Source organism: Streptomyces sp. NPDC020422 (assembly GCF_044386705.1).
Lineage (GTDB): Bacteria > Actinomycetota > Actinomycetes > Streptomycetales > Streptomycetaceae > Streptomyces.
Window position 1 is genome coordinate 1 of the sequence record NZ_JBIRVJ010000002.1, and the last position, 52819, is coordinate 52819.

At 73.9% G+C, this 52819-nt stretch carries 59 protein-coding genes and 1 other RNA gene (1 of these 60 cut by a window edge); 27 read left to right on the forward strand and 33 right to left on the reverse strand.

Features of this window, described 5'->3' with window-relative positions; translation table 11 throughout:
- Positions 1-1189, reverse strand: a 1189-nt coding sequence (locus ACH414_RS03980; RefSeq protein ID WP_398940757.1) for a BTAD domain-containing putative transcriptional regulator, incomplete at its 3' end; no start/stop codon positions are given.
- A gap of 126 nt (positions 1190-1315) precedes the next feature.
- Between ACH414_RS03980 and ACH414_RS03985 the strand changes: the two genes are divergently transcribed.
- Complete coding sequence (locus tag ACH414_RS03985; RefSeq protein ID WP_382543004.1) at positions 1316-2110, forward strand: site-2 protease family protein; 795 nt, start codon at positions 1316-1318, stop codon at positions 2108-2110.
- 23 nt (positions 2111-2133) lie between these two features.
- Here the strand turns inward: ACH414_RS03985 and ACH414_RS03990 are convergent, their stop codons facing one another.
- Together ACH414_RS03990 and npdG are read right to left on the reverse strand one after the other, a co-directional pair.
- Positions 2134-2364 (reverse strand): hypothetical protein, encoded by a 231-nt coding sequence (locus ACH414_RS03990; RefSeq protein ID WP_382543007.1) that lies wholly within the window; start codon positions 2362-2364, stop codon positions 2134-2136.
- A gap of 37 nt (positions 2365-2401) precedes the next feature.
- Positions 2402-3112 (reverse strand): NADPH-dependent F420 reductase, encoded by a 711-nt coding sequence (npdG, locus tag ACH414_RS03995; RefSeq protein WP_382543010.1) that lies wholly within the window; start codon positions 3110-3112, stop codon positions 2402-2404.
- A 100-nt stretch (positions 3113-3212) separates the two neighbouring features.
- On the opposite strand from npdG, the gene ACH414_RS04000 reads away from it, so the two are divergent.
- Entirely contained in the window at positions 3213-3818 is a 606-nt protein-coding gene (locus ACH414_RS04000) for a hypothetical protein (RefSeq protein WP_382543013.1), read from the forward strand.
- Between the two features lie 156 nt (positions 3819-3974).
- Positions 3975-5249, forward strand: a complete 1275-nt coding sequence (locus ACH414_RS04005; RefSeq protein WP_382543016.1) for an MFS transporter — start codon at positions 3975-3977, stop codon at positions 5247-5249.
- Positions 5250-5259: 10 nt separating this feature from the next.
- On the opposite strand, the gene ACH414_RS04010 is transcribed toward ACH414_RS04005, so the two are convergent.
- A complete protein-coding gene (locus ACH414_RS04010) occupies positions 5260-5664 on the reverse strand; it encodes a hypothetical protein (RefSeq protein WP_382543018.1) in 405 nt (134 codons plus the stop codon).
- Complete coding sequence (locus ACH414_RS04015) at positions 5654-6166, reverse strand: plastocyanin/azurin family copper-binding protein (protein ID WP_382543021.1); 513 nt, start codon at positions 6164-6166, stop codon at positions 5654-5656. Before ACH414_RS04015 ends, ACH414_RS04010 begins: the two co-directional genes overlap by 11 nt.
- A 113-nt stretch (positions 6167-6279) precedes the next feature.
- Here ACH414_RS04015 and ACH414_RS04020 point away from each other — a divergent pair, with 113 nt between their 5' ends.
- Positions 6280-6858, forward strand: a complete 579-nt coding sequence (locus tag ACH414_RS04020; RefSeq protein ID WP_382543831.1) for an RNA polymerase sigma factor — start codon at positions 6280-6282, stop codon at positions 6856-6858.
- A gap of 5 nt (positions 6859-6863) precedes the next feature.
- Complete coding sequence (locus tag ACH414_RS04025) at positions 6864-7517, forward strand: zf-HC2 domain-containing protein (RefSeq protein ID WP_398941114.1); 654 nt, start codon at positions 6864-6866, stop codon at positions 7515-7517.
- On the opposite strand, the gene ACH414_RS04030 is transcribed toward ACH414_RS04025, so the two are convergent.
- The gene (locus ACH414_RS04030; RefSeq protein WP_382543024.1) at positions 7514-7747 is read right to left on the reverse strand and encodes a hypothetical protein; all 234 of its coding nucleotides are present in this window, start codon (positions 7745-7747) and stop codon (positions 7514-7516) included. The genes ACH414_RS04025 and ACH414_RS04030 overlap by 4 nt on opposite strands.
- Positions 7748-7805: 58 nt before the next feature.
- On the opposite strand from ACH414_RS04030, the gene map reads away from it, so the two are divergent.
- Together map and ACH414_RS04040 are read left to right on the forward strand one after the other, a co-directional pair.
- On the forward strand, positions 7806-8663 hold the full coding sequence (map, locus tag ACH414_RS04035; protein WP_382543027.1) for a type I methionyl aminopeptidase: 858 nt from the start codon (positions 7806-7808) through the stop codon (positions 8661-8663).
- Between the two features lie 114 nt (positions 8664-8777).
- Entirely contained in the window at positions 8778-9431 is a 654-nt protein-coding gene (locus ACH414_RS04040; protein ID WP_382543030.1) for a heme oxygenase (biliverdin-producing), read from the forward strand.
- Between the two features lie 25 nt (positions 9432-9456).
- On the opposite strand, the gene ACH414_RS04045 is transcribed toward ACH414_RS04040, so the two are convergent.
- Positions 9457-10125: a PhzF family phenazine biosynthesis protein gene (locus ACH414_RS04045; protein ID WP_382543033.1), complete on the reverse strand. Its 669-nt coding sequence runs from the start codon at positions 10123-10125 to the stop codon at positions 9457-9459.
- A 309-nt stretch (positions 10126-10434) separates the two neighbouring features.
- Here ACH414_RS04045 and efeO point away from each other — a divergent pair, with 309 nt between their 5' ends.
- From efeO to ACH414_RS04065, 4 genes are read left to right on the forward strand one after another with little or no spacing between them, the layout of a single operon-like run.
- Entirely contained in the window at positions 10435-11592 is a 1158-nt protein-coding gene (gene efeO, locus ACH414_RS04050; protein WP_382543036.1) for an iron uptake system protein EfeO, read from the forward strand.
- Between the two features lie 20 nt (positions 11593-11612).
- Entirely contained in the window at positions 11613-12926 is a 1314-nt protein-coding gene (efeB, locus tag ACH414_RS04055; RefSeq protein ID WP_382543039.1) for an iron uptake transporter deferrochelatase/peroxidase subunit, read from the forward strand.
- 41 nt (positions 12927-12967) lie between these two features.
- Positions 12968-13852, forward strand: coding sequence for an iron uptake transporter permease EfeU (gene efeU / locus ACH414_RS04060; protein ID WP_382543042.1), 885 nt, complete (start codon positions 12968-12970; stop codon positions 13850-13852).
- Positions 13812-14831, forward strand: coding sequence for a hypothetical protein (locus ACH414_RS04065; protein ID WP_386569668.1), 1020 nt, complete (start codon positions 13812-13814; stop codon positions 14829-14831). The genes efeU and ACH414_RS04065 overlap by 41 nt, the downstream gene beginning before the upstream one ends.
- 123 nt (positions 14832-14954) lie before the next feature.
- Here the strand turns inward: ACH414_RS04065 and ACH414_RS04070 are convergent, their stop codons facing one another.
- The gene (locus ACH414_RS04070) at positions 14955-15734 is read right to left on the reverse strand and encodes a bifunctional DNA primase/polymerase (protein WP_398940758.1); all 780 of its coding nucleotides are present in this window, start codon (positions 15732-15734) and stop codon (positions 14955-14957) included.
- Between the two features lie 110 nt (positions 15735-15844).
- Positions 15845-16471 (reverse strand): TetR/AcrR family transcriptional regulator, encoded by a 627-nt coding sequence (locus tag ACH414_RS04075; protein ID WP_391769185.1) that lies wholly within the window; start codon positions 16469-16471, stop codon positions 15845-15847.
- 287 nt (positions 16472-16758) lie between these two features.
- On the opposite strand from ACH414_RS04075, the gene ddaH reads away from it, so the two are divergent.
- The gene (gene ddaH / locus ACH414_RS04080; protein WP_382543053.1) at positions 16759-17589 is read left to right on the forward strand and encodes a dimethylargininase; all 831 of its coding nucleotides are present in this window, start codon (positions 16759-16761) and stop codon (positions 17587-17589) included.
- A gap of 10 nt (positions 17590-17599) precedes the next feature.
- Here ddaH and ACH414_RS04085 read toward each other — a convergent pair whose 3' ends face one another.
- The 4 genes from ACH414_RS04085 to ACH414_RS04100 all read right to left on the reverse strand — a co-directional run bounded on the left by ACH414_RS04085 (position 17600) and on the right by ACH414_RS04100 (position 21888).
- The gene (locus ACH414_RS04085) at positions 17600-18583 is read right to left on the reverse strand and encodes a small ribosomal subunit Rsm22 family protein (protein ID WP_398940759.1); all 984 of its coding nucleotides are present in this window, start codon (positions 18581-18583) and stop codon (positions 17600-17602) included.
- A gap of 162 nt (positions 18584-18745) precedes the next feature.
- On the reverse strand, positions 18746-18928 hold the full coding sequence (locus ACH414_RS04090; protein ID WP_382543059.1) for a hypothetical protein: 183 nt from the start codon (positions 18926-18928) through the stop codon (positions 18746-18748).
- 18 nt (positions 18929-18946) lie between these two features.
- Positions 18947-20221, reverse strand: a complete 1275-nt coding sequence (locus ACH414_RS04095) for a multidrug effflux MFS transporter (RefSeq protein ID WP_398940760.1) — start codon at positions 20219-20221, stop codon at positions 18947-18949.
- Positions 20222-20253: 32 nt separating this feature from the next.
- Complete coding sequence (locus ACH414_RS04100) at positions 20254-21888, reverse strand: alkaline phosphatase D family protein (RefSeq protein ID WP_398940761.1); 1635 nt, start codon at positions 21886-21888, stop codon at positions 20254-20256.
- Between the two features lie 102 nt (positions 21889-21990).
- Between ACH414_RS04100 and ACH414_RS04105 the strand changes: the two genes are divergently transcribed.
- On the forward strand, positions 21991-22770 hold the full coding sequence (locus ACH414_RS04105; RefSeq protein ID WP_382543067.1) for an SDR family oxidoreductase: 780 nt from the start codon (positions 21991-21993) through the stop codon (positions 22768-22770).
- A gap of 86 nt (positions 22771-22856) precedes the next feature.
- Here ACH414_RS04105 and ACH414_RS04110 read toward each other — a convergent pair whose 3' ends face one another.
- A complete protein-coding gene (locus tag ACH414_RS04110) occupies positions 22857-23189 on the reverse strand; it encodes a nuclear transport factor 2 family protein (protein WP_382543069.1) in 333 nt (110 codons plus the stop codon).
- 126 nt (positions 23190-23315) lie between these two features.
- Positions 23316-23714: RNase P RNA component class A (gene rnpB / locus ACH414_RS04115), an RNA gene on the reverse strand.
- Between the two features lie 177 nt (positions 23715-23891).
- On the opposite strand from rnpB, the gene ACH414_RS04120 reads away from it, so the two are divergent.
- Positions 23892-24632, forward strand: a complete 741-nt coding sequence (locus ACH414_RS04120) for a MerR family transcriptional regulator (RefSeq protein ID WP_398941116.1) — start codon at positions 23892-23894, stop codon at positions 24630-24632.
- Positions 24629-25477, forward strand: a complete 849-nt coding sequence (locus tag ACH414_RS04125) for a hypothetical protein (RefSeq protein ID WP_382543072.1) — start codon at positions 24629-24631, stop codon at positions 25475-25477. The genes ACH414_RS04120 and ACH414_RS04125 overlap by 4 nt, the downstream gene beginning before the upstream one ends.
- On the opposite strand, the gene ACH414_RS04130 is transcribed toward ACH414_RS04125, so the two are convergent.
- Positions 25422-26864, reverse strand: a complete 1443-nt coding sequence (locus tag ACH414_RS04130; RefSeq protein WP_398940762.1) for an RNB domain-containing ribonuclease — start codon at positions 26862-26864, stop codon at positions 25422-25424. The genes ACH414_RS04125 and ACH414_RS04130 overlap by 56 nt on opposite strands.
- 270 nt (positions 26865-27134) lie before the next feature.
- Between ACH414_RS04130 and yaaA the strand changes: the two genes are divergently transcribed.
- Together yaaA and eda are read left to right on the forward strand one after the other, a co-directional pair.
- Positions 27135-27902, forward strand: a complete 768-nt coding sequence (gene yaaA, locus ACH414_RS04135) for a peroxide stress protein YaaA (RefSeq protein ID WP_382543078.1) — start codon at positions 27135-27137, stop codon at positions 27900-27902.
- Positions 27903-27985: 83 nt separating this feature from the next.
- Positions 27986-28633 carry a bifunctional 4-hydroxy-2-oxoglutarate aldolase/2-dehydro-3-deoxy-phosphogluconate aldolase gene (eda, locus tag ACH414_RS04140; protein WP_382543081.1) on the forward strand — a complete coding sequence of 216 codons (648 nt, stop codon included), beginning with the start codon at positions 27986-27988 and terminating at the stop codon, positions 28631-28633.
- Here the strand turns inward: eda and ACH414_RS04145 are convergent.
- From ACH414_RS04145 to ACH414_RS04165, 5 genes are all read right to left on the reverse strand, one after another.
- Complete coding sequence (locus ACH414_RS04145; protein WP_391769178.1) at positions 28609-29418, reverse strand: GNAT family N-acetyltransferase; 810 nt, start codon at positions 29416-29418, stop codon at positions 28609-28611. The genes eda and ACH414_RS04145 overlap by 25 nt on opposite strands.
- Before the next feature lie 31 nt (positions 29419-29449).
- The gene (locus tag ACH414_RS04150) at positions 29450-31105 is read right to left on the reverse strand and encodes a bifunctional RNase H/acid phosphatase (protein ID WP_398940763.1); all 1656 of its coding nucleotides are present in this window, start codon (positions 31103-31105) and stop codon (positions 29450-29452) included.
- 12 nt (positions 31106-31117) lie between these two features.
- Positions 31118-31861: a zinc ribbon domain-containing protein gene (locus ACH414_RS04155; protein ID WP_382543840.1), complete on the reverse strand. Its 744-nt coding sequence runs from the start codon at positions 31859-31861 to the stop codon at positions 31118-31120.
- Positions 31858-32676, reverse strand: a complete 819-nt coding sequence (locus tag ACH414_RS04160) for a Nif3-like dinuclear metal center hexameric protein (protein WP_382543089.1) — start codon at positions 32674-32676, stop codon at positions 31858-31860. Before ACH414_RS04160 ends, ACH414_RS04155 begins: the two co-directional genes overlap by 4 nt.
- Before the next feature lie 299 nt (positions 32677-32975).
- Positions 32976-34016: an ABC transporter substrate-binding protein gene (locus ACH414_RS04165; RefSeq protein ID WP_398940764.1), complete on the reverse strand. Its 1041-nt coding sequence runs from the start codon at positions 34014-34016 to the stop codon at positions 32976-32978.
- 237 nt (positions 34017-34253) lie between these two features.
- Between ACH414_RS04165 and ACH414_RS04170 the strand changes: the two genes are divergently transcribed.
- A complete protein-coding gene (locus ACH414_RS04170) occupies positions 34254-35390 on the forward strand; it encodes a hypothetical protein (RefSeq protein ID WP_398940765.1) in 1137 nt (378 codons plus the stop codon).
- Between the two features lie 48 nt (positions 35391-35438).
- Positions 35439-35570 carry a hypothetical protein gene (locus tag ACH414_RS04175; RefSeq protein WP_382543098.1) on the forward strand — a complete coding sequence of 44 codons (132 nt, stop codon included), beginning with the start codon at positions 35439-35441 and terminating at the stop codon, positions 35568-35570.
- Positions 35571-35659: 89 nt separating this feature from the next.
- On the opposite strand, the gene ACH414_RS04180 is transcribed toward ACH414_RS04175, so the two are convergent.
- Genes ACH414_RS04180 through ACH414_RS04190 form a run of 3 tightly spaced genes read right to left on the reverse strand, consistent with a single transcriptional unit; the run spans position 35660 to position 38594 of the window.
- A complete protein-coding gene (locus ACH414_RS04180; RefSeq protein WP_382543101.1) occupies positions 35660-36604 on the reverse strand; it encodes a 3-oxoacyl-ACP reductase in 945 nt (314 codons plus the stop codon).
- Between the two features lie 30 nt (positions 36605-36634).
- A complete protein-coding gene (locus tag ACH414_RS04185) occupies positions 36635-37711 on the reverse strand; it encodes a Zn-dependent alcohol dehydrogenase (RefSeq protein WP_382543104.1) in 1077 nt (358 codons plus the stop codon).
- Between the two features lie 25 nt (positions 37712-37736).
- Positions 37737-38594, reverse strand: a complete 858-nt coding sequence (locus ACH414_RS04190) for a MaoC/PaaZ C-terminal domain-containing protein (protein ID WP_382543107.1) — start codon at positions 38592-38594, stop codon at positions 37737-37739.
- A gap of 319 nt (positions 38595-38913) precedes the next feature.
- On the opposite strand from ACH414_RS04190, the gene ACH414_RS04195 reads away from it, so the two are divergent.
- From ACH414_RS04195 to ACH414_RS04205, 3 genes are read left to right on the forward strand one after another with little or no spacing between them, the layout of a single operon-like run.
- Positions 38914-39840, forward strand: a complete 927-nt coding sequence (locus ACH414_RS04195) for an ABC transporter ATP-binding protein (protein ID WP_398940766.1) — start codon at positions 38914-38916, stop codon at positions 39838-39840.
- Entirely contained in the window at positions 39837-40559 is a 723-nt protein-coding gene (locus ACH414_RS04200; RefSeq protein WP_386569702.1) for an ABC transporter permease, read from the forward strand. The genes ACH414_RS04195 and ACH414_RS04200 overlap by 4 nt, the downstream gene beginning before the upstream one ends.
- Before the next feature lie 9 nt (positions 40560-40568).
- Positions 40569-41702 carry a histidine kinase gene (locus ACH414_RS04205; protein ID WP_382543116.1) on the forward strand — a complete coding sequence of 378 codons (1134 nt, stop codon included), beginning with the start codon at positions 40569-40571 and terminating at the stop codon, positions 41700-41702.
- Here ACH414_RS04205 and ACH414_RS04210 read toward each other — a convergent pair.
- From ACH414_RS04210 to ACH414_RS04220, 3 genes are read right to left on the reverse strand one after another with little or no spacing between them, the layout of a single operon-like run.
- The gene (locus tag ACH414_RS04210) at positions 41699-42979 is read right to left on the reverse strand and encodes a hypothetical protein (protein ID WP_391769173.1); all 1281 of its coding nucleotides are present in this window, start codon (positions 42977-42979) and stop codon (positions 41699-41701) included. The genes ACH414_RS04205 and ACH414_RS04210 overlap by 4 nt on opposite strands.
- Positions 42980-43020: 41 nt before the next feature.
- The gene (locus ACH414_RS04215; RefSeq protein ID WP_382543122.1) at positions 43021-43239 is read right to left on the reverse strand and encodes a hypothetical protein; all 219 of its coding nucleotides are present in this window, start codon (positions 43237-43239) and stop codon (positions 43021-43023) included.
- A gap of 53 nt (positions 43240-43292) precedes the next feature.
- Complete coding sequence (locus ACH414_RS04220) at positions 43293-43514, reverse strand: hypothetical protein (protein WP_382543125.1); 222 nt, start codon at positions 43512-43514, stop codon at positions 43293-43295.
- A gap of 71 nt (positions 43515-43585) precedes the next feature.
- Between ACH414_RS04220 and ACH414_RS04225 the strand changes: the two genes are divergently transcribed.
- Positions 43586-44218, forward strand: coding sequence for a response regulator (locus tag ACH414_RS04225; RefSeq protein WP_382543843.1), 633 nt, complete (start codon positions 43586-43588; stop codon positions 44216-44218).
- Between the two features lie 8 nt (positions 44219-44226).
- Here the strand turns inward: ACH414_RS04225 and ACH414_RS04230 are convergent, their stop codons facing one another.
- Genes ACH414_RS04230 through ACH414_RS04240 form a run of 3 tightly spaced genes read right to left on the reverse strand, consistent with a single transcriptional unit; the run spans position 44227 to position 49127 of the window.
- Positions 44227-45678 carry an MFS transporter gene (locus ACH414_RS04230; protein ID WP_398940767.1) on the reverse strand — a complete coding sequence of 484 codons (1452 nt, stop codon included), beginning with the start codon at positions 45676-45678 and terminating at the stop codon, positions 44227-44229.
- A 53-nt stretch (positions 45679-45731) separates the two neighbouring features.
- Positions 45732-46922, reverse strand: coding sequence for a lipid-transfer protein (locus tag ACH414_RS04235; protein WP_382543131.1), 1191 nt, complete (start codon positions 46920-46922; stop codon positions 45732-45734).
- Between the two features lie 21 nt (positions 46923-46943).
- Positions 46944-49127, reverse strand: coding sequence for an acyl-CoA dehydrogenase (locus ACH414_RS04240; protein ID WP_398940768.1), 2184 nt, complete (start codon positions 49125-49127; stop codon positions 46944-46946).
- Between the two features lie 147 nt (positions 49128-49274).
- On the opposite strand from ACH414_RS04240, the gene ACH414_RS04245 reads away from it, so the two are divergent.
- A complete protein-coding gene (locus ACH414_RS04245; protein WP_382543846.1) occupies positions 49275-49685 on the forward strand; it encodes a DUF4259 domain-containing protein in 411 nt (136 codons plus the stop codon).
- Here ACH414_RS04245 and ACH414_RS04250 read toward each other — a convergent pair.
- The 3 genes from ACH414_RS04250 to ACH414_RS04260 all read right to left on the reverse strand — a co-directional run bounded on the left by ACH414_RS04250 (position 49653) and on the right by ACH414_RS04260 (position 50990).
- On the reverse strand, positions 49653-49796 hold the full coding sequence (locus ACH414_RS04250) for a hypothetical protein (protein ID WP_382543136.1): 144 nt from the start codon (positions 49794-49796) through the stop codon (positions 49653-49655). The two genes, ACH414_RS04245 and ACH414_RS04250, sit on opposite strands and share 33 nt — an antisense overlap.
- Positions 49797-49972: 176 nt before the next feature.
- Positions 49973-50182 carry a DUF397 domain-containing protein gene (locus ACH414_RS04255; protein ID WP_382543139.1) on the reverse strand — a complete coding sequence of 70 codons (210 nt, stop codon included), beginning with the start codon at positions 50180-50182 and terminating at the stop codon, positions 49973-49975.
- Positions 50142-50990: a Scr1 family TA system antitoxin-like transcriptional regulator gene (locus tag ACH414_RS04260; RefSeq protein WP_382543142.1), complete on the reverse strand. Its 849-nt coding sequence runs from the start codon at positions 50988-50990 to the stop codon at positions 50142-50144. The genes ACH414_RS04255 and ACH414_RS04260 overlap by 41 nt, the downstream gene beginning before the upstream one ends.
- Positions 50991-51074: 84 nt before the next feature.
- On the opposite strand from ACH414_RS04260, the gene ACH414_RS04265 reads away from it, so the two are divergent.
- From ACH414_RS04265 to ACH414_RS04275, 3 genes are all read left to right on the forward strand, one after another.
- The gene (locus tag ACH414_RS04265) at positions 51075-51482 is read left to right on the forward strand and encodes an ATP-binding protein (protein ID WP_398940769.1); all 408 of its coding nucleotides are present in this window, start codon (positions 51075-51077) and stop codon (positions 51480-51482) included.
- A 50-nt stretch (positions 51483-51532) separates the two neighbouring features.
- Positions 51533-52171 carry a class I SAM-dependent methyltransferase gene (locus ACH414_RS04270; protein ID WP_382543148.1) on the forward strand — a complete coding sequence of 213 codons (639 nt, stop codon included), beginning with the start codon at positions 51533-51535 and terminating at the stop codon, positions 52169-52171.
- A 139-nt stretch (positions 52172-52310) separates the two neighbouring features.
- Positions 52311-52819, forward strand: partial view of a hypothetical protein gene (locus ACH414_RS04275; RefSeq protein WP_382543151.1) — the 5' portion only. The gene runs 385 nt beyond the window's last position; 509 of the gene's 894 nt are visible here — the first part of the coding sequence; it begins with the start codon at positions 52311-52313; its stop codon lies off the right edge, out of view.

The following is a 52819-nucleotide window of genomic DNA, read 5'->3' on the forward strand; positions in this document are numbered from 1 at the left end:
ACAACACCTCCACCAACTCCGCCGCCGCAGCCACCACATGCTCACAGTTGTCGAGCAGGATCAGCATCCGGCGTCGGGCACAGTGCTCGACCAGGCGCCCGGCCGCGTCGGCGGGGTCCTCGCCGAGGCGCAGCTCCTCGGCGCCCGCGCCGCGCAGGACGGTCTCGCGGGCGCCGACGGCGCCGAGGACGGCCTCGGTGACGGCCTCCGGGTCGGTGACGGGGGCGAGTTCGACGAGCCAGACCCCGTCGGGCCAGGCGCCGGCGACGCGTTCGGCGGCCTCCTGGGAGAGCCGGGTCTTGCCGACGCCGCCGGGGCCGAGCAGGGTGACGAGCCGTGACCGCCGCAACTCGGCCGCCAGCTGCTCCAGTTCGGCGTCGCGACCGAGGAAGCTGGTGAGCCGGGCCCGGAGGTTCCCGGGGGTGGCGGCGGGCGGCGCCGGGGTCGCGGGCGCCGCCGGAGCGGGCTCGGGAAGCGCCAGCAACCCGGCGTGGAGGGACCGCAGTTCGGGTGACGGGTCGGCGCCGAGGCGGTCGGCGAGCTCGCGGCGGAAGGTGTCGTACGCCGCCAGCGCCTCCGCCGAGCGGCCGGTGTCCCGCAGCGCACGGAGGCGCAGCGCCTGGAGGGGTTCGTCGAGCGGGTGGGCCTCGCACAGGGCGGTCAGCTCGGGCAGCGCGCCGGCCGCCTCGCCCAGCGCGAGGGCGGCCGCGAGGCGGGCCCGGCGGGCGTCCAGGAGGCGGGCCTCCCAGCGCGCGGCCTCGGCCTCGCGGTCCGGCAGGTCGGCGAGGGGGTCGCCCTTCCACAGGCCGAGGGCCTCGTCGAGGAGCTCCGCGGCCCGTCCGGGGCGGCCGGCGTCGAGCTCCCGGGCGCCGTCGGCGGCCTTCCGCTCGAAGCGGAAGACGTCCACGTCCTCGCGGGCGGCGGCCAGCCGGTAGCCGCCCTCCACGGAGAGCACCCGCTCGTGGCCGAGCGCCCTGCGCAACCGGCCCACCAGCGCCTGGAGCGCGGCGACCGGGTCGGCCGGCGGCTCGGTGCCCCACACCTCGTCGACCAGCACGCCCACGGGCACGGCGCGGCCGGCCCGCAGCGCGAGCGCGGTCAGCAGCGCGCGGACCCGGGGCCCGCCGACGGCGACGTCGGTGCCTTCTGACGTGTGGGCCCGCGCCGGGCCGAGGACGGAGTAGCGCACGGGCCCATTCTCCCGTCCGGCGGCCCGGGTGCCGGAACGAGGCCCCACCGCAGGAACCGGCCACCGGGCCCGGTACGTTTCCCGGGCACCAGCCGCCCGTCCGGTCCGTCGCCCCTGGAGTCCCGAATGACCACGACCGCCCACCGCCGTCACGAACAGCGGATCAGCCCCGTCTTCCTGGCGATCCTCGCGGTGATGGGCGTCACCGGCTGGGCCGTGTGGACGGACTTCGCGGCCTCCACGGGCCTGGCGATCTTCCTCTTCGTGACCTCGGCGTGGATCGTCTCGCTCTGCCTCCACGAGTACGCGCACGCCCGCACCGCGCTGCACGGCGGCGACATCACCGTCGGCGCGAAGGGCTATCTGACCCTCAACCCGCTCGCGTACACGCACGCGGTCCTGAGCGTCGTCCTGCCGGTGCTCTTCGTCATCATGGGCGGCATCGGCCTGCCCGGCGGCGCGGTCTTCATCGAGCGGGACCGGGTCAGGGGCCGCTGGAAGCACAGCCTGATCTCCGCGGCGGGCCCGCTGGCGAACGTGCTGTTCGCGGTCGTCTGCACGGCGCCGTTCTGGCTGGGCGCGCTCGACGGGGTGCCGCTCGCCTTCCAGTACGCGCTCGCGTTCCTGGCGTTCCTCCAGGTGACGGCGGCGCTGCTGAACTTCCTGCCGGTGCCGGGACTCGACGGCTACGGAGTGGTCGAGCCGTGGCTGTCGTACCGGATCAAGCGCCAGATCGAGCCGTACGCGCCGTACGGCTTCTTCGTCGTGATCGCGCTGCTCTTCGTCCCGGCGATCAACGGGGCGTTCTTCGACGGCGTGGACGCGCTGATGCGGGCGCTCGGGGTTCCGGAGCTGTCGCGCTACTGCGGCTCGGACCTCTTCCGCTTCTGGGAGGAGACCCCCGAGTTCTGCCTGGCCTAGGCGCGGCCCCGCGGCCCGGCGGGCTAGCCGTTCGCGGCGGAGGCCTTGGCGCGGCGGATGTAGTACCAGGCCATGTTCGAGGACAGTCCGGCGAGCAGCACCCAGACGATGCCGATGAGGTTGCCCTGGACGAAGGAGACGACGGCCGCGACGACGGCGAGCGCGCAGACGACCAGGGCGTAGAGGGCGAGGCGGGGCATGGGGGTCGGCTCCTGTCCGGGTACGGCGGGTGGTGCCCGTCCAGTGTCCCCCATGCCCCGGTCCGCTCCGGGACCGGCTCGGTCGGCCGGCTCAGACGTCGGTGACGCGCAGGCCCGCGTGGGCCTTGTAGCGGCGGTTGACCGAGATCAGGTTGGCGACCAGCGACTCGACCTGGTGGGCGTTGCGCAGCCGGCCGGCGAAGACGCCGCGCATGCCGGGGATGCGGCCGGCGAGGGCCTGCACGATCTCGACGTCGGCGCGGACCTCGCCGAGGACCATCACGTCGGTGTCGATCTCGTCGATCGACTCGTCCTGGAGCAGCACCGCCGACAGGTGGTGGAAGGCGGCGGTGACCCGCGCGTCGGGCAGCAGCGCGGCGGCCTGCTCGGCGGCCGAGCCCTCCTCCGGCTTGAGCGCGTAGGCGCCCTTCTTGTCGAAGCCCAGCGGGTTGACGCAGTCGACGACGAGCTTGCCGGCGAGCTCCTCGCGCAGCGCCTCCAGCGTCTTGGCGTGCCCTTCCCACGGCACGGCGACGATCACGATGTCGCTGCGGCGGGCGCACTCGGCGTTGTCGGCTCCCTCGACGCCGAGGCCGAGCTCGCCCGCGGCGGCCAGCGCCCGGTCGGCGGCACGGGAGCCGATGATCACCTTCTGGCCGGCCTTGGCGAGGCGGTAGGCCAGGCCGCGGCCCTGGTCGCCGGTGCCGCCGAGGACGCCGACGACCAGGCCGGAGACGTCGGGGAGGTCCCAGGGGTCCTTGGGGGCGGGGGCGGGGCTGCTGGAGGAGGGCGTGGAAGTCATGGCCCCGACATTACCGACCGGTCGGCGCGGTGGATCCCGTACGGGTGAGAGTTGTCCGAACGCCCTCGCCCGGGGCCCGGGCAGGCCATGATGCGGGGCCATGGACGCCGTACGTGTCGCGCTGCTGCGCGAAGTGCTCGCCGGTACGGAGTGGCCGGCGGCGGCCCGTCGCTTCGCGGGCTCCCTGCGCTCCTCCGTCGTCTCGCACGGCGGCGGACTGCTGCTGGTCGGGACGGAGCAGTACGAGCCCTGGCACCTGGCCGCCCACCTGGTCGACGAGTCGGCCTGGTCCGGCTGCCCGGAGCTCGCGCCGACCCTCGTCCGGCACCGGGTGCGGCCCGGCGACCCGGCGCACCTGTCCGTCGGGCTCGGGCGGATCGAGTCGGCGGGGCGCGGTGCGACGCTCCTGATGGTGGCGCCCTCGCGGCCGGACGAGGGCCTGCTCGAACGGGTCCACGACGCCCGCAGGGCCGGGGCGACGGTGCTGTCCCTGGACGGCGGCGACACGGAGCTGCGCGGCCTCGCGCACGAGACGCTGGCCGTGGCGGCGGACGCCGAGGTGGACCTGGACACCGTCCAGCACCTGGTGAGCGCGGCGACCGGGGAGAACTGCCTGCCGCCGGCCCCGCGCGGGCGTCTGCGGTTCCGCGACCGGCTCTCGCGCCTCGCCGACCAGCTGACGGCGCCGCCGCCGGCGCGGTGGTGAGAGAGCGGCCGGTCCTCACCGCCCGCTGCGGCGAGGGGGGCCTGGCGGCGTCGCCGCCGGGCGGCGCGGAGGGCCCCGGGCCGGCCCCACCGCGCGGTGGGGCCCGCGCGTAATTCGGTTGCCCGCGGCAGCCGCCCCGGCCGAGCATGGCCCCTCGTGAAACGCCTCCTCCGTCTGCTCCCCGATCTCGCGCCCTGGCGCTCCTCCCGTGACTTCCGGCTCCTGTGGGTGCAGGGGATCGTGGCGTACTTCGCGAGCTTCATGGCGCTGATCGCGCTGCCGCTGCAGATCAAGGACCTCACCGACTCGCCGTTCGCGGTGGGGGCGATGGGCGCGGTGGAGCTGGTGCCGCTGGTCGTGTTCGGTCTGTACGGCGGGGCGCTCGCCGACGCGGTCGACCGGCGCAAGGTGATCGTGGCGACCGAGGCGGGGCTCACCCTCCTGGCCCTCGTCCTGCTCCTGAACGCGCTGCTGCCGCAGCCGCTGCTCTGGCCGCTGTACGTGGTCGCCGCGGGCGTCTCCGCGCTCGCCGGGCTGCAGCGGCCGGCGCTCGACTCGCTGATGGCCCGGATCGTGCCGCACGAGCAGCAGACGGCCGCCGCCGCGCTGAACTCGCTGCGCTGGCAGCTGGGGTCCATCGCCGGTCCCGCGCTCGCGGGTCTGGTCGTCGCCTACGCGGGGCACGCCCCGGCGTACGGGGTGGCCGTCGGTGGCTTCGTCGTGTCGGTGCTGCTGTGCCGGCGGCTGTCGCCCGCGCCCGCGGCGCACGACGCGGAGCGGCCGTCGCTGCGCGGGATCGTGGAGGGCGCGCGCTATGCGTGTGCGCGTCCGGTGCTGCTCGGCACGTACGCGATCGACCTCGCGGCGATGTTCTTCGCCTTCCCGAACACGATCTTCCCCTTCCTGGCGGACGAGCTGGACGCGAAGTGGGCGCTCGGGCTGATGTACGCCGCCGGTTCGGTCGGCTCCCTCGTGCTGGGGCTCACCAGCGGCTGGACCTCGAAGGTGCGCCGGCACGGGGTGCTGGTCGTGGCCGGTGCGACGGGCTGGGGCGTGGCCATCGCGGCGGCGGGCTGGTTCGGGAACGTGTGGCTGGTGCTGCTGTGCCTGGCGTTCGCGGGCGCCGGCGACATGCTGAGCGGGCTGGGCCGGTCGACCATCTGGAACCAGACGATCCCCGAGGAGCTGCGCGGGCGGCTCGCGGGCATCGAGGTGCTGTCGTACAGCGTGGGCCCGCAGCTCGGGCAGGTCAGGGCGGGCACGATGGCCGGCTGGACGGGCACCCGGGCGGCGGTCTGGTCGGGCGGAGTGGCGTGCGTGGCTTCGGTGGGGCTGCTCTGCCTGGCGCTGCCGAAGCTGCTGGCGTACGACGCAGAGAAGGACGAGGACGCGCTGGCCCGCAAGGCGCAGCAGGCGGCGGCCGCCGCCTGAGGGGCCGCGCTCACCGGCGCCACCGTCCTCGGGCGGGCCGTGCCAGGGCGGTCAGGACGACGACGCCCACGGCCTCGACGACGATCGTGGGGCGCACCAGGGGCGCGTCGATCGACTCCTGGAAGCCGAACAGTCCGGTGGTCAGGCTGAGCACGAGCGCCCCGAGCGTGCCGGCCGTGAAGAGCGCGGTGCCGAGGGCGACGGCCCCCAGCAGGCGGGCGGGCGCCACCAGCAGGGCCGCCGCGAGGACGCAGCCGACGATGCCGTTGATCAGGAACAGGGTGCCGATGGTGGCGAGGCTGCGGTAGCCGTCGGCCCACAGGTGCAGATGGATCGCGGCCATCGCCGCGGTGAGCCCGGCGGCGAGGACGCGCGGCACGAGCCGGTGTCCGGCACGCCGGTCCCTAGTAGCCATTGCCCGACCCGTTGCCCGGTGTGGTGTCCGTCGCGCCGCCCACCGAGATCTCGGTCTTCATGCCCATGTCCTTGTGGCCGTCGACCGGGCAGTAGACCTCGTACGTGCCGGACTTCAGGGTCACCTTGAGGGTGTCCGACTCGCCCGGTCCGAGCGTCTTGGTCTTGTTCTCCCCGCCGGGTCCCTCGATCTCCAGGGCGTGGTCGTGGTGCCCGGTGTTCTTGACGGTGAAGGAGTAGGCGCCCGGCTCGAAGGTCTTCTGCGAGAGCGTGATGCGGAAGTCGGCCAGGTCCGCCTTCACCTGGGTCGTGCCGGGGTTCGCCGGGGTCGCCGGGCCGGGGGTGGTCGCCGCGGGCGGCGGCGGGGGCGGGGTGCCGCTGCCGGTGCCGCCGCCTCCGTCTCCGCAGGCGGCGAGCAGGGCGGCCAGGGCGCCGGCCGACAGGCCGAGGGCGACGCGGCCGCGGATGCGTGACGTGCGCGGAGTGTTCATCGTTCCGGTCATGGTTCGGTCCTCCCGCAAGGGATACGGTCCGGCCGCGGAAAGGGATTGCGCGGACAATGGACGAGGGGCGGCGACAGGCAATCCCCCGGGGGCTGCGGAACGTATCCATGGGTATGCGGCACATGGGCCCGTCCCTCGGGCGGGTACCCGACGAGGCACTGCTCACCGGTCTGACCACGGGCGACCAGGAGATCGCGGTGGCTTTCGTACGCCGGTTCCAGCGCGTCGTCTTCGGGGTGGCCGTCGCCGTCGTCGGCGACCCGCAGCTGGCCGAGGACATCGCCCAGCAGACCTTCGAGCGGGCCTGGCGGCACGCCCAGGTGTACGACCCGCGGCGCGGCTCGGTACGGAGCTGGCTCACGACCATCGCGCACAATCTGGCCGTCGACGCCGTACGCGCCCGGCGGGCGACGCCGGTGGCCCCCGAGGACCTGGACGCGCTGCTCGGGTCCGTGACCGAGACCCCGGAGCGGCGGGCGGTGGCCGAGGACGGCTCGGCGCGGGTCCGGCGGGCGGTGCGGCAGCTGCCGCCGGAGCAGGCGAGGGCGCTGGTGATGGCCGGGATCTACGGGATGACGGCCCGGGAGGTCGCGGCCTTCGAGTCCGTTCCGCTGGGCACGGCCAAGACCCGGATCAGGGCGGGGACGGCGAAGCTGCGAACGGCTCTGGAGCGGGAGGAGGAGGGGCGGTGAGCGGCATGGAGTGCGCGCGACTGCGGGAGCTCGCCGCCGAGCTGGCGCTCGGGGTGCTGCCGGCCCGGGAACGGGCGGAGGCGGTCGCCCATCTGGACCGCTGCCCGGACTGCCGGGAGCACGTGGAGCGGCTGACGGCGGTCGGGGACGGTCTGCTCGGGCTGCTGCCGGAGGCCGAGCCGCCGGTCGGCTTCGAGAGCCGGGTGGTGGCCGCGCTGGCCCCGGCGCCGGCGCGTCGGCCCCGCGGCCGGCGGCTCCGGCTGGCCGGGGCGGCGGTGGCCGCGGCGCTGGCCTTCGGTTTCGGCGGCTGGGCGGTCGGCACCGTGGTGGAGGGCGCGCCCGCCGTCTCCACCCACCCGGCTCTCGTCGAGGCGGCGCTGGTCTCCGGCGGGCACGAGGTCGGCCAGGTCTTCGCCCACCCGGGAGAGCCGGGCTGGGTGTACATGTCGGTGGACCTGGAGGGGGCCGGCGCGGACGGCGGGCGGGTGCGGTGCGTGCTGGACCGCTCCGACGGCGGTTCCGTGGCGCTCGGCTCGTTCGCGCTCGAGGACGGCTACGGCTACTGGGGCGCTCCGGCGGACCTCGGTCCCGCGGCGCCGGCCGCTGTCAGGCTGCTCGGCGCGGACGGGACCGTCCTGGCCACGGCGCACTTCTCCTAGTCGGCGGACTCCCCGGTGTCACCGGTCTTGTCGTGCCAGCGGGGGTCGGTCTCCCACTCCTCGTTCCGTTCCCGTGCCGTCTCCATGGCGCGGGACGCCTCCTCGCGGCTGGTGTACGGACCGAAGCGGTTCTTGGCGGGGCACTCCGGGCCCTCCTCGACCTTCTTGTGCTCCAGGCAGTAGTACCACTCGCCCGGCTTGCCGGCCGTGCGCTTCTTGAACAGGGCCATCGTCGGCTCCTTCCTCTGTCGCCATGCTGCCCCAGACGCGGTCGTTAGACTCGCTGACATGTCTGGCCAGTCGCTTCTCGTACCGGGGGAGCTCTCCCCCCACCGTTCCGTTCCGGGGTCCATCCGCCGCCCCGAGTACGTCGGAAAGCCCGCCCCCACCCCGTACTCCGGTCCCGAGGTGCAGGACTCCGACACCATCGAGCGGATGCGGATCGCCGGCCGTATCGCCGCGCAGGCGATGGAGGAGGCCGCCAAGCACATCGCGCCCGGTGTCACCACGGACGAGCTGGACCGGGTCGCGCACGAGTTCATGTGCGACCACGGTGCCTATCCGTCGACGCTGGGCTACCGCGGCTTCCCGAAGTCGCTGTGCTCGTCGGTCAACGAGGTCATCTGCCACGGCATCCCCGACTCGACCGTCCTCAAGGACGGCGACATCGTGAACCTGGACGTGACCGCGTACATCAACGGCGTCCACGGCGACAACAACGCCACCTATCTGTGCGGCGACGTCGACGAGGAGTCGCGGCTGCTCGTGGAGCGGACCCGGGAGTCCCTGAACCGGGCCATCAAGGCGGTCAAGCCGGGCCGCCAGGTCAACATCATCGGCCGGGTCATCGAGTCGTACGCCAAGCGCTTCGGCTACGGCGTCGTACGCGACTTCACGGGGCACGGCATCAACTCGTCGTTCCATTCCGGGCTGATCATTCCGCACTACGACTCGCCGCACCACACCACGGTGATCCAGCCCGGCATGACCTTCACGATCGAGCCGATGCTGACGCTGGGCACCCACGAGTACGACATGTGGGACGACGGCTGGACCGTGGTGACCAAGGACCGGAAGCGGACGGCGCAGTTCGAGCACACGCTCGTGGTGACCGAGACCGGGGCCGAGATTCTTACGTTGCCCTGATCCGTCCGAGGGGTAGCGTTTTACCGACAGGACGTCGGGAACCAGTTGACTTAGGTAAGCCTAAGTCGCCATGATCCTCCTGGTTCCCGACCCCGAGGATCCCGGAGGCACGCCTTGGACACGCCTTTCTCCACGCTCATCCGCACCGCCTCGCACGAGCAGCACACGGAAGCGGAGACGTCGTCGTTCATGAGCGACCTGCTCGGCGGACGCCTGGCCGTGGACGCCTACGCGCGCTACACGGAGCAGCTCTGGTTCGTCTACCGGGCCCTGGAGGACGGCGCCGAGGCGCTGACGGCCGACCCGGTGGCCGGGCCCTTCATACGCCCCGAGCTGTTCCGCACGGCCGCCCTGGAGCAGGACCTCGCCCATCTGCGGGGCCCCGACTGGCGCGCCGGACTCACCGCCCTGCCGGCCACCGCGGCGTACGCGGAGCGGGTCGCCGAGTGCGCCCGCGACTGGCCCGCCGGCTATGTGGCCCACCACTACACCCGTTATCTGGGCGACCTCTCGGGCGGCCAGATCATCCGCGACAAGGCCGAGCGCACCTGGGGCTTCGCCCGCAAGGGCGACGGCGTGCGCTTCTACGTCTTCGACGCGATCCCCAACCCGGCCGCCTTCAAGCGGGCGTACCGGGAGCTCCTCGACGGGGTGAACGCGGACGACCTGGAGAAGCAGCGGATCATCGACGAGTGCAAGCGCGCCTTCGACTTCAACGGGGCGGTGTTCCGCGAACTGGCGGGCGAGTTCCCGCTCAGCGCCGCCTGACCGCCCCGGACGGGTCCGGGAGCGCTCAGAGGGTGAGCGTCCGCTCCAGCCGGACCCGGCCGCCCAGTTCGACGATGCCGTCCGGGCCCGGGGCGGTGAGCAGCTGGGAGCCCCGGCCCTGGGTGATGTTGAGCGCCCGACCCAGCTCCGCCGTGAGCAGCAGCGCCGCCGCGCCCGTCGCCTCGTCCTCGTCGATGCCGTCGCCGCGCCCGGGGAAGGCCCGGGCGCGGACCCGCCCGGCGGCCTCGTCCTCCCAGGCCCAGGCGTAGATCCACTCCCCCGGCTCCGGGACGTCCAGGGCGTCGACCTCGGCGGCCGAGGCGTAACGCCTCAGCGTGCGCGGCGGGGCCCACTCGGCGCGGGCCTCGATCCAGGTGAACTCGCCGTCGCCGCGCACCCACACCTCGCCCGCCGGCGGGCGGACCACCTCCAGGTCCAGCAGCCAGGCGGCACCCACGAGCGGGTGGCCGGCGAAGGGCAGGCGCAGACCGGGCGTGTAGATGTCGACGTTCCCGCGCTCCGGGTCGTCCACGAACACGGTCTCGCTGAAGCCGAGCTCCTTGGCGAGCGCCTGCCGGGACGCCTCGTCCGGGTGGCCGCGTCCGTCGCGCACGACACCCAGCGCGTTGCCGTGCCGGCCGTCGCCCGCACAGAAGACCCGCAGGACGTCGATGTCAGTGAGCGTCGTGTTCATGGCGGAATTGAAGCACCCAGGCCCGCCTTCGCGCCCGCACTCCCGAGGAAGGGGGCGCGGACGCGCCCGCCGCGGGTCCGGGGCCCGGGGTGCTACCGGCGCGTACCCCGAACCAGGACAATCCGCCCCGCTTGACCAGTCCTTGACCAAGCCCTGAAGTCCCCATGAGCCAGCCGTGACCGTGCCGTGTCCGAGCCACCGGCCCTGAGAGCTGAATCACTGGACGGGTGGGTATTGCTGAGGTAAGCCTCGGTTAAGTTAGGTCCGCCTCACCCCGTCCCCAGCGCCGTGTCCCCGAGTGGAGCCCCCATGCGAGCCGTCCGTCTCACCGTCGTCACCGCCGCCGCCACCGCGGCGACTCTGGCCGCCGTCACGGGCTGCACCCAGAAAAGCGACGCCAAGTCCGAGGACGGCGCCGTGCAGGTGATCGCGAAGGACGACTCCTGCGAGGTCTCCAAGACGGAGTTCCCGGCCGGGCACCTCAAGCTGAACGTGGAGAACCGCGGCAGCAAGGTCACCGAGGTCTACGTCCTCTACCCGGACGACCGGATCGTCGCCGAGCGCGAGAACATCGGCCCCGGCACCAAGGCCTCCATCACCGCCGAGATCAAGGCCGGCGACTACGAGATCGCCTGCAAGCCCGGCATGAAGGGCGACGGGATCCGCCGGCAGGTCAAGGCCACCGGTACCGGTGCCGCCGCCGCGAAGCGCTCCCCCGAGATGGACGCCGCCGTCGCCGCCTACCGCCAGTACGTGCAGGCGCAGGCCGACGAGACGCTCCCGAAGGTGAAGACCTTCACCGACGCCGTCCGCGCCGGTGACGTCGAGGCCGCCAAGAAGGCGTACGCCGACTCCCGCATCGGCTGGGAGCGCACCGAGCCCGTCGCCGAGTCCTTCGGCGACATCGACCCCAAGGTCGACGTGCGCGAGGACGGCCTGGAGGCCGGCCAGGACCCGGCGAAGGACTGGACCGGCTGGCACCGCCTGGAGAAGGCGCTGTGGCAGGACAAGAAGATCGGCGACCGCGAGAAGCAGCTCGCCGCCCTCCTGGACAAGGACCTGGCGGACTGGCAGAAGCGGGTCGGCAAGGCCGACATCACTCCCACCTCCATGGCCAACGGCGCCAAGGAGCTCCTGGACGAGGTCGCCACCGGCAAGGTCACCGGCGAGGAGGAGCGTTACTCCCACACCGACCTGGTCGACTTCAAGGCCAACGTCGAGGGTGCCCAGAAGTCCTTCGAGCTGCTCAAGCCGGTCGCGCAGAAGAACGACCCCAAGCTCGTCGCCGAGCTCGACAAGCAGTTCGCCGCGCTGAACACGCTGCTCGACAAGTACCGCACGGACAAGGCGAGCTACGTCTTCACCTCGTACGACAAGGTCTCCAAGGAGCAGCGCAAGGAGCTCTCGGACGGCGTCAACGCGCTGGCCGAGCCGCTCTCCAAGCTCGCCGCCGCGGTCGTGAAGTAGCAGGGCAGGGGGACACCACCATGACCGAGCACATCGAGAACACCGGGAACACCGGGAACGCCGGGAACACCGAGGCGATCGCCGGGGAGCCGGCCGCCACCGCGCCCTCCCGTCGCAGCGTCATCGGCTGGGGCGGTGCCGGCCTCGCGCTCGGCGCCGTCGCGGCCGGCGGCACCGTCGCCCTGACCCGGGGCGGCGGCGACTCCACCGCCCCGGTGGCGGAGAGCGGCGCGGCCGTCCCCTTCCACGGCGAGCACCAGGCCGGCATCGCCACCGCCGTCCAGGACCGGCTGCACTTCGCGGCGTTCGACGTGAAGACGAAGGACCGCGCCGAGCTGATCCAGCTCCTGAAGGACTGGACCCGTGCCGCCGAGCGCATGACCCAGGGCCACGAGGTCGGCGAGGGCGCCTACGGCGGTCTGCCGGAGGCCCCGCCGGACGACACCGGCGAGGCCCTCGGCCTCAAGCCCTCCCGGCTCACGATCACCATCGGCTTCGGCCCCTCCCTCTTCGACGGCCGGTTCGGGCTCGCGGGCAAGCGCCCGGCGGCCCTGGTCGACCTGCCCAAGTTCCCCGGCGACAACCTGGACCCGGCCCGCAGCGGCGGCGACCTGTGCGTCCAGGCCTGCGCGGACGACCCGCAGGTCGCCGTGCACGCGATCCGCAACCTGGCCCGCATCGGCTTCGGCAAGGTCGCGGTGCGCTGGTCGCAGCTGGGCTTCGGCAAGACCTCCTCGACCACCCCGGACGCGCAGACCCCGCGCAACCTGTTCGGCTTCAAGGACGGCACCCGCAACATCGCGGGCACCGAGACCGACCGCCTGGACAAGCACGTGTGGGTGTCGGGCAAGGGCGCGGAGGGTCCGGCCGCCTGGATGGACGGCGGCTCGTACCTGGTCGCCCGCCGGATCCGGATGAACGTCGAGACCTGGGACCGCACCCCGCTCGCCGAGCAGGAGGACATCTTCGGCCGCGACAAGAAGGAAGGCGCGCCCGTCGGCAAGGCCAAGGAGCACGACGAGCCGTTCCTGAAGGCCATGAAGCCGGACTCGCACGTGCGCCTGGCGCACCCCGACTCCAACGGCGGGGCGACCATCCTGCGCCGCGGCTACTCCTTCACCGACGGCACGGACGGCCTGGGCCGTCTGGACGCGGGCCTGTTCTTCCTCGCGTACATGCGGGACGTCCGTACCGGCTTCATCCCGGTGCAGACCTCGCTGTCGCGGCACGACGCGCTCAACGAGTACACCCAGCACGTGGGTTCGGCACTGTTCGCGATCCCCCCGGGCGTCCGTGACAAGGACGACTGGTGGGGCCGGGCGCTGTTCGCCTAGGCCCGGGCCGCGTACAACCCGTCATCCAAGGAGGGACCGACGTGTTCGGCAACTATCTGATCGGCCTGCGCGAGGGGCTCGAGGCCAGCCTGGTCGTCTGCATCCTCATCGCGTACCTGGTGAAGACCGGGCGCAGGGACGCCCTGCGGCCGATCTGGATCGGCATCGGCGTCGCCGTCGGGCTCGCGCTCGCCTTCGGCGCCGGCCTCACCTTCGGCTCGCAGGAGCTGACCTTCGAGGCGCAGGAGCTGCTCGGCGGCTCGCTGTCGATCGTCGCCGTGGTCCTGGTGACCTGGATGGTCTTCTGGATGCGTCGCACGGCGCGGCACCTGAAGTCCGAGCTGCACGGCAAGCTGGACGCGGCGCTGCAGATGGGCACGGGCGCGCTGGTCGCGACCGCGTTCCTCGCGGTGGGCCGGGAGGGCCTGGAGACGGCGCTGTTCGTGTGGGCGTCGGTCCGGGCCTCGTCGGACGGCACGTACGCGCCGCTGGCGGGGGTGGTCCTCGGTCTGCTGACGGCCGTCCTGCTCGGCTGGCTGTTCTACCGGGGCGCGTTGAAGATCAACCTGGCGAAGTTCTTCACCTGGACCGGCGGCATGCTGGTCGTGGTCGCCGCCGGTGTGCTCGCGTACGGCGTGCACGACCTGCAGGAGGCCGCCTTCCTCGGCGGTCTGTCGGACAAGGCCTTCGACGTCTCCGCGACGATCCCGCCGGACAGCTGGTACGGCACGCTCCTGAAGGGCGTGTTCAACTTCCAGCCCGATCCGACGGTCCTTCAGGTCACGGTGTGGGCTGCTTATCTGATCCCGACGCTCGGTCTGTTCCTGGCCCCGGTAGGGTCGGGTCCGTCCAAGCGGGTGGCGAAGCAGAAGGCGACCGAGACCGATGAGAAGGCTGAGGCGACCGGCGTGGAGGCGACCGGCTGACACGCTCCTCGCGGCGGTGACGGCTTCCGTCCTCGCCCTCACCGCGAGCGGCTGTGTGACCGTGCACGGCGAGCGGGAGCTGACGCCCGCCGCGACCAGGGCCGAGGCCGAGCAGGCCCTCAAGGACTTCACGGACGCCTACAACAAGGCCGACAAGGCCTACGACCCGGCCCTCGACGCGGGCCGGGTCACCGGCCCGATGGGCGAGATCAACCAGGCGGGACTGCGGTCGCGCCAGAAGTCCAGCCCCGGCGGCAACCCGGACCACCGGCCGCTGGAGCTCGGCGACGCGAAGTTCTCCATTCCCCGCAAGGCCGGCTGGCCGCGCTTCTTCGTCGCGGACACCGACTCCAACCGGGACACCGACCAGGGGCCCGGCGACAACCGCTGGCTCCTGGTCTTCGTGCGTGGCGGCGCCCAGCAGCTCTGGGAGGTCGCCTATCTGTCGGTGCTGAGCCCCGGCGACGTGCCCGCCTTCAAGAGCGAGGCGGGGTACGCGGTGCCGGTCACCGCGGACTCCACGGGGCTCGCGGTCGCGCCCCGGCAGCTCGGGGAGCGGTACGTGGCGTTCCTGCAGGCCGGCGCCGCCGGGCAGCCGGGTCCGTTCACGCCCGGCCCGCACACCACCGAGTGGCGGGCACAGCGGGAGAGGAACGCCAAGCGCCCGGGGCTCGTCACGCAGTACGTCGACCGGGCCGAGGACGGCGGGGACTTCGCGCCGCTGGGGCTCGCGACGGAGGACGGCGGGGCCCTGGTCTTCTTCGCCATCCGCTCCTTCGAGCGCCAGACCGCGGCGCAGGGCTACCGGCCGAAGGTCGGCAAGGACGTGCAGGCGCTGCTGACCGGCGAGGTGAAGAACACGGTCACCAAGCGCTGGGTGTCGAGCCAGACGGCACGGGTGAAGCCGGCGGGCCCGCAGCGCGACGCGGTCGCGGTCGTGGGCCGCCTCCAGGGAGTGACGGCGGCGGAGGGCTCGTGACACCCCCGCGCCGGTGAGCCTCACCGGCGGGGGCGCGGCGCCCTCCGGGACACGCCTCGACGCCGGGGGCCATGGCTGCCTCCGCGACGTGCCCCCGGCACGGGCGGGGGCTCGCGCCGGGTCTCAGCGGCTGAGCGGCCAGGCGACGCCGTGGTCCGCGGGCTCCCCCTGCTCCGCCGCGTGCCGGGCGCAGGCGTCGGTGAGGGCCTCCAGGAGGTTCAGCGGCTCGGGCAGGGCGTGCTCGGGGCCGCGGACCCAGGCGACGACCGGCTGGGAGCCCTCGTCACCGGGGAGCCGGGACGGCGGCACGAGGACGTAGCTGCCGCGGCAGTGCCAGCGCAGCCCCGGGTGCTCGTCCATGGTCTCGGGATGGCAGTCCAGCTCGCACGGCCACCACTCGTCCTCGTCCTCGGGAGTGCCGCGGGTGGCGGTGAAGAAGAGCATGCGGCCCTCGTCGGGGCGCTCGTCGGCGGCGCCGGAGACGGCGACGGGGCCGACCTCCACACCCTCGGCGAGCAGCCGCTCCAGGGCGGCGCGGCCGGCGGCGAGGGGGACGTCGAGGACGTCGTGGACCATGCCGGTGGCGGTGACGAAGTTCGCCTCGGGCTGGTTGCGGGCCCAGCGCTCGATCTGGGCGCGGTCGGTGGTCGACTGGGTCTGCCAGGCGAAGGAGACGGGGTGCCGGGCGGGGGTGGGACAGCCGATCCGCTCACAGGAACACCGGTAGCCCACGGGGTACGCGGCGGGGGCCAGCGGCAGCCCCGCCGCGGCGACGGCCAGGAGCGCGTTCTCGCGGTCGTTCTCGGCGTCGGCCGCGTTCCGCTCGGGGCTCCTGCGCAGCCGTTGCACGAATTTCGCGAGTCTGCTCTCCGTGCCGCGGTAGCGGCCGATGCCGTCGCCCATCTATCCCCTCACACCTCATGCTCGCCCGTTCGGTCCCACGGGCTCTCCATGGTCCCACCATCCTGCTCCTCGGGTGACCGGAGTCGGGAACCGGGGTCGGGAACGTGAGGTCAGCGCCCCGCGCCGAGTCCCCGCAGGGCGTAGTCGACGAGGGTGTCGGCGTAGGCGTGGGTGAGGGGCAGGGTGCGGTGCAGCCAGCGGTGGTGGAGCGGTCCGACGAGGAGTTCGAGGGCGATGCGCGGGTCGACGGCCGGGTCGATGTCGCCGGCGGCCTGGGCGGCCTCGATGCGGCGCACGTACAGCTGGAGCGCGGGTTCCAGGAGCCGGGCGGTGAACTGGGCGCCGAGCTCGGGGTCGACGATCCCCTCGGCGGCCAGCGCGCGGGTGGGGCGGTCGTACCGGGGGTCGTTGAGCTCGTCGACGGTGGCGCGCAGGACGAGCTTGAGGTCGGCGGCGAGGTCGCCGGTGTCGGGGATCTCACTCCCGGCGGTGCCGCCGAGGGCCTCGTTCGCCTGGCCGGCGAGGTCGAGGAAGGCCTCCATGAGGACGGCGGGCTTGGAGTTCACCGGCCACCAGCGGTAGATGGTCTGCTTGCCGACGCCGGCGCGGGCGGCGATGCCCTCGACGGTGGTCCTGGCGTAGCCGTTCTCGGTGACGAGGTCGAGGGCGGCGGCGTAGATGGCGCGGCGGGAGCGCTCGCTGCGGCGCGAGGAGTCGGGGGCCTTGGTGTCGGTCATGCGGCCAACCTAGCAGGCGGCGAGACGTCACGTCTCGCCGCGTTCCGCCCCTCACGGGCCACTCCACGGGCCACTCCACGAGCCACTCCACGGGCCGCTCCAAGCACCGCTTCACGGCCCGCTCCACGGGCCACTCCAAGCACCGTTCCACGCACCGCTCCACGCCGCTCCGCACGGCACTTCCCCGGCATCCGCTCTTCATCCGAACCACCCGAACGGTCCACTGCGCACGGCCCCCGGAAGGCGGACCATGGGAGCGACGAACAGCGACCGTAGAGGAGCCCTCTTTGCGCCACACTCCGCGCGAGGCCTCGCCCCGCCGTTATCTGATGTGCGCACCCACGCACTTCAAGGTGACCTACTCCATCAACCCCTGGATGGACCCCACGAAGCCGGTCGACCTGCCGCTGGCCCTCGCGCAGTGGGAGGACCTGCGCGACCGCTATCGCTCGCTCGGCCACACCGTCGAACTGCTCGACCCGACCCCCGGCCTGCCCGACATGGTCTTCGCCGCGAACGGCGCCACCGTGGTGGACGGCCGGGTCCTCGGCGCCAGGTTCGCCTACCCGGAGCGCTCGGACGAGGCCGCCGCGCACCTGGACTGGTTCCGCAGGAACGGTTACCCGGACGCCGACGTGCGGGTGCCGGAGCATGTGAACGAGGGCGAGGGCGACTTCGCCGTGACCGACTCCTGGATCCTGGCCGGCCGGGGCTTCCGTTCCAGTCCGCTCTCGCACGACGAGGCCCAGGAGTTCTTCGGCCGGCCGGTGATCGGCCTGGAGCTGGTGGACCCGCGCTACTACCACCTGGACACCGCGCTGTGCGTCCTGGACTCCGCCCGCGACGAGGTCATGTACTACCCGGACGCCTTCTCCCCCGGCAGCCGCTCCGTCCTGGAGCGGCTCTTCCCCGACGCGCTGATCGCGACCGCCGAGGACGCCGCCGCCCTCGGCCTGAACGCCGTGAGCGACGGCCGGCACGTGCTGCTCCCGCAGGCGGCGGTGGGCCTGTTCGCCCCGCTGCGGGAGCGCGGCTTCGAGCCGCTCGGCATGGACCTGGGCGAGCTGCTCAAGGGCGGCGGCAGCGTGAAGTGCTGCACCCAGGAGCTGCGGCCCTAGGTCCGGGCGCCTAGGCGTCCTCCGCGGGCGGCCAGGCGTCGCCCCACTCCGCGTCACGGGCCTGCTTGTACAGGGGCCCGTGCCGCTTGGTGACCGTCTCGCGGCCGAGGCCGTCGGACCCGCAGAGCTCCAGCAGGACCTGGCCCTTGCGGATCTGCGGGCGCCGGGTGATGCGCGCGGCGGCCGGGGTCACGGGGAACCGGACGGCGGCGACGTAGCTGTACTTCTCGTCCTCGTACGGCAGCGAGCCGCCCTTCACCTTCCGGTGCAGCGAGGAGCGGCTGACCCGGGCCGCGAAGTGGCACCAGTCGGTGCCCGGCACGATCGGGCAGGCGCCGCTGTGCGGGCAGGGCGCGGCGACGGTGAAGCCGCTCTCGACGAGCAGGGTGCGGGCGGCGATGATCCGCTCGTAGCCGTCGGGGGTGCCCGGCTCCACGATCACGACGGCCTGCGCGGCACGGGCCGCCTCGGCGACGAGCGCGGCGCGGTCCTGCTCGGTCAGCTCCTTGAGCACGTACGAGACGGTCACCAGGTCCGTCTCGTCGAGCCGCAGCGCGGTGCCGACGCGCTCGCGCCGCCAGTCCGCCTCGACGACTCCGGCGGCCAGCTCCCGTCCGAGGGCGAGCGCGGGCTCGGCCCAGTCGAGCACGCGGGTGCGCGGCCCCTGCCCCTCCCACAGCTCGGCGACCGCCCAGGTGGCGGCGCCGGTCCCGCCGCCGACGTCGGTGTGCGTGGCGGGCACCCAGTCCGGGGCGGCGTCCCGCAGCGCCGCGAGGGCGGCCCGGGCGGCCTCGAAGGTGGCGGGCATGCGGTAGGCGGCGTAGGCGACCACGTCGGACCGGTCGCGCAGCACGGGCGCGTCGGTCGGGGTCCTCCCCCGGTAGTGCGCGATCAGTCGCTCGACGGCCCGGGCGGCGCCCGAAGGCGGCAGCCCGTCGACGACCCCGGCGAGGGCGGCGCGCAGGGACTCGGCGGAGGCGGGGGATCCATTCACCGCACGATTCTAGGCGCCGTCCACGGCCCGGGCGCCTCAGCGCTCCTGGGCGCCTCAGCGCTCCTGGGCACCTCAGCCCTCCCGGGCGCCTCAGCGCTCCCGGGCACCTCAGCCCTCCCGGGCGCCTCAGCGCTCCCGGGCACCTCAGCCCTCCCGGGCGCCTCAGCGCTCCCGGGCGCCGGCCGGGGCGCCGGGAAAGGCGGCGGACGAGGCGGCTGCGCGGACGCGGTCGCCGGCGTCCAGGGCCCGCACCCGCACCGCGTCCCCGCCGAGGTCGGTGACGGCCTCGTGCTCGGCGACGAACTCCTCGATCAGGGGGACGTCACGCGACCGCAGCAGTGGCACATCCCCCGGATCGCCGCATCAGGCGTCCCGCGGCTCCGGCGTGACGCGCCAGGGGCGGCACAGCAGCAGGAAGCAGCCGAGGGCGGCGACCGAGCAGGTGACCTGGACGACCGCCATGGGGACGGCGGTGGTCTCGCCGGCGATGCCGACGAGCGGGGAGGCCACGGCGCCGATGAGGAAGGAGGAGGTGCCGAGGAGGGCGGAGGCGGAGCCGGCCGCGTGCGGGGTGCGGCCGAGGGCCTGGGCCTGGGTGTTGGGCATCGCGAGGCCCATCGCCGACATCAGCACGAAGAGTCCGGCGGCGACGGGCGCGAGACCGGGCTCGCCGAAGACGCCGGTGGTCAGCAGGAGCAGGGCGACGGAGGCGAGCAGGATGATGCCGAGGCCCCAGCCGAGCACCTTGTCCAGGCTGACCCGGCCGACGAGCAGCCGGCCGTTGATCTGGCCGACGGCGACGAGCCCGACCGAGTTGAGTCCGAAGAGCAGGCTGAAGGTCTGCGGGGAGGCGCCGTAGATCTCCTGGATGACGTAGGGCGAGGCGGAGATGTACGCGAAGAGCACGGCGAAGGCGAGTCCGCCGGACAGCACGTAGCCGGTGAAGACGCGGTCGGCGGCGAGGCCGCGCATGGTGCGCAGGGCCTGGCCGACACCGCCCGCGTGGCGCCGCTCGGGCGGCAGGCTCTCGTGGAGGAAGCGCCACACGACCAGGGTGAGGACGAGCCCGACGCCGGTGAGGACGTAGAAGACGCCGCGCCAGTCGGTGACCCGCAGGATCTGGCCGCCGATGAGCGGGGCGACGATCGGCGCGACGCCGGAGATCAGCATCAGGGTGGAGAAGAACCGGGCCATCTCGACGCCGTCGTACAGGTCGCGGACGACCGCGCGGGCGATCACGATGCCGGCGGCACCCGCCAGGCCCTGGAGCAGCCGGAAGCCGATGAGGAGACCGGCGGAGGGGGCGAGGGCGCAGACGGCGGTGGCCAGGACGTACACGATCATGCCGACGAGCAGCGGCCGCCGCCGGCCCCACTTGTCGCTCATGGGGCCGACGACGAGCTGGCCGAGCGCCATGCCGGCGAGGCAGGCGGTCAGCGTGAGCTGGACGGTGGCGGCGGGTGCGCGCAGCACCTCGGTGACCTCCGGCAGGGCCGGCAGGTACATGTCCATGGAGAGCGGCGGGAGGGCGGTGAGACCGCCGAGCACGAGGGTCACGAGCAGCCCGGCCCTGCGGGCGGAAGCGGTCGGCGTGTCGGCTATGTGGGGTTTGGTGGTGGTCCGGCCGCTGTCCGGCATCGCTGCTCCGTTTCGTTGAATCCTTCCCTATGTTAGGCGGGGGTGAGTCCGGGGGCGCCCGCCTCGGTGACGAACGACGCGGCGGTGGTGACCGGGGCGCCGGGGGTCGTCACGGCGGCGACCGTACGGAAGTCGGCCCGCGCGCTGTCCCGCCCGAGCGCGACCGTCACATAGCCGCGGCGCCCGTCGTAGAACCTCAGATGAGGATTGGCCCGGGTGAGGTCGGCGTAGTTGGACGGCCGCTGGGCACCGTTCTTCCCGCTGCTGATCGAGGTGGTGACGATCTCGGTGCCGAGGGTCCGGGAGTCGGGGTCGCGGAAGTCGGCCTTGATGTCCATGCCGTACGCGACGTGCACGTCCCCCGTGAGCACCATGAGGTTCTCGACCCCGGCCGCCTCCGCGCCCGCCAGGACGCGCCGCCGGGAGGCGGGGTAGCCGTCCCAGGAGTCCATCGACAGCTTGAAGGCCTCGTTGGGGACGCTGCGGCGCTCGGAGAACACCACCTGCTGGGGCAGCACGTTCCACAGCGCCCGGGACTCGCGCCAGCCGTCGGTCAGCCAGCGCTCCTGGGCGGCGCCGGTCAGGGTGCGCGCCGGGTCCTCCGACTCCGGGCCGGGGACCTGCCAGCCGTCGCCGTACGCCTGGTCCGAGCGGTACTGCCGGGTGTCGAGGATGTCGAACTGCGCGAGCCGCCCGAAGCGCAGCCGCCGGTAGAGCCGCATGTCCGGACCCTGGGGCCGCTGGGGGCGGCGCAGCGGCTGGTTCTCCCAGTAGGCGCGGTAGGCGGCGGCGCGGCGGATCAGGAACTCCTCCGGCGGCACGTCGTTCTCGGGGATGTCGCCGGCGTAGTTGTTCTCGGTCTCGTGGTCGTCCCAGGTGACGGCGAAGGGGTGGGCGGCGTGGGCGGCGATCAGGTCGGGGTCGGACTTGTAGAGCGCGTAGCGCAGCCGGTAGTCCTCCAGGGTCAGGGTCTCCCGGTCGAACACGCCGGGCAGCACCCGGTCCTTGTAGGCGCGGGCGCCGCCGGCGCCGTTCACGGCGTACTCGTACAGGTAGTCGCCGAGGTGGAAGACGAGGTCGACGTCCTCGTCGGCGAGGTGCCGGTAGGCCGTGAAGTAGCCGTCGTGGTACGCCTGGCAGGAGACGGCGGCGAGCCTGAGGCCCGCGGGGTACGCGCCGGGCGCGGGCGCGGTGCGGGTGCGGCCCACCGGGCTGGTCCACTCCCCGGCGCGGAAGCGGTAGAAGTAGGGGCGCCCGGGGGCGAGGTGCTCGACCTCGACGTGGACGGTGTGGTCGAGCTCGGGGTGCGCGAGGGCGGTTCCGCGCCGGACGACCCGGCGGAAGCGCTCGTCATGGGCGAGCTCCCACTCGACGCCCACCCGGCGGCCGGCGGGCAGGCCGCCGCCGGTCTCGTACGGGCGGGGCGCGAGCCGCGTCCACAGCAGGACGGAGCCGGGCAGCGGGTCGCCGGACGCCACCCCCAGGGTGAACGGGTCCTCGGCTATCCGGCGCGCGTCGAGCTCGGCGGCGGCCGCCGCGCCGGCGGCGGGCAGGTTCACGGCGAAGGCGAGCGCGGCGGCGGCGCCGGTGACGGTGAGGAAGCGGCGGCGCCCGAAGTGGCTGGCGGCGGCGCGCAGTTCGTCGGCGTGGGCGTGGTCGGTGGTCATGTACCCCTCCCCTGACGGATGTTGTCCGTCGGGTATTGCAGGCGGACGGAGCGACCCCCCGTTGTCGGGTACAGGACATCCACGTGTCGGACGGATGAGTTCATGGGGCACCGGTCTGCCGTACGCTGCGCGCCCATGAGCATCGCAGTGGTGACGGGAGCGGGATCGGGCATCGGCCGGAGCGTGGCGCGGGCCCTGGCCGGGGCGGGCTGGTCGGTGGCGCTCGCGGGCCGCCGCGCGGCGGCCCTGGAGGAGACGGCGGCGGCCTTCCCCTCACCCGCCGGGGCGCTGTGCGTCCCCACCGACGTGACCTCCGCCGAGCAGGTCGCGGCCCTCTTCGAGGCCGTCCGGGAGCACTGGGGCCGGGTCGACCTGCTCTTCAACAACGCGGGTACGTTCGCGGGCGGCGGCACGCCGGTGGAGGACCTGGACCCGGAGACCTGGCGGGCGGTCGTGGACGTCAACCTGACGGGCGCGTTCCTGTGCGCGCAGGCCGCCTTCCGCGCGATGAAGGACCAGTCCCCGCAGGGCGGCCGCATCATCAACAACGGCTCCGTCTCGGCGCACGTGCCGCGCCCGCACTCGATCGCGTACACGGCGACCAAGCACGCGATGACGGGCCTGACGAAGTCCCTGTCGCTGGACGGGCGCCCGTACCGGATCGCGTGCGGTCAGCTCGACATCGGCAACGCGGCGACGGAGATGACGGCCCGCATGCAGACCGGCATCCTCCAGGCCAACGGCGAGCTGGCGGCGGAGCCGGTCATGGACGCGGCGGACGTGGCGGCGACCGTGGTGCACATGGCGGGCCTGCCGCTGGAGGCGAACGTGCAGTTCGCGACGGTGATGGCGACGGCGATGCCGTACATCGGACGGGGCTGACCCGGCCCGGGCCTGCGCAGCATCGACCAGCACAACGACAGCGCCCTTGGCGGGGCTGCCCCGGCCCGGGGCCCGACGAGCGGGCGTCAGTCGGCGGGTGCCTGGCCGGTCTCGAACCGGGCGACCTTCCCGCCCTCGACGACGAACCGCCAGGCGGTCCGCATCGCCCCCCAGGTGTCGTTGCTGTAGGTCGCGACGAGCGACCGCCCGCCGTCCGACTCCGCCTCGACCTCCATGCGCCCGTTGGAGGAGAACACCTCCCGCTCGGTCCACTCCTCCAGGTTCCGGTCCGACCCGTCGTCGGACATGGTGGCGCCGGGCGCGAGCACGGCGGCGAAGGCCTGCCGGTCGTTGGCGTTGAGAGCGGTGACGAAGGCCCGCACGGTGGGGTCGCTGAGCCGGTCCACGGGAATGGTCATGCCCCACCCGTACACCCCGGGACGGCCACCCTCCGGCACCGACACCACTACGGCCCCCGGCCGGGGGAACGGGGCGGGCCGGAACGAACGAAGCCCCCGCGCAGGCGGGGGCTTCACGTTCGGGGGCAGACGAGTCGGGCTGTACGCCGGGTTCTGTACCCCGGGACCTCGCGGTCGTCGGGGTGACGGCCATCCATCTAGGACCGGCGTTGCCGCCGGCCTCGTGCGGTCTACCCGCGGACTCGGGCGGGCAGCCCTCGAACGTCCGCGCAGGAACACCGGGGTGTTCCCTTTTGACCTTGCTCCTGGTGGGGTTTACCGAGCCGCCTGAGTCACCTCAGGCGCTGGTGGTCTCTTACACCACCGTTTCACCCTTACCGAGGACCGAGGTCCCCGGCGGTCTGTTTTCTGTGGCACTGTCCCGCGGGTCACCCCGGGTGGCCGTTAGCCACCACCTTGCCCTGTGGAGCCCGGACGTTCCTCGGGAAGACCCGAAGGTCTCCACGCGGCCGCCCGCCCGGCTCGTCTGCCGTGCCGCCCATGCTACCTGCCGATCGGGGCCGATCCGGTCAGAGGAAGTCGGCGGTCTCCGGCCCGAAGCCGAAGGGGGCCGGGAGCGCGAGGGTCCATCCGCACCGGGTCCCGAAGCCCGCTTGACCTTGTCGCAGCGGCAGGGTTTCTACTGGCCCCATGGGCAAAGGCATGCGGATCGGCGAGTTCGCCGCGCTCGTCGGGGTCACCCCCCGGGCCGTGCGGCACTACCACCACCTCGGGCTGCTGCCCGAGCCCGCGCGGCGGGCGAACGGGTATCGGGAGTACGGGATCCGGGACGCCGTGCTGCTCGCGCGGATCCGGCGGCTGACCGAGCTGGGGCTCGGGCTCGACGAGGTGCGGGACGTGCTCGCGGACCAGGCCGGGCGGGAGCTGGTGGAGGTCCTGGAGGAGCTGGACGGGGACCTCGCGCGGCAGGAGCGGGTGATCCGGGAGCGGCGGGCGCGGCTCGCGGAGCTGCTCGCGCAGGCCCGGGAGGGACGGCTGCCCGCGGAGGGGCCGGTCTCCGCGGAGCTGGCCGGGCTGCTGGCCGAGCTGGGCGAGGCGCCCGGCGTCGCCGCGTCGCCGACGGCCGCCAAGGACCGGGAGCTGCTGGCCCTGTTCGACACCGTGGTGCCGGCGGAGGAGCGGGCCCGGCTGATGGAGCTGATGCGCGGCGCGGCCGGGCAGGCGCCCGAGGTGTACGCGCGCCTCGACGCCCTCGCGGAGGCGGCGCCCGACGACCCGGGGGTCGCGGAGGCGGGCGCGGTGCTCGCCGCCTGTCTGCCGGACGAGGCGGGCGTGGAACTGCCCGGGAGCGGGCCCGCCGACGTCTTCTTCGGCGAGCTCGCCCCCGCCCAGGCCACGGCCGTACGGCACGCGCTGCGGCTGGTGTGGGAGCGGACGCGATGAGGTACGCCGCGTACGCCCTGCTCCCCGCCGAGCTCGTGCTCGGCCTCTGCCTCGTCGCCGGGATACGGATCCCCGGGCCCGTCCTGGCCGGCGCCGAGGCGGCCGTGGTCCTGCTCCTCGCCGCCGAGGCCGTGGGCTACCTGCGGCTGCGGCGGCGCGGGCTGTCCGCCCGGGCCGCGCTCGGACGGCTCGTACCGGAACCCGTGCTGCGGCTGGTCGGGCACGAGCTGCGGCTCCTCGCGAGCCTGGGGCGCTGGGTCGCCCGCCGGCCGCACGGAGTCGGTCCGGGCGTCCGGGCGTTCCCGCACGCGCGGGACCAGGCGGCCCTCATGTACGGCTTCGCCTTCGTGTGCGTCGTGGAGACCGTCGGCATGTCGTACCTGCTGGCGCCGTGGCCGGTGGTCCACGCCGTCTTCCTGGTCCTCGACGTGTACACCGTGCTGTTCGTCCTCGGGCTGCACGCCGCCTCGGCGACCCGGCCGCACCTGCTCACCGCGGAGGCGCTGCGGGTGCGGCAGGCGGCCCACGTCGACGTGCGCATCCCGCTGGAGCGGATCGCCGCCGTCCGCCGGGAGTCGCTGTTCTCCCACGGGAAGGCGGAGGGCGAGCTGAACCTGGCGGTCGGCTCGGAGACCTCCGTCACGGTCGAGCTCACCGAGCCGGTCCCGGCGCCCCGGCTGCTGGGGGCGCCCCGTCCGGTGCGGGTGGTCCGGCTGCACGCGGACGACGCGCGGGCGCTCGTACGGGCGGTGGGGGAAGCGCGCGAGGCGTACGGCTCGCGGGGCGCGCTCACGCCGGGGCGAACAGCACCTTGTCCCGTCCCGGATCCGCCTTCGTCAGTCTGACCCGCAGCGGATCGCCGAGCGGCAGCCGCGCCCCGTCGGCCTCGACGCGGCCGACGACGGCCGGTTCGGGGAGGTGGACGGTGCCGACGCCCGGCTCGTGTTCCTGCACGTCGATGACGATCGAGTCGAAGGTCTCGCCGATCCGGTGGCTCATCAGCGCCGCCTCGACGATGTCGACGCTCTCCCGCTCGGCCTTGTTGGCGAGCTTCGTCCCCTTCGCCATGTCCGCGGGCAGCCCGTCGAGGGCGCTGAGGACCCACTCGGGCGGCGCCGTGCCCGCGACCGCGGCGAGGCTCAGCTCGCCGGCGTAGCGGTCGATCAGGCGCCGCAGCGGGGCCGTGACGTGGGTGTACTCGTCGGCGACGGCGGCGTGCACCGCCGGCTGCGGGGTGTGCCCGCCGGTGAAGGGGGTGTAGTCGGAGCCGCGCAGCAGGCTGGTGGCGTCCTGGAGGAAGGCGGCGTGCCGGCTGTTGTCCGGGTCGAGGGAGCGGATGAGGTCCGCGTACGACATGTGGTGCGGCCAGTCGATCCCCAGCGCCTTGGCCGAGAGCCTCAGCTGGGCGACGGCCCCGTCCGGGGCGGGCGGCAGGGTGCGCAGGATGCCCGTGCCCGCGGCGATCATCAGATCGGCGGCGGCCATGCCGGTCAGCAGGGAGATCTGCGCGTTCCAGCCGTCGACGGGGAGCGGGGCGCGGTAGTGCAGCGCGTAGGTGCCGTCGGTCTCGACGACCTCCTGCTCGGGGACGTTGAGCGAGACGCCGCCGCGTTCGATCTCCAGGGCCTCGCGCAGGCCTCCGACGTACTTCAGGAGCGCGAGCGGCTCCGGAGCGGTGCCCGCGTCGATCTGGGCCTGCGCGCCCGCGTAGTCGAGCCGGGTCCGGCTGCGGACGAGGGCGCGGCGCACGTCGACGGAGACCTGGCGGCCGTCGGCGTCGAGGTCGATGCGCCACAGGAGGGCGGGCGCGGTGTTGCCGGCCAGGAGGCTGGCCGCCTTCTCGGAGAGCACGGGCGGGTGCAGCGGCACCTTGCCGTCGGGGAGGTAGAGCGTCGTCGCCCGCTTGTGCGCCTCGGCGTCGATCTCGCCGCCGGGGGTGACGAAGGCGGCGACGTCGGCGATGGCGTAGTGGACGCGGTAGCCGCCCTCGGGGCGGCGGGCCAGGTGCATGGCCTGGTCCAGGTCCTTGGAGGTCGGCGGGTCGATGGTGAAGAAGGGGATGTCGGTGGCGTCGTAGGAGGGCAGGTGCGGCTCCTTGGCCGCGGCCTCCGCCTCGGCGAGGACGGCCGGCGGGAAGGCGACCGGGATCGCCAGCTTGGTACGGAGTGCGCGCAGGGCGGCCGACAGCGGGGCGTCCGCTGCGGCGGTCACGTGGATGTGTCTGCGGGGCATGGACCCGAGCGTAGGACGGGGTGCCGGGGGCGGCATGTCGTGCGGGGGACGGGGGTGGAGCGGGAGCGGGCGGGCGTGCGGGGGCGCGGCGGCGGCGCACGCCGAGCGCGGGACGGGGAGCGGGGACGGGGAGCGGGGACGGGACGGAGGGCGGGCGCGGGGCGGGGCGCGCCCGACCGTGCCGGAGGCCGCGCCGTGCGGCGCCCGGCACCTCGTACGCTGGTGCACCGGGGCCGCACCCCCACCCCGTACGTACGAAGGAGAACCGCCGTGCTCGTCCTGTTGCCGCCCTCCGAAGGCAAGGCCTCCTCGGGGCGTGGGGCGCCGCTGAAGCTCGAGGGGCTGTCGCTGCCGGGGCTCGCGCAGGCGCGGGCCGCGGTGCTCGACGAGCTGGTCGAGCTGTGCGCCGCCGACGAGGAGAAGGCGCGCGAGGTGCTCGGGCTGAGCGAGGGCCTGCGGGGCGAGGTCGCGAAGAACGCCGAGCTGCGGACGGCCGGCGCGCGGCCCGCAGGGGAGGTGTACACGGGCGTCCTGTACGACGCGCTGGGCCTGGCGACGCTGGACGCGGCGGCCCGGAAGCGCGCCGACCGCGCGCTGCTGGTCTTCTCGGGGCTGTGGGGCGCCGTGCGGGTGGGCGACCTGATCCCCTCGTACCGCTGCTCGATGGGCGTCAAGCTGCCGGGCCTGGGAGCGCTCGGCGCGCACTGGCGCGGGGCGATGGCCTCGGTCATGCCGGAGGAGGCCGGGGACGGCCTGGTCCTGGACCTGCGCTCCTCGGCGTACGCGGCGGCGTGGAAGCCGAAGGGCGAGCTCGCGGCGCGCACGGCGACGGTCCGGGTGCTGCACGCGCCGACCCGGAAGGTGGTCAGCCACTTCAACAAGGCGACGAAGGGGCGCATCGTGCGGAGCCTCCTGGAGGCGGGCGCGGCCCCCGCGGACCGCGCGGAGCTGACGGTGGCGCTGCGGGACCTCGGGTACGTGGTCGAGGAGGGTGGCAAGGCCGGGGTGCTCGACGTCCTGGTGGACGAGATCCACTAGGCCCGCCGCCTGCGCCCTCGCAGTGCGTTGCAACATGCGCAACGCTCGTTGCAGCAACCGTTCGCCGTCGGCAGGATGGGGCCATGACGAGCGTGCTCGACCTTGCCCCCGCCGCCCCCGTCGTCCCCGTCGTCGTGATCGAGGACGCCTCCGACGCCGTACCGCTGGCCCGCGCCCTCGTGGCCGGCGGCCTCCCGCTGATCGAGGTGACCCTGCGCACCCCCGCGGCCCTCGACGCGATCCGGGCGGTCGCGGCGGAGGTCCCGGGCGCGGTCGTCGGCGCGGGCACGGTCGTCTCGCCCGCGCACGCGGCGGACGCGGTCACAGCGGGGGCGCGCTTCCTGGTCAGCCCCGGCTGGACGGACGCCCTCCTGGAGTCGATGCACGGCTCGGGCGTGCCGTTCCTGCCCGGGGTGTCGACGACCTCGGAGGTCGTGGCACTGCTCGAACGCGGGGTGACGGACATGAAGTTCTTCCCGGCCCAGGCGGCCGGCGGCGTGCCGTATCTGAAGTCCCTGGGCGGCCCCCTCCCCCAGGCCCGCTTCTGCCCGACCGGCGGCATCTCCCTCGCCTCCGCCCCGGCCTATCTCTCCCTGCCGAACGTCGCCTGCGTCGGCGGTACGTGGATGCTCCCCCCGGACGCCCTCGCGGCCCGCGACTGGGGGCGCGTGGAGACGCTCGCACGGGAGGCGGCGGGCCTGGCCCGTCAGCCGAACTCGACGGCGCAGTGATCGCCGAGCGGCCGGTATCCGAGCCGCTGGTAGAGCGCGTTGCTGGTGGGGTTGGCCAGATCGGTGAAGAGCAGCACCTGCCGGGCGCCGGCGTCGAGGGCGGCCCGGCTGACGGCACAGGTGACGGCGCCTCCGTAGCCGCGGGCGCGGTCGGCGGGCGGGGTGTAGACGGGCGAGACCCGCGCCTGGCCCGCGACGACCCGCGAGACGGAGGCCATCGCGACCGGTCGGCCCGCCACCTCCCACAGCCGTAGCCGGGCGTCGGCGACGCGCCCCTCGATGTTCGCGGTGTAGTCGGCGTCCGGGTCCTCCCCGATGTCCCGCGCGAACTCCCGCATCCAGGCGACCGCGAGCGGCACGTCCTTCGGTCCCGCGACGCGGGCCCGGCCGGGCGGCGCGGGGTGCGGTGGGGTGAGCGCCCCGCCGAGCCGGTAGAGCCGCATGCCGCGGGTGCGGACGAAGGGGCGCCCGTCGGCCTCGGCGAACGCCTCGACGGTCGCCGTCTCACCCCGCACCCCGCTGACGACGCCCTCCGGCAGATCCGCCAGCAGGCCGGGCAGCTCCCGCGCCGCGACGTCCGGCATCGTGCCGAGCAGCGGCACCCCCGGCGGCGAGACCAGGAACGCCCCCGCGACCCGCCCGTCCGCGGGGTCGGCCCACCAGCCGCGCGGCCCGGCCGTGTCGAGCTGGGTGAGCAGGGCGGTGTTCCGGGCGGGCGCGGCTGCGAGGTACCCCTCGACCGCAGCCCGGAACACGCCGGGGTCCTCGGTGAGGTGCCAGCCCATGACGGTTCCCCCTGTCCGGACCCGCGCGCCCCTAGCGCAGGTGCGAGGTGTCGTTGAGGAGGCGTACGGACGCGTTGCCGTCGGCGTAGTAGGCCACGGCCGAGATCGACGCCGCCGACAGCTCCATCCGGAACAGGGACTCCGGCGGGGCGCCGAGGGCGAGGCGGACCAGGGTCTTGATGGGGGTCACATGGGTGACCAGGAGGACCGTGCGGCCCGCGTAGGCGGCGGTCAGGCGGTCGCGGGTGGCGGAGACGCGGCGGGCGACGGTCGCGAAGCTCTCCCCGCCGCCGGTCGGCGCGGCCTTCGGAGAGGCGAGCCAGGCGTCGAGGTCGTCCTTGTAGCGCTCGCGGACCTCGGCGAAGGTCAGGCCCTCCCAGGCGCCGAAGTCGGTCTCCCGCAGGCCGTTCTCGATCCGCACGTCCAGGCCGAGGCGCGCGGCGACGGCTTCGGCGGTCTGGCGGCAGCGGGTGAGCGGCGAGCTGACGATCTCCTGGATCGTGCCGCGCGCGGCGAGCGAGGCGGCCACGGCCTCCGCCTGCCGGCGGCCCGCGGGCGACAGCTCGGGGTCGCCGCCGCCGCTGCCGGAGAAGCGCTTCTCGGGGGTGAGCGCCGTCTCCCCGTGCCGGAGCAGCACGAACGTCGCCGGGGCCCCCATGTCGGGGCCGGACCAGCCCTGGGAGACGGGGGCGGCGGACTGCGGGGCGGGGGCGGCGGGAGCGGCGGGCGCGGTAGCCGGCGCCGTAGCCGCAGCAGGCGCGGAAGCCGCAGGCCCGGAGCCCACGGGCGCGGTAGCCGGCGCCGTAGCCGCAGCCGCGGAAGCCGCAGGCCCGGAGCCCGCGGGCGCGGGAGCCGGTGCCGTGGTCGCAGCCGCAGCAGGCGCGGGAGCCTGCGCCGCAGCCGCAGCAGGCGCGGAAGTCGGCGCCGCGGCTCCCGTGGCCGCAGGCGCCATCGGGGCGCCCGGGGCCGCCCCCGCCGCACGCGCCGCGTGGCCCGTCGGAGCCTCGCGTCCGGCCTCTGCCTCGAAGTCGCCGGTCGCTTCCGGGGCGGCGCTCCGGGCCGCCTCGCGGTCCGCCTCCGCCGCCGTGGCGAGCGCGGCGCGCGCCGCGTCCGGGGCGAAGAGGCCCTCGGGCTCGGGGCGGGCGCCGGCCAGGGCGGCGCGGGCGCGGGCCGCGCCCGCCGTCGCGTCGCCCGCGGCCTTGCGGGCGGCGGCCAGGTCGGCCGTCGGGTTCAGCGCGGCGGTCGACGCGGCGGGGCTCCACTGCTCGCCCCGGCGCCCGGCGTCCATCGCCTCGTTGGCGAGCCGGTCGGCGTGCTTGTTGCGCTCGCGCGGGATCCACTCGTAACGGACCCGGCCCGGCGGGAAGACGCGCGCGGCCGCGGCCGCCAGCGGCTTCATGTCCGGGTGCTTGATCTTCCAGCGGCCGGACATCTGCTCGACGACCAGCTTGGAGTCCATCCGGACATGGACCGTCGCCTCGGGGAACAGCTCCCTGGCGGCCGTCAGTCCGGCCACCAGCCCCTTGTACTCGGCGACGTTGTTCGTGGCGACGCCGATGAACTCGGCCCGCTCCGCGAGGGTCTCCCCCGTCACCGGGTCCAGCACCACCGCCCCGTAACCGGCGGGCCCCGGGTTGCCCCGGGAGCCCCCGTCGGCCTCGACGATCAGCTCCCTCGACGTCGCCATGACGGGTCGTCCTTACAGGCCGGACTCGGAGGTGCGGACCAGGATCCGACGGCAGTTCTCGCAGCGCACCACGGCGTCGGCGGCGGCCGCGCGGACCTCGTTGAGCTCGGTGATGTTCAGCTCGATGTGGCAGCCCTCGCACTTGCGCTGGTACAGCCGCGCCGCGCCGACCCCGCCCTGCTGCTCGCGCAGCTTCTCGTACAGCTTCATCAGGTCCGCCGGGACGGAACCCGCCACGAGCTCGCGCTCCTTGGCGACCGAGGCGCTCTCGGCGTCCAGCTCGGCCTGCGCGGCGTCGCGGCGGCCGGTGGCGTCGTCGGTCTTGGCCTGCACGGCGGCGACCCGCTCGGTCAGCTCGGCGACGCGCTCCTGGGCGGACTCGCGGCGCTCCATGACCTCCAGGACGATCTCCTCGAGGTCGCCCTGGCGCTTGGCGAGCGAGGCGATCTCGCGCTGGAGGTTCTCCAGGTCCTTCGGGGAGGAGACGGCGCCGGAGTCGAGGCGCTGCTGGTCGCGCGCGGAGCGCTGGCGGACCTGGTCGACGTCCTGCTCCGCCTTGGTCTGCTCGCGGGCGCAGTCGCTCTCCTCGGTCTGCGCGGCGACGAGCAGGTCGCGCAGCTGGGTGAGGTCCTTGTTCAGCGACTCGATCTCGGCGTGCTCCGGCAGCGAGCGGCGCTTGTGCGCGATCTGCTGGAGGCGCACGTCCAGGGCCTGGACGTCGAGGAGTCGGATCTGGTCGGCGGGCGCGGCGTTCAGTTGGGGGCTCCAGAAGAGGTGTGGTGGGAGGACCAGGGGTCGGTGACCGTCTTCGAGACGTGGACGCGGAGGTCCCAGCCGTGGCGGTCGGAGATCGTGTCGAGCTGGGCGGCGGCCTGCTCGCACCAGGGCCATTCGGTGGCCCAGTGGGCGGCGTCGACGAGCCCGATCGGAGCGTGCTGCGTCGCCTCGGATACGGGATGGTGGCGCAGGTCGGCGGTGAGGAAGGCGTCCACGCCCGCGGCGCGCACGGCGCCGAAGAGGCTGTCGCCGGAGCCGCCGCTGACGGCGACGGTGCGCAGCACCATGTCGGGGTCGCCGGCCACCCGGATGCCCTGCGCGGTGGCGGGCAGCCGCTTGGCGGCGCGGGCGGCGAACTCGGCGAGGGTCTCGGGCCGGTCCAGCTCGCAGATCCGGCCGAGGTTGTTCTCGGGGACGAGCGGTCCGGTGACCCGCAGGTCGAGGGCGCCGGCGAGGGCGTCGGAGACGCCGGGGTCGGCGGTGTCGGCGTTGGTGTGGGCCACGTGGAGGGCGATGTCGTGCTTGATCAGCGTGTGTACGACACGGCCCTTGAAGTGGGAGGCCGCGACGGTCGTCGTCCCGCGCAGATAGAGCGGGTGGTGGGTGACGACCAGGTCGGCGCCGAGGGCGATCGCCTCGTCGACGATCTCCTGGACGGGGTCGACGGCGAAGAGCACGCGGGAGACCTCGGCGTCGGGGTCGCCGCAGACGGTGCCGACGGCGTCCCACTGCTCGGCCCGCTCGGGCGGCCAGAGGGCGTCGAGCTCGGCGATGACTTCAGACAGACGGGGCACGGAGGAAAGGCTACCTGTCCCGCCTTTGCGCCTGAACCGGCGCCGCTCGCGGCGGAGCCCCCGGCGCCGGTCCGCGCGCCGCGGACCCCCCGCCCGCACCCCGCCGACACCCGCGAGCCCCCGCAAGCGCCCCGCCGACACCCGCGAGCCCCCGCAAGCGCCCCGCTGGCACCGGCGGCCCCCGCCGACACCCGCGAGCCCTCGCCCGCACCCGCGTCCGCTCGCCCGGCCGGCCTTCCGCCGCTCTCGCTCGCTTCCGTCCCCGTACGCCCGTTACGCCCCCTAGCGCCCCCTGCCGCCTACTTCTTCACGAGGTACGCGCGCAGGTCGTCGAGGACGCTGTTCGCGGCGGTGACGCCGAGGCCGAGGTACCAGGTCTCGTCCGGGACGTCCTTGGCCTGGCCGGCCTTGACGGCCTTCAGGTTCTTCCAGAGCGGGTTCGCCTGGGCGGTGTCGCGCTTGGTGGCCTTGGGGTCGCCGTAGACGCCGGTGAAGATCCAGTCGCCGTCGGCCTGGTCGATCTTCTCGGGGCTGACCTCGACCGCGAGGTCGTTCACCCGCTGGTTCGCGGGCCGGGGCAGGCCGACGTCCTCCAGGATGGTGCCGATGAAGGAGGCCTTGGCGTAGAGGCGGATCTTGCCGGGGAGGTAGCGGACCATGGAGACGGTCGGCTTGTCGGCCCCGATGTCCGTCCCGAGCTGCTTCGCCTTGGTCTCGTAGGCGGCGAGCTTGGACTTCGCCTCCGCGGTCCTGTCGAGGGCGGCGGCGTTCAGCAGGTAGTTCTCCTTCCAGGTGAAGCCCGGGCGGATGGAGAACACGGTGGGGGCGATCTTCGACAGCTCGTCGTACTTGTCCGCGGCGCGCAGCTGGCTGCCGAGGATGAGGTCGGGCTGGAGGTTGGCGATCGCCTCCAGGTTGAGGTTGTTGATGGTGCCGACGGACTCGGGGGCGCCGGCGTCCTTCTTGAGGTAGCCGGGGATGCCGTCGTCGCCCTCGGAGGGCGCGTATCCGACGGGCTTGACGCCGAGGGAGACGACGTTGTCGAGCTCGCCGACGTCGAGGACCACCACGCGCTTGGGGGCGGCGGGGATCTCGGTCGCGCCGAGGGCGTGGGTGAGCGTGCGGGGGAACTGGCCCGGCTTGGCGTCCGTCCCCAGGGCGGCGGTCCTGGCGGCCGCGTCGCCGAAGTCCTTGCCGCCGACGGCCACGTCCTTCTTCTTGCCGCCCTCGTCCTTCTTCGCTCCGTCCGAGGCGCCGTCACCCCCTCCGCAGGCCGCGAGGGTGAGCGCGGCGACGAGACCGAGGGCTGCGGCGGCGGTGCCGCGACGGCGGAGGGACATGGGGGATCTCCTGTACGCATACGGGACGGCAACGGGCGACGTCATGCGGCCACCCAGCGGACCGACAGCTTCCACTTAGGGTCGCCTTACCTTACCTACCCCCAGCCCCACCAGCACAACCCGCCCCCCGCGCTCAGCCGAACCCGGAGACCGCCACCCTTTGGGGTGAAGTGGGTGGGGTCGTGTTGTTCGGCTGGAAGTGCGAAAACTAGCTTCGTGGCCGGAGGTGACGAGTCGATGACAGCCTGTGCCATCGAGACGGCCGCCGGGGACGGCACCCCGGTGTGGCCCACGCGCGCCGGCCGGGGAGCGTTCACGATCACCGCGAACGGCGCCTACGCGGCCCGGCTCGCGGGATCCGGGGAGGCGCTGTACGTCGAGCGGTGGACGCTCGACGGCCCGGAGCCGTACGCCGTACCGCTCCCCCTCGCCCAGCCCGAGGAGCCCGGCACGCTGCTGCTCCCGCTGGCCGACGGGCGGGTCCTGGTCGGTCGCCGCGTCGACGGACGCCGGCACACGTTCTCGCTGCTGTACCCGACCGGTCCCGAGACCGGCGAGCTGGTGCTCGGCGCCGTGGAGGCGCCCGGCTCCGAGGAGCTGGTGCTGCTCCCGCCGTCGCCGGACGGCATCTGCGCGTACGCGATGTGCGTCGGCCCGGACACGACCACCCTGTGGCTGGTGGCGGGCGGCGCCTTCGGGCCCGAGCAGGTCGCCGAGGTGAAGGGCCGCTGCTCCGGCGGCGTCTGGCTGGACCGTACGGGCCGGATGCTCGCCCTCGACCGGCGCCTCGACGACGGTCCGGTGAAGGCGGTCGCGGTCGACCTGGAGCGCGGCGGCGAGGTGACCCCGCTGCTGCAGATCACCGAGGAGAGCCACGACCGGCTGCTGCTCGCCGACCCCGACAGCGGGCTGCTGCTCATCCGCTCCGACGCCCCCTCGCCCGGTCACGACCGGCTCGGCTGGGGCGTCCTGGGCAGCCTGCTGCCGGTGCGGTTCCCCGAGTGCCTGCGCCTCGACGACGCGGCGGTGACGCCCTTCGCCGTCCAGCCGGGGCAGGTGCTCATGCCGGAGGGCTGCGGGGTGGCGCTGCGGATCGACGCCGCCGCGGGCAGCTGGGTCGGCATGTGGCGGCCCTCCTCGCGCCGGATGCACCAGCTGGCCGCCCCCGAGGGCTGGCTCGCCGGGGCGGGCCTGTGGACGCCCGAAGGGGTGCTGCGGCTCCCGTACGCGACGGCCGGGACGCCCTGCGGCCTCGCGCACCTGGAGGAGCCCGCCGAGCTCCCCGAGCCGGTGGCGGCCCTCGCCCGGCCCAAGGTCTGCCGGCCCGTCCCGTTGCAGCAGGCTCCTCTGACGGACCGTAGACCCGCTCGTTAGACTCACGGGCCGCAGAGCAAGAGCGAGATCAACGGGGTGAGTTCCACCATGAGCAACACGGACGCGCAGGGGTCGAACGGCTCGGGCAAGCACCGGGGCGAGGCCGCGCCGGCGGAGGACTCGGGGGCCTCGACGGCCGCGCCGAACGGCCGCCACCGCCGCGAGCCGGAAGGGCGCTGACCCGCCCGCCGCACAGGGGAAAGGCCCCCGGGACACCCCGGGGGCCTTTCCCCTTCCCCACCTCGCCCGACCGGTCCGCGCGACCGCGGTCAGCCCTTCTTCAGACCCAGCACCTCCGCCGCCGCGAAGGTCTCCCCCGCCGGCCGGGCCGCGTAGTGCGGGGTGAGCAGCCCGTCCAGCTCCTCGTAGGTGAAGGCGTCCTTCGCCGTGTCGAACTTCGCGGCCACCTTGGGGCGGTCCACGATCGCCACCATCCCGCCGTGCACGACGAGCAGCTGGCCGTTGACCCCGGCCGCGGCCGGGGAGGCGAGGTAGCCGACGAGCGGTGCCACGTGCTCCGGCGACAGCGGGTCGAGCTGGTCCTCGGCGGTCGGCTCGGCGAACCCGGCGAAGACGTCCTCGGTCATCCGGGTGCGCGCCCGGGGGCAGATCGCGTTCGCGGTGACGCCGTACTTGGCGAGGGCGAGCGCGGTGGACGTGGTGAGCCCGACGATCCCGCCCTTGGCCGCCGCGTAGTTGGGCTGCCCCGCCGAACCGGCGAGGAAGGCCTCGGACGAGGTGTTGACGATCCGCCCGTACACGCCGGTCTCCCCGGCCTTCGCCCGGCCGCGCCAGTGCACGGCGGCGAAGTGGGTGGTGTTGAAGTGGCCCTTGAGGTGGACCCGGATCACCGAGTCCCACTCCTCCTCGCTCATCGAGAAGACCATCCGGTCGCGCAGGATGCCGGCGTTGTTGACCAGGACGTCCAGCTTGCCGAACTCGGCCACGGCCAGGTCGACCAGGCCGCGCGCGGTCTCGAAGTCGGCGATGTCGCCGAGGTGGGCGACGGCCCGGCCGCCCGCCGCGCGGATCTCGGCGACGACCTCCTCGGCGGGGGTCGCGGACGCCTCGCCGGAGCCGTCCCGCCCTGGCTGGCCGTAGTCGTTGACGACGACGGCGGCGCCGAGCCTGGCCAGTTCGAGCGCCTCGGCCCGGCCGAGCCCGCGGCCGGCACCGGTGACGATCGCGCTCAGTCCCTCAAGAGGGAGTGACATGGGGCAGGTCCTCTCAGGTGTGGGGGCCGGTCAGATCTCTATGCAGGTGCGCAGCGCGACACCCGTCCGCATCTGCTCCAGCGCCTCGTTGATCCCCGCCAGCGGCACCCGGTGCGTGATCAGGGACTCCAGGTCGATGCGGCCGGCCCGCCAGAGCGCGATGGCCCGTTCGTACGAGCGGAGCACGTCCCCGCCCCCGTACATCGACGGCAGGATCCGCTTCTCGTCGAAGAAGAGCTCGAACATGTTGAGCTGGAGGTGGTCGTCGAGGGCGCCCGCGCCGACGACGCAGAGGGTGCCGCCGCGGCGGGTGGTCTCGTACGCCGTGCGCGCGGTGGCGGACTTCCCGACGACCTCGAAGACGTAGTCGAAGCCCTCGCCGCCGGTGATCCGCTGCTTGGCGTCGCCGAGCGCGTCGGGGGCGACGGCCTCGGTGGCGCCGAAGCGGAGGGCGGCCTCGCGGCGGGACTCGACGGGGTCGACGGCGACGATCTCGGCCGCGCCCTGGAGCTTGGCGCCCTGGATCGCGGAGATGCCGACGCCGCCGCAGCCGATGACGGCGACCGACGAACCGGCCTCCACCTTGGCCGTGTTGATGGCCGCGCCGAGCCCGGTGGTCACGCCGCAGCCGATGAGCGCGGCGATGTCGAAGGGCACGTCGTCGGGGATGGGGACGGCGCAGCCCGCGTCGACGACGACCTCCTCGGCGAAGGTGCCGGTGCCGGCGAAGCCGAAGACGTCGCCGCCGGGGCGCTTGAAGTTGGGGATGCCGGCGTTCATGAAGCCGGCCAGGCAGAGCTGGGTCTGGCCGCGCTTGCAGGCCGGACAGCTGCCGCAGGCGGGCAGCCAGCACAGCAGCACCCGCTGGCCCTCGCTGAGGCCGGCGACCCCGTCGCCGATGTCGACGATCTCGCCCGCGCCCTCGTGTCCGGGGACGAAGGGCGCGGGCTGCGGGAGCACGCCGCTCATGGCGGAGACGTCGGAGTGGCACAGGCCGGTGGCCCGGACCCGGATCTTCACCCGGCCGGGGCCGAAGCCCACCGCCTCGACGTCGTCGAGGACTTCGAGTTTGTCCTGGCCGATCTCGTGCAGTACGGCTGCGCGCATGGTGCGGCTCCCCTCGGGGGTGGTGTCAGGAGTGGTCCACGACGGTGTCGGCGAGTACGGGGGCGTCGTCCCGCTCGACGGCGGTGACCGTGATCTGGATGCGGTCGCCCTCCTGGCGCCACATCCGGATCCGCAGGGTCTCGCCCGGGAAGACGACCCCGGCGAAGCGGGTGCGGTAGGCGCGCACGCGCGTGACGTCGCCGTCGAGGAGGGTGTCGACGGCGGCCTTCAGGGTCATGCCGTACGAGCAGAGGCCGTGCAGGATCGGCCGGTCGAAGCCCGCGAGCTTGGCGAACTCCGGGTCGGCGTGGAGCGGGTTCCAGTCGCCGGAGAGGCGGTAGAGCAGGGCCTGCTCCTCGCGGATGGGCCGCTCGACGGTGGCGTCGGGCGCGCGGGAGGGCAGTTCGAGGCGCTCGGAGGGGCCGCGGTCGCCGCCCCAGCCGCCCTCGCCGCGTACGAAGATCTGCGCGTCGCTGGTCCACAGCGGGCCGTCCGCGTCGGCGGCCTCGGAGCGGAGCACCAGGACGGCGGCCTTCCCCTTGTCGTAGACGGCGGCGACGCGGGAGGTGGAGACGGCCCGGCCGGAGACGGGCAGCGGGCGGTGGAGCGTGATCGACTGGCCGCCGTGCAGGACGGCGGCGAGGTCGATGTCGATGCCGGGGGCGGAGAGCCCGCCGACGACCCCCATGCCGGCGCCGGCGACGGTGGCGAAGCTGGGCAGCACGTGCAGCCGTGACTCGAGGGTGTAGCGCAGCTCGTCGGGGTCGGTCGCGGGGACGCCCGCGCCGAGGCCGAGGTGGTAGAGCTGGACGTCCTTGTGGTCCCAGCCGATCTCCGCGCTGCGGGGTTCGGCGGCGACGGCCTTGGCGGCGTCAATGGGCATCGGCTTGCTGCTCCTTGGGGATCCTTGGAGTGGAAGACCTCGGTGCGGCCGTCCGCACCGTCGACCGCACCGAGGCCGTGCGGGGACCGAAGCCGGAACACGCGGGCACAGCTAGAACTTGTTCCAGTTCGGTGACCCCCATGTATAGCGGAGGCCCCGGGGGTTGGGAACCCTCCTGACGGCATGTCAGATTCGCGGGTCGCCGCGGAGGACGCCGCCCTCTCCCCCTCCCCCGGCCGGCACCCAGGACATTTGTCACGGCCAGGTCCGTACATGCGCTCCTGCCGGACCCCGGGCCCCGCTCCGTAGCGTCGTGGTCATGAAGAAAGAGCCGGGGAACGAGCCCGCGGTCGCCTTCGAGGCGGCCACCAGGACCTACGGTCCCGTCCGCGCCGTGGACGGCATCGACCTCACCATCCACCGCGGCGAGACCGTCGCCGTGCTGGGCCGCAACGGCGCCGGCAAGTCCACCACCATCGGCCTGCTCCTCGGCCTCGACGCCCCCGACAGCGGCCGGGTCCGCCTCTTCGGCGACACCCCCGCCCGCGCGGTCGCGGCGGGCCGGGTCGGCGCCATGCTCCAGGACGCCCGGCCGGTCCCCCGGGTCACCGTCCGCGAGCTGGTCACGTTCGTCGCCCGCACCTACCCCTCCCCCATGCCGGTCGCCGAGGCCCTCGCACTCGCGGGCCTGACCGGGTTCGCGGACCGCAGGGCGGACCGGCTCTCCGGCGGCCAGGCCCAGCGCGTGCGGTTCGCCGTCGCGCTGGCCGGCAATCCCGAGCTCATCGTGCTGGACGAGCCGACCGCCGCCCTGGACGTCGAGGCCCGCCAGGCCTTCTGGGAGTCGATGGAGGCCTATGCGCGGCGCGGCAACACGGTGCTGTTCTCCACCCACTACCTGGAGGAGGCCGACGCCAGCGCCGACCGGATCGTCGTCGTCGACTCGGGCCGGGTGCTCGCCGACGGCACCGCCGAGCAGCTCAAGCGAAGGGTCGGCGGGGCTCGGGTCTCCTTCGACCTGGCGGGCGGTCCGACCGACGGCCTCACCCTGCTGCCCGGCGTCACCTCGGTCGAGATCCGCGGCGACCGCGCGCATCTGCGCAGCGACGACTCCGACGCCACCGTGCTCGCCCTGGCGGCGCAGCACGCGGTCCGGGGCCTGGAGGTCGCCCCGGTCTCCCTGAACGACGCCTTCCTCACCCTGACCGGCGGCGCCGCCGCCAAGACCCTGGAGCCGGCCCGATGATCACCGCCTATGTCCGCCTGGAAGTCCGCCGCACCCTGCGCGAGGTCGGTTTCGCGATCTCCTCGATCGCCATGCCGGTGCTGATGTACCTGCTCTTCACCAACCTCGGCGACCAGAACGGCCCCGAGTTCAAGGCCGCGGCCATGGTCGGCATGGCGGCGTACGGAGCGCTGGGCGCCGCCCTGTCCCTCGGCACCGGGGTCGCCGAGGACAAGTCCTCCGGCTGGCTGCGCCAGTTGCGGATCACCCCCATGACCCCGCGCCAGGTCGTCACGGGCCGCGCCCTGACCGGCACGGTCGTGGTGCTGCCGGCCATCGCCGCGGTGCTGCTCGCGGGGGCGCTCGTCAACGGCGTGCGGCTCGACGCCTGGCAGTGGGCCGCGGTGGCCCTGGCCCTGTGGGCCGGCTCGCTCCCCTTCACGCTGCTCGGCCTGGGCAACGGCTACCGGCTCTCGCCCCAGACGACCGGTGTGGTCAACGTGGCCTGCAACCTGGGGCTCGCGGTCGTCGGCGGCCTGTGGTTCCCGGTGAGCCTCTTCCCGCACTGGCTGGCGACGATCTCCTCGTACACCCCGACCAACCGCTTCGCCGAGCTCGGCCGCGCGCTGACGGAGGGGACGATGCCGGGGGCGGCGGCGCTCACGATCCTGGCCGCGTGGGCGGCGCTGTTCGGCGGGTACGCGGCGATCTCGTACCGTCGTTCGGCACGGACGGCCTGAGGAGTCATCATGCGCAAGCGACGCGGGGACCGCACCCCGGAAGAGATGGGCCCGCCCAACGGCTTCGCCATGCTGCCGTGGCTGCTGATGGGCATGGGCGCGGTGTCGAACCTCCTCCAGGGAGAGACCTCCAGCCCCTGGTTCGGCGCCCTCGGCCTGTTGGCCTTCAACTCCCTCTACATCACGGTCGTCTTCCGGGCCTTCGACCGCACCAGGCGCGAGGCCCCGGCCACCTGGTGGCTGCTCGCCGCGCTGACCGCGGTCACCCTCGCCCTCGCCCTCGCCTTCGCCGGCCCGTACCTGCTCTTCTTCCCGCTGCTCGGGCTCGCCGTCGGCTCCGTCGTCCGCGGCCGGATGCTGGCCCGGGTCGTCTTCCCGCTCTGCGTGGTCGCCGGCCTGGTGGCGGGCTTCCGCGACGGGTGGGGCGCGATCAACGTGGCGTACGGGACGTTCATCTCGGCCATGGTGACGGCGGCCGTGCTCACCCTCTCCGAGACGGTGAAGGAACTGCGCGCGACCCGCGAGGAGCTGGCCCGCACGGCGGTGGAGAAGGAGCGCCTGCGCTTCTCCCGCGACCTGCACGACCTGCTGGGCCACACGCTGTCGGTGATCGTGGTGAAGTCGGAGGCGGCCCGCCGTCTGGCCCCGCGGGACCTCGACGCGGCGCTGGCGCAGATCACGGACATCGAGTCGGTCGGCCGCCAGGCCCTCACGGAGATCCGCGAGGCGGTCAGCGGCTACCGCGAGGTCACCCTCGCCGCGGAGCTCGACCGCGCCCGCGACGCCCTGTCCTCCGCCGGCATCGAGCCGGTCGTGCGCCAGTCGGGTCCGCCCCTGGAACCGCAGACGGAGGCCCTGCTGAGCTGGGTGGTCCGCGAGTCGGCGACCAACGCGGTACGCCACAGCCGCGCGACCCGCTGCGAGATCGAGCTCGGCGGCACCCCGGAGCGCGTCCGCCTCACCGTCACGGACAACGGCCGCGGCACCGGCGACGGCACCCCCGGCAGCGGCCTGAAGGGCCTGCGCGAGCGCGTGGCGACGGCGGGCGGCACGCTGGAGTCGGGCCCGGGCCCGCGCGGCGGCTTCACGGTGACGGCGGAGCTGCCCGTGGAGACGACGGGGCAGCTCCGCGACGCCTGCTAGGCGCGGTCGACGGAGAACACGACCCGCACGCCCTCGGTCGAGTTGATCCGCTCGTTGAGCCCCCAGATCCGGCCGGTCACCGGCGCGTAGCCGAGGTTCTGGGTGTAGACGGGCGCGGTGGTCAGGACGTGCGGGGCGGCGTTGGCGGCCGTCTTGTGGATGCAGGAGTACGGAGCGCCCGACGGGTCGCCGGAGCCGCCGCCGACCCCGCTGGGGCAGTCACCGGCGAGGTACCAGGAGGTGCCGTCGGTGGCGGCGCCCTGCATGGCCCAGATCGGGGAGGAGTACGCGACGGTGGCGTGCCCGTACGGGAGGGCGGTGCCGGCGTCGAGGGCCCAGCGGATGACCCGGCCGCCGGCCGCGCCCGGCTTGTACTCGGCGGAGACGAGGCCGTCCTGGCCGGTGCGGTCGAGGCTCAGGGAGTTGAGGCAGGGGCGGTCGCCGGTGCCGGTCGCGCAGGCGCCGCCGTCGGAGCTGGTGACGTACTCGCCGATCATCGGCAGGGCGTAGGTGCTCCAGCGGGCCGAGGAGGTCGAGCCGCTGACGCCGACGGACTCGGTGCTGGAGTTGACCTGCCAGATGTGCCGCAGGTCGTACACCTGGAGCCAGCGCCCGTTGGCGACGAACACCTTGTTGCCGTACCAGACGACGCCGTCGGAGTGGCTGGAGACGCCCGTGAAGCTGCCCTTTCCGTCGGCGTCGACGGTGGGGCGGACCAGGAGCAGGTGGTTGTAGCGGATCTGCCCGCCCTCGGTGTCGACGAGGCTGACCCGGCTGAACTCGTTGGCGACGTGGGCGCCGCCGGTCTGCATGCCCCGGCTGAAGTGCCAGGAGGCGAGGAAGGCGGTGCGCCCGTCCCACAGCCCGTCGGGCTGGGCGTCGTACGAGCCGGTCAGGCCCTGCGGGGTCCAGCCGCCGGCGTCGGTGTAGGAGTTGGAGGTGTCGTCGGCCTTGTCCCAGCAGAAGCCGCCGGGGGCGAGGGAGGCGGACAGGCCGGTGGTGTGACAGAGCCCGTTGCGGCCGGTGCGGCCGCCGGAGGTGAGGACCTGGGTGGCGTTGCGGACGGTCACGGCGCCCTGGGCCTCGACGGCCTTGATGGCGGCGTCGTTGTCGGCGAAGGTGTTGCCGGGCCGCAGCTGGAAGCTCGCGACGGTGGCGTCGTCGAGCTGCCCGAAGGGCGTGGCGGCCTGGGCGGGGCCGGCCGCCAGGAGCCCTGACGCGGCGGCGAGCAGCGCGGACCCGAGGACCGCGAGACGTGTGCGCAGAGTAGGAGCCATGGTCGGGGATCGTAGACGGCGCCACTGACAGGCCCCCCGGCTCACCCGATGCGCTGCTCGGACCCGTTCCCTTCGATGACGGCGCTCTGCGCGTCCCCGCCGTCCGGGTGGCCGGCGGTCAGCAGGCCGGCGAGCCCGCCGCCGGGAAGGTCGAGGGGCGCCGCCTGCGCGGTACCGCCGAGCCCGACGACGGCACCGGCGAGGAGGACGGAGGCGGCGAGGAGACGCTTCGGGTGCGTGAGGTTGCTCAGGTTGCTCATGCGCTGCAAACGAGCCGGACCGACCCGGGTTGCGCGCTCGAATGACGGGGCCCTCAGATGACGTGACCGGTGTTCACGCCTTCCACCGCCGCCAGCGGCTGGTGGAGGAGGAGCTTGCCGACCCCCTTGTTGACGTCACGGCCGAGGCCGTCCGCCGTCACGTCGGCCGAGTCGTCACGACCGACGACCCCGTCGGCATGGGCGGCACCGGCCACCGAGAGCGAGGCGGCGCCCGCGAGGGCCAGGGCGACGAGGGTGCGCTGTGCGATCTTCATGCCCTGCCAACGAGCGCGCTGCCGACGGGTTGCGTGCGGCCGTCCGGCCTACCCTGTTCCTCGTGAACGAGATGCCGCAGGACCACCGCCCCGCCAAGAGCATCCGCGTACTCCTGGCGGAAGACCAGGGGATGATGCGGGGCGCGCTCGCCCTGCTCCTGGGCATGGAGCCCGACATCGAGGTCGTCGCTCAGGTGGGCCGCGGGGACGAGATCGTGGACAGGGCGCTGATCGCGCGGCCCGAGGTGGCGCTCCTCGACATCGAGCTGCCGGGCAGGTCCGGCCTGGACGCGGCGGCCGAGCTGCGGGACGAGGTCCCGGACTGCCGGGTCCTGATCCTCACGACCTTCGGCCGCCCGGGCTATCTGCGCCGGGCGATGGAGGCGGGCGCGGCCGGCTTCCTGGTGAAGGACGGGCCCGTCGAGGACCTGGCCGAGGCGATCCGCAAGGTCCTGCGCGGCGAGACGGTCATCGACCCCGCCCTCGCCGCCGCCGCGCTCAGCGCCGGGCCCAATCCCCTGACCGCCCGCGAACGCGACGCCCTCGGCGCCTCGGTGGACGGCGCGACGATCGCGGACATCGCGGCCGCCCTCCACCTCTCGGAGTCGACCGTGCGGAACTACCTCTCGTCCGCCATCGGGAAGACCGGGACCCGGAACAGGATGGAGGCCGTCCGGGCGGCCCGTCAGCAGGGGTGGTTGTAGGACCCGCGTTACGCCTTCCGCTCCCGCCCCGGCAGCCACACCGCCATCGCCGCCGCCGTGCCGAGCAGGACGCACGCGCCGACCTGGAACGCCGCCGCGTAGCCCTCGGTCAGGGAGGCGGGGGTGGTGGCGCCGGAGATGCGGGCGACGGCGACGGTGGAGAGGACGGCCAGGCCCAGGGCGCCGCCCATGGTGCGGGAGGTGTTGATGAGGCCGGAGGCCAGGCCCGCCTCCGAGGGCGGGGCGCTCGTGGTGGCCAGGATCGCCAGGGGGGTCGAGCCCAGGCCGATGCCGAACATCATCAGGACGCCGGGGACCAGGATGCCGGTGGCGTAGCCGCTGTCCGGGGTCATCGTCGACTGCCAGGCGAAGCCCGTCGCGCCGATGAGGACGCCCAGGACGGCCAGGGTCCGGGAGCCGAGGCGGGGCAGCAGGCGGGGGGCGAGTTTGGAGCCCGCGATGACGCTCACCGAGCTGGGGACCAGGGCCAGGCCCGCCTGGAGGGGGGTGTAGCCGAGGACGTTCTGGGCGTAGACCGTCATGAAGAACCAGGAGCCGAACGTCGTCGAGGCGCACAGCGCCATCGTCGCGTTCGCCGCCGACACCGCACGGGTGCGGAAGATGCGCAGGGGCATCAGGGGGGCCGCGGCCCGGGTCTCCCAGAACACGAACGTCGCCAGCAGGAGTGCGCCCGCCGCCAGCGGGAGAACGGTCTCCGGCGCGCCCCAGCCCGCCTCCTCGGTCTGCACGATGCCGTACGCCAGGGTCCCCAGGCCGGCCGTGACGAGGACCGCGCCCAGGAGGTCCAGGCGGTGGCCGCCGGCCACGCGGCTCTCGGTCAGCCGGAGGCACGCGCCCAGCAGGATCACGGCGCCGATCGGGACGTTGATCAGCAGGACCCAGCGCCAGGAGAAGAGGTCGACCAGCACGCCGCCGACGAATCCGCCCGCCGCGCCGCCGGCCGCGCCGACCGCCGTCCAGGTGCTGACGGCCCGGGTGCGGGCGGGGCCCGCGGGGACGGCGGAGGTGAGCAGGGTGAGCGTGGAGGGGGACAGGACGGCCGCGCCCAGGCCCTGGGCGGCGCGGGCGGCCAGGAGCTGCCAGCCCTCCTGGGCCACGCCGCCCGCCACCGAGGCCGCCGTGAACAGGCCGAGGCCGACCACGAACATGCTCTTGCGGCCGAACAGGTCCGCCGCCCGGCCGCCCAGCAGCATGAAGCCCGCGAAGGCGATCGAGTAGGCGTTCACCACCCATTGGAGGCCCGAGGCCGTCAGCCCCAGGTCCGTCCGCATCGACGGCAGCGCCACGTTCACCACCGACACGTCCAGGACGACGAGGAACTGGCCCGCGCTGGCGAGCAGCACCACCAGCCAGAGGCGGGGCGATCCGGACGAGCCGGGTAGGGACGGTTCTGCTGAGGGGGTGGCTTTGCTCGTGTCGGTTCGCGGCATGGGTGTCATGGTTGCAGAGCCGTCCCGCCCCGTACATCGGGATAACGGAGTACGACCGGGACCTAGGACTTCCGCAGCAGCGTCACCACCGCCGCCCCGCCGAGGCCGATGTTGTGCGCCAGGCCCACCGCCGCCCCGGGCACCTGCCGCGGGCCGGCCTCGCCGCGCAGCTGCCACACCAGTTCCGCCGCCTGCGCGAGGCCGGTCGCGCCCAGCGGGTGGCCCTTGGAGATCAGGCCGCCGGAGGGGTTCACCACCCACCGGCCGCCGTACGTCGTCGCGCCCGACTCGACCAGCTTGCCCGAGGCGCCCTCCTCGCACATGCCCAGCGCCTCGTACGTCAGGAGCTCGTTGACGGAGAAGCAGTCGTGGAGTTCGACGACGTCGACGTCCTCGATGCCCAGGCCCGACGCCTCGTAGACCTGGAGCGCCGCCGCCCGCGACATCGGGCGGCCGACCACGTCGATGCAGCTGCCGGAGGCGAAGGACTCCTCCGTGTCGGTGGTCATCGCCTGGGCCGCGATCTCCACCGCCCGGCCGCGCAGCCCGTGGGAGTCCGCGAAGCGTTCCGACACCACCACGGCCGCCGCCGCGCCGTCCGAGGTCGGCGAGCACTGGAGCTTCGTCAGCGGGCGGTGGATGGTCTTCGCCGCGAGGATCTCCTCGACCGTGTACACGTCCTGGAACTGGGCGTTGGGGTTCCGCGAGGAGTGGCGGTGGTTCTTGGCGGCGACGGCCGCGAGCTGGACCTCCGTCGTGCCGTACCGGTCCATGTGCTCGCGGGCCGCGTTGCCGAAGATCTGGGCGGTGGGCGGGGTCATCTCGAAGCCGTGGGCCGCCGCCATGATCCCGTAGTGCCGGGCCACGGGGGAGGTCTTGAAGTCGCCGCCGTCCGAGCCGCCGCCCAGCGCGCCGCGTGCCATCTTCTCGAAGCCGAGCGCCAGGACGCAGTCCGCGATCCCGCCCTCGACCAGCTGGCGGGCCATCATCAGGGCGGACGAGCCGGTGGCGCAGTTGTTGTTGACGTTGTAGACCGGGACGCCGGTCAGGCCCAGTTCGTACGCCGCGCGCTGTCCGGCCGTCGACGCCTGGAAGCAGTAGCCGACCGGGACCTGTTCGACGAGCCCGTACGGGATGCCGGCGTCGGTCAGGGCCGCGGTGCCGGCCTCCTTCGCCATGTCCCAGTACTGCCAGTCCCGGGTCTCCGGCTTCTCGAACTTCGTCATGCCCACACCGACGATGTACGACTTCATCGAAGCCACTCCCTCAGTCTCTCAGTCTCTCGGCAGGCCGAGCAGGCGCTCGGCGACGACGTTCAGCTGCACTTGGGTGGTGCCGCCCGCGATCGTCAGGCAGCGCGACATCAGCAGTCCGTGCACCGCCCGCTCCCCCGGCCCCTCCCGCAGGGCGCCTTCCGGGCCGAGGAGTTCGAGGGTGAGTTCGGCGAGCTTCTGCTGGTGCAGGGTCTGCACCAGCTTGCGGACGCTCGCGCCCGGTCCCGGTTCGAGGCCGGACACCTGGAGCAGCGTCGTGCGCAGGCCGATGCAGGCGAGGGCGTGCGCCTCGGCGACGAGGGCCCCGATCCTGACCCGTACGGCGCCGTCCTCGCCGCCGGCCCGCTCGACGAGCGCTTCGAGGCCGCTGTCGAAGGCGACCTGGTCGGCCATGTGGACGCGCTCGTTGCCGAGGGTGTTGCGGGCGACCCGCCAGCCGCCGCCGACCTCGCCGACCACGGCGTCGGCGGGCAGCACGGCGTCGTCGAACCACACCTCGTTGAAGAGCGACTCCCCGGTGATCTCCTTGAGCGGCCGGATGTCGATGCCGGGGGTGTTCTTCATGTCGACGACGAAGTAGGTGAGGCCCTGGTGCTTCGGCGCCCCGGGGTCCGTCCGGGCCAGCAGGATGCCGTAGTCGGCCCACTGGGCCGCGCTCGTCCACACCTTCTGCCCGCTGATCCGCCAGCCCGTGCCGTCCTCGGTGCGTTCGGCGCGGGTACGGAGGGAGGCGAGGTCCGAGCCGGCCTCGGGCTCGGAGAAGAGCTGGCACCACTGCTGTTCGCCGCGCAGGGTGGGGCCGAGGTGGCGGGTCTGCTGCTCGGGCGTCCCGTAGGCGAGGAGGGACGGCACCACCCAGGTGGCGATGGACAGCGGGCTGAGCCTCACCCCCGCCGCCGCCATCTCCCGCTGCACGGCGAGCTGTTGCAGCGGACCGGCACCGAGCCCGTACGGCGGCGGGAGGTGCGGGGCCGCGTAGCCGGTGCCGGCCAGCGCCTTGCGCGCGGCGCGCGGGTCGAGCCCGACGGCCGGGGCGAGGGCCTCGCGGGCGGCGGCACGGAACGCCTCCGCCTCCGCCGGGAGTTCGAGCCGCAGCTCGCGCCGGGTACCGGCGCCCGCGTGGCGGACGGCGGCGAGCCGGTGGGCGTCGCCCGAGCCGAGGAGCTGGCGGGCGACGAGCGCCCGGCGCAGATGGAGGTGGGCCTCGTGCTCCCAGGTGAAGCCGATGCCGCCGAGGATCTGGATGCAGTCCTTGGCCGCTTTGTACGCCGTGTCGAGCGCCGTCCCCGCGGCGAGGGCGGCGGTCAGCGCCCGTACGTCGGCGGCGTCCTCGCGCGCCGCGCGGGCGGCGTCCCAGGTGAGCGCCCGGGCCTGTTCGAGCCGTACGAGCATGTCGGCGCAGAGATGTTTGACGCCTTGGAACTGTCCGATGGGACGCCCGAACTGCACGCGTGTACGCGCGTGTTCGGCGGCGACCTCCAGGGACCGGGACGCCACCCCGCAGGCGTCCGCGGCGTAGACGACCGCGGCGAGGTCGGCGACGAGCGTCGCGTCGACGCCCCCGAGGAGCCGGCTCGCGGGCACGAACACCCCGTCGGCGGCGACCTCCGCGGTCGGCCGGGTCGGATCGGCGCTCTCGTGCGGGCGTACGGCGAGGGTGTCGGCGTCCACCGCGAGCCACACCGTGCCGTGCGGGGTGCGCGCGGAGAGGATCAGGAGTTCGGCCTGGGCCGCGCCGAGGACCGGCGGGGCCGTCCCGTCGAGTACGAAACCGTCGGTCGTCGTCGCGGGCGCCGCGGTCAGCGTGCCCGGCCCCAGGGCGACGGCCGCGGCGCGCTCCCCGCGGGCGAGCGCGCCGGCCTCCTCGCCCCGCCCGGCCCGGTGCAGCAGCTCGGCGGCGAGCACGGTCGGCACGTACGGTCCCGGCAGCAGCGCCCGCCCGGCCTCCTCCAGGACGACCGCGAGGTCCACCAGGTCGCCGCCGCCCCCGCCCTCGTACTCCTCGGGGAGGTGGATGCCGAGCAGGCCCTGCGCCGCTGCCCCGTCCCAGTACGGGGGGCGTTCGCCCGCCGCGGCGGGCGCGTCGAGGTGCTTGCGGACGTCCTCGGGCGGTACGGCGCGGGTGAGCCAGCCGCGGACGGATCGGGCGAGCTCCCGCTGTTCGTGCGTGATGGCGATGCCCATGGCACGGCAGACTAGAACACGTTCCAATCTGACGGAAGGTCAGATGCGGTGGGAATCGGCGGCGTCGGGGGCGTTGTCAGTGGCGGGTGCCAGCATGGGGAGCAGTAGTCGGGCGCCGCCCGCACGGAGAGAGTGAGCGAGCAGACCATGGGCACCTGGGACATCGGCCCCTTCGACAACGACACCGCCGCGGACTTCTCGGCGCGGGTCGACGAGGCCGCCGCGGCGGACAAGGCGGCGGTCCTCCTCGCCGCCTTCCGCGAGGTCACCGAGACCGGTGACGACTACCTGGACTCGGATTTCGCGGCGGAGGCGGTGGCCGCCGCGGCCCTCGTCGCCGCGCAGTGCCCCGGCGGGGACGCCGTCACCACGGCGTACGGCCCGGACGAGCGCATACCGGCCCTCCCGGCCACCCTCCGCCCCCTCGCCGTCGCGGCCCTCGACCGGGTGCTCGGCGAGGACTCGGAGCTGCTGGAGCTGTGGGAGGAGTCGGGCGGGGAGGAGTGGAAGGCGGGCGTGCTGCGGCTACGGGCGGTGCTGGCGGGCGCGGGCGCGTAGCGCGAGCACGACGGAGGCGAGGGTCGCGGCGACCACGGTGACCGCGAGGGCGAGCAGCGTCGGGTTGAGCCAGCCCGGGACGACCTCCTCGCCCCCGCAGACCAGACTCACCGGCAGCGCGCCCGCCGAGTCCGGGGTGACCTTCTCGCCCGCGTTGAAGTAGCAGGCGTCTTCCGGAAACAGGAAGGGGAGGTACGTCAGCCCGTACGCGTGGACGGCACCGCCCGCGACGAGCGCGAGCGCCGCCGTCCAGGCGGCGAGCTTGGCCGGCGAGGGCGCGATGCGGGTCAGCGGCCGATCCGCCCCTCGGCGGCGGCGGTCACGAAGGCCGTGAACGCCGCCGGGCTGGCCAGGAAGGAGGGCCCGGCGGGGTCCTTGGAGTCGCGCACGGCGACGTGGGCGGCGAGGTCGGCGACCTCGATGCACTGACCTCCGGTGTCGCCGCTGTAGGAGGACTTACGCCAACGCGCTGCCGTCAGGTTCAGCTCGGTCCCCATACCGCTCCTCCATCACCCGGGCGATCAGTTGGGCCGACGCCTCCACGGAAAGGGCAGCGGCCCGGAGATGATCGTAACGGAGGAAGCCTTCGCGGACGGCGGCCGGATCCGCGGTCATGTGCCCCCGGACGAAGTCCTCGGTGTAGACGATGTCCGGATCGTCTTCGAAGCGCAGCAGATTGAAGGACCCCATCACGCCCGTGTGCGCTCCCGCCGTGAACGGCAGGATCTGGATCTTCACCCACGCGCGTTCCTGCATTCCCAACAGGTGGGCGAGTTGAGTCCGCATGACGTCGCGACCTCCGACTTCTTGGTGGAGTACCGCCTCGCTCACGACCACCCAAAGCAGCGGCGGAGTCTCGCGCACCAGGATGCGCTGGCGCTCCATACGCGCCGCAACCTTGGCGTCCAGGTCACCCTCCGCTCGCACACCGAGGATCTCGCTTGCATAGCCCGGGGTTTGGAGCAGCCCGTCCACCAACCCCGCCTGATACGAGTAGATGTACGTCGCCTTGGCTTCCATCTCGGCGTATGGCTGGAACCAATTCGGGAGCTGGCTCTTCAGCACCAGCCCGATCAACCGCGAGAACAGGCCACCCGTCATCAGGGCGGCGTCCAGCCGCTCTGAAAACTCCCTCGTCGGAACCTTCTTCGCCGTCTCCACCTGGCCCACCAGTGAGCCCGTGCAGAAGAGGATGTCACCCAACTGATCCTGACTGAGCTTCGCCTCCTCCCTCAACCGGCGTAATTCCGAGCCGTAGTAGTCCAGCGGCGAGGCGCTGGGATCGAGGTTCCGGATATTGGCCACGGCGAGGTCACCCCCAAACTCACGCTTGCAAGCGTTGCGTCCAGTCCGTAGCAGAGCGTAGTGACCCGGCTCCAACCTGGTGGCATGAATCACGCAACGGACCTCTTTCCCACGGAACTTGCCACGAGCTACCGGATGGGCTTCACCGTGGGTGAACACTCGGCCGGTCACATGCGCCGCATCCTGCGCGCCTTCCTCGCGCGTTGGGGGCTCGGCCGCCTGTCCGATGCCGGGGAGCTCGCGCTCACCGAGCTCGTCGCGAACGTGGTCGGGCATGTGCCGGGCCGGCGGTGCACGGTGCTGATCCTGCGGGAGCCGGGCGGGCTGCGGGTCGAGGTGGCCGACGGAATGCCGGGGCCGCTCGTCGCGAAGGCGGCCGGGCCGCTGGACGAGGGCGGGCGGGGGCTCGCGCTGGTGGAGGCCGTGACGGACCGGTGGGGGGTGACGGAGGGGGCCGACGGGAAGACGGTGTGGTTCGAGTGCGACGGGTAGGGCACGATGGGCGCCCGTAAGCGCGTACCCGCCAGTAGGAGGACCCGACCATGGTCGCCGCCGAGCCCACCCCCGAGATCCTCGCCGCCTTCGAGGCCGCGAAGGGCTTCATGCCGGTCAAGGAAGGGCTCGCGCTGTACGCGGCGGCGGCCGAGGCGGCCGAGCTGGGGCTGCCGCTGCTGGAGGTCGGGACGTACTGCGGGCGCTCGACGATCCTGCTCGCGGACGTGGCGCGGGCGGCCGGGACGGTGGCGGTGACCGTGGACCACCACCGGGGCAGCGAGGAGCAGCAGCCGGGCTGGGAGTACCACGACCCGACGGTGGTGGACCCGGAGGTCGGCGTCATGGACACGCTGCCGACGTTCCGGCGCACGCTGCGCAAGGCGGGCCTCGAAGAGCACGTGATCGCGGTCGTGGGGCGTTCGCCACAGGTCGCGAAGGTGTGGGCCGGGCAGCTCGGCTTCGTCTTCGTCGACGGCGGGCACACCGACGAGCACGCGACCAACGACTACGAGGGCTGGGCGCCGAAGGTCGCGCCCGGCGGCACCCTGGTCATCCACGACGTCTTCCCGGACCCCCGGGACGGCGGGCAGGCCCCGTACCGGATCTATCTGCGGGCGATCGAGTCGGGCGAGTTCGAGGAGATCTCGGTCACCGATTCGATGCGGGTGCTGCGCCGCCGGGGCTGATCCGGCGGGGCGGGGACCGGGGTCGGCACCGTACGGGCGAATGCGGCGCAAACGCCTTCACCGGTACCCGACTTGCTGCGATGATGGCGCACCTTCGGCCGCCACCGTCCGCGAGGACGTCCCGCGCAAGAGGTCCCAGATGCAGCTGCTCAACGACCCCGTCATCCGTTCGGCGACCATCGCCGGTGTCGTCACGTACGTGCTGGCCTGCGTGGTGTCGGGTCTCGGCGGGATGCGCGCGGAGGTGCAGGAGCTGGAAGGCCAGCTGCCCTTCGAGTCCGCGGCGCGGGCGTTACGTCGCTCCCGGTCGGAGCACGCGCGGGTGCTCGGCACCAGCTTCGGCCAGGGGGCCACGAACCTGGCCCTCGCGGTCACCTGCTCGGTGATGGCGCTCAGCGGGCCGATCGGTTCCCTCGCCGACTGGCTGCCGTTGCTCTTCACCGACCGTCAGCGCACGCTCGACCTGCTCGCGGACCGGCTGGCGAGCGGTTCCCTGATCCTCCAGATCACCACCGTCGCCGTGGCGGTGACCGTGGTGATGCGGCACACCCTCCTGCTGCGCACGCTCTTCCGGCACGAGGGCACCACGGTGGAGCTCTGGAAGAAGCTGCGGCAGCTCAACATCACCAACGCCCAGGGCGGCGTCTT

What these genes read in the sequence shown, in the direction of transcription:
- ACH414_RS04265 (WP_398940769.1), top strand. Translation starts at nt 51,075, where the DNA reads ATGAATCACGCAACGGACCTCTTTCCCACGGAACTTGCCACGAGCTAC.
- ACH414_RS04125 (WP_382543072.1), top strand. Translation starts at nt 24,629, where the DNA reads ATGAGGTACGCCGCGTACGCCCTGCTCCCCGCCGAGCTCGTGCTCGGC.
- ACH414_RS04235 (WP_382543131.1), bottom strand. Translation starts at nt 46,922, where the DNA reads ATGAAGTCGTACATCGTCGGTGTGGGCATGACGAAGTTCGAGAAGCCG.
- ACH414_RS04015 (WP_382543021.1), bottom strand. Translation starts at nt 6,166, where the DNA reads ATGACCGGAACGATGAACACTCCGCGCACGTCACGCATCCGCGGCCGC.
- ACH414_RS04230 (WP_398940767.1), bottom strand. Translation starts at nt 45,678, where the DNA reads ATGACACCCATGCCGCGAACCGACACGAGCAAAGCCACCCCCTCAGCA.
- ACH414_RS04105 (WP_382543067.1), top strand. Translation starts at nt 21,991, where the DNA reads ATGGGGCACCGGTCTGCCGTACGCTGCGCGCCCATGAGCATCGCAGTG.
- map (WP_382543027.1), top strand. Translation starts at nt 7,806, where the DNA reads ATGTCTGGCCAGTCGCTTCTCGTACCGGGGGAGCTCTCCCCCCACCGT.
- ACH414_RS04075 (WP_391769185.1), bottom strand. Translation starts at nt 16,471, where the DNA reads ATGACCGACACCAAGGCCCCCGACTCCTCGCGCCGCAGCGAGCGCTCC.
- ACH414_RS04240 (WP_398940768.1), bottom strand. Translation starts at nt 49,127, where the DNA reads ATGGGCATCGCCATCACGCACGAACAGCGGGAGCTCGCCCGATCCGTC.
- ACH414_RS04145 (WP_391769178.1), bottom strand. Translation starts at nt 29,418, where the DNA reads ATGGGCTGGCACCTCACCGAGGACCCCGGCGTGTTCCGGGCTGCGGTC.
- ACH414_RS03985 (WP_382543004.1), top strand. Translation starts at nt 1,316, where the DNA reads ATGACCACGACCGCCCACCGCCGTCACGAACAGCGGATCAGCCCCGTC.
- ACH414_RS04045 (WP_382543033.1), bottom strand. Translation starts at nt 10,125, where the DNA reads ATGAACACGACGCTCACTGACATCGACGTCCTGCGGGTCTTCTGTGCG.
- ACH414_RS04110 (WP_382543069.1), bottom strand. Translation starts at nt 23,189, where the DNA reads ATGACCATTCCCGTGGACCGGCTCAGCGACCCCACCGTGCGGGCCTTC.
- ACH414_RS04180 (WP_382543101.1), bottom strand. Translation starts at nt 36,604, where the DNA reads ATGTCACTCCCTCTTGAGGGACTGAGCGCGATCGTCACCGGTGCCGGC.
- ACH414_RS04025 (WP_398941114.1), top strand. Translation starts at nt 6,864, where the DNA reads ATGGAGTGCGCGCGACTGCGGGAGCTCGCCGCCGAGCTGGCGCTCGGG.
- ACH414_RS04195 (WP_398940766.1), top strand. Translation starts at nt 38,914, where the DNA reads ATGAAGAAAGAGCCGGGGAACGAGCCCGCGGTCGCCTTCGAGGCGGCC.
- ACH414_RS04100 (WP_398940761.1), bottom strand. Translation starts at nt 21,888, where the DNA reads ATGACCACCGACCACGCCCACGCCGACGAACTGCGCGCCGCCGCCAGC.
- npdG (WP_382543010.1), bottom strand. Translation starts at nt 3,112, where the DNA reads ATGACTTCCACGCCCTCCTCCAGCAGCCCCGCCCCCGCCCCCAAGGAC.
- ACH414_RS04020 (WP_382543831.1), top strand. Translation starts at nt 6,280, where the DNA reads ATGCGGCACATGGGCCCGTCCCTCGGGCGGGTACCCGACGAGGCACTG.
- ACH414_RS04190 (WP_382543107.1), bottom strand. Translation starts at nt 38,594, where the DNA reads ATGCCCATTGACGCCGCCAAGGCCGTCGCCGCCGAACCCCGCAGCGCG.
- ACH414_RS04210 (WP_391769173.1), bottom strand. Translation starts at nt 42,979, where the DNA reads ATGGCTCCTACTCTGCGCACACGTCTCGCGGTCCTCGGGTCCGCGCTG.
- ACH414_RS04065 (WP_386569668.1), top strand. Translation starts at nt 13,812, where the DNA reads ATGAGAAGGCTGAGGCGACCGGCGTGGAGGCGACCGGCTGACACGCTC.
- ACH414_RS04185 (WP_382543104.1), bottom strand. Translation starts at nt 37,711, where the DNA reads ATGCGCGCAGCCGTACTGCACGAGATCGGCCAGGACAAACTCGAAGTC.
- ACH414_RS04175 (WP_382543098.1), top strand. Translation starts at nt 35,439, where the DNA reads ATGAGCAACACGGACGCGCAGGGGTCGAACGGCTCGGGCAAGCACCGG.
- ACH414_RS04095 (WP_398940760.1), bottom strand. Translation starts at nt 20,221, where the DNA reads ATGCCGGACAGCGGCCGGACCACCACCAAACCCCACATAGCCGACACG.
- ACH414_RS03990 (WP_382543007.1), bottom strand. Translation starts at nt 2,364, where the DNA reads ATGGGGGACACTGGACGGGCACCACCCGCCGTACCCGGACAGGAGCCG.
- ACH414_RS04220 (WP_382543125.1), bottom strand. Translation starts at nt 43,514, where the DNA reads ATGAAGATCGCACAGCGCACCCTCGTCGCCCTGGCCCTCGCGGGCGCC.
- ACH414_RS04000 (WP_382543013.1), top strand. Translation starts at nt 3,213, where the DNA reads ATGGACGCCGTACGTGTCGCGCTGCTGCGCGAAGTGCTCGCCGGTACG.
- ACH414_RS04215 (WP_382543122.1), bottom strand. Translation starts at nt 43,239, where the DNA reads ATGAGCAACCTGAGCAACCTCACGCACCCGAAGCGTCTCCTCGCCGCC.
- ACH414_RS04200 (WP_386569702.1), top strand. Translation starts at nt 39,837, where the DNA reads ATGATCACCGCCTATGTCCGCCTGGAAGTCCGCCGCACCCTGCGCGAG.
- ACH414_RS04120 (WP_398941116.1), top strand. Translation starts at nt 23,892, where the DNA reads ATGCGGATCGGCGAGTTCGCCGCGCTCGTCGGGGTCACCCCCCGGGCC.
- ACH414_RS04270 (WP_382543148.1), top strand. Translation starts at nt 51,533, where the DNA reads ATGGTCGCCGCCGAGCCCACCCCCGAGATCCTCGCCGCCTTCGAGGCC.
- ACH414_RS04130 (WP_398940762.1), bottom strand. Translation starts at nt 26,864, where the DNA reads ATGCCCCGCAGACACATCCACGTGACCGCCGCAGCGGACGCCCCGCTG.
- ACH414_RS04225 (WP_382543843.1), top strand. Translation starts at nt 43,586, where the DNA reads ATGCCGCAGGACCACCGCCCCGCCAAGAGCATCCGCGTACTCCTGGCG.
- ACH414_RS04255 (WP_382543139.1), bottom strand. Translation starts at nt 50,182, where the DNA reads ATGGGGACCGAGCTGAACCTGACGGCAGCGCGTTGGCGTAAGTCCTCC.
- ACH414_RS04030 (WP_382543024.1), bottom strand. Translation starts at nt 7,747, where the DNA reads ATGGCCCTGTTCAAGAAGCGCACGGCCGGCAAGCCGGGCGAGTGGTAC.
- ACH414_RS04205 (WP_382543116.1), top strand. Translation starts at nt 40,569, where the DNA reads ATGCGCAAGCGACGCGGGGACCGCACCCCGGAAGAGATGGGCCCGCCC.
- efeO (WP_382543036.1), top strand. Translation starts at nt 10,435, where the DNA reads ATGCGAGCCGTCCGTCTCACCGTCGTCACCGCCGCCGCCACCGCGGCG.
- ACH414_RS04010 (WP_382543018.1), bottom strand. Translation starts at nt 5,664, where the DNA reads ATGGCTACTAGGGACCGGCGTGCCGGACACCGGCTCGTGCCGCGCGTC.
- efeB (WP_382543039.1), top strand. Translation starts at nt 11,613, where the DNA reads ATGACCGAGCACATCGAGAACACCGGGAACACCGGGAACGCCGGGAAC.
- eda (WP_382543081.1), top strand. Translation starts at nt 27,986, where the DNA reads ATGACGAGCGTGCTCGACCTTGCCCCCGCCGCCCCCGTCGTCCCCGTC.
- ACH414_RS04070 (WP_398940758.1), bottom strand. Translation starts at nt 15,734, where the DNA reads ATGGGCGACGGCATCGGCCGCTACCGCGGCACGGAGAGCAGACTCGCG.
- ACH414_RS04245 (WP_382543846.1), top strand. Translation starts at nt 49,275, where the DNA reads ATGGGCACCTGGGACATCGGCCCCTTCGACAACGACACCGCCGCGGAC.
- ACH414_RS04150 (WP_398940763.1), bottom strand. Translation starts at nt 31,105, where the DNA reads ATGGCGACGTCGAGGGAGCTGATCGTCGAGGCCGACGGGGGCTCCCGG.
- ACH414_RS04170 (WP_398940765.1), top strand. Translation starts at nt 34,254, where the DNA reads ATGACAGCCTGTGCCATCGAGACGGCCGCCGGGGACGGCACCCCGGTG.
- ACH414_RS04165 (WP_398940764.1), bottom strand. Translation starts at nt 34,016, where the DNA reads ATGTCCCTCCGCCGTCGCGGCACCGCCGCCGCAGCCCTCGGTCTCGTC.